Annotated in this window: 62 protein-coding genes (2 of these 62 running past the window's edge); 35 read left to right on the forward strand and 27 right to left on the reverse strand. The window is 63.0% G+C overall.

Annotation, left to right across the window (positions count from 1 at the left end):
• From K1T73_RS06635 to K1T73_RS06665, 7 genes are all read left to right on the forward strand, one after another.
• Positions 1 to 18: the 3' end of a hypothetical protein gene (locus tag K1T73_RS06635; RefSeq protein ID WP_220603153.1), read on the forward strand. It extends 369 nt beyond the left edge of the window; the window shows 18 of its 387 coding nt (coding positions 370-387); the start codon falls outside the window, past its left edge; its stop codon occupies positions 16 to 18.
• Positions 15 to 542 carry a plastocyanin/azurin family copper-binding protein gene (locus tag K1T73_RS06640; RefSeq protein ID WP_234216761.1) on the forward strand — a complete coding sequence of 176 codons (528 nt, stop codon included), beginning with the start codon at positions 15 to 17 and terminating at the stop codon, positions 540 to 542. The genes K1T73_RS06635 and K1T73_RS06640 overlap by 4 nt, the downstream gene beginning before the upstream one ends.
• Before the next feature lie 66 nt (positions 543 to 608).
• Positions 609 to 2003, forward strand: a complete 1395-nt coding sequence (locus tag K1T73_RS06645) for a multicopper oxidase family protein (RefSeq protein WP_409077730.1) — start codon at positions 609 to 611, stop codon at positions 2001 to 2003.
• A gap of 110 nt (positions 2004 to 2113) precedes the next feature.
• Complete coding sequence (locus K1T73_RS06650) at positions 2114 to 2497, forward strand: cytochrome c (protein WP_233253382.1); 384 nt, start codon at positions 2114 to 2116, stop codon at positions 2495 to 2497.
• Position 2498: 1 nt separating this feature from the next.
• On the forward strand, positions 2499 to 3230 hold the full coding sequence (locus tag K1T73_RS06655) for a DsbA family protein (RefSeq protein ID WP_220603155.1): 732 nt from the start codon (positions 2499 to 2501) through the stop codon (positions 3228 to 3230).
• On the forward strand, positions 3227 to 3913 hold the full coding sequence (locus tag K1T73_RS06660; RefSeq protein ID WP_220603156.1) for a L,D-transpeptidase: 687 nt from the start codon (positions 3227 to 3229) through the stop codon (positions 3911 to 3913). The genes K1T73_RS06655 and K1T73_RS06660 overlap by 4 nt, the downstream gene beginning before the upstream one ends.
• 59 nt (positions 3914 to 3972) lie before the next feature.
• Positions 3973 to 4233, forward strand: a complete 261-nt coding sequence (locus K1T73_RS06665) for a hypothetical protein (RefSeq protein ID WP_220603157.1) — start codon at positions 3973 to 3975, stop codon at positions 4231 to 4233.
• Positions 4234 to 4275: 42 nt separating this feature from the next.
• Here K1T73_RS06665 and K1T73_RS06670 read toward each other — a convergent pair whose 3' ends face one another.
• Entirely contained in the window at positions 4276 to 4851 is a 576-nt protein-coding gene (locus tag K1T73_RS06670; RefSeq protein ID WP_220603158.1) for a Crp/Fnr family transcriptional regulator, read from the reverse strand.
• Positions 4852 to 4879: 28 nt separating this feature from the next.
• On the opposite strand from K1T73_RS06670, the gene K1T73_RS06675 reads away from it, so the two are divergent.
• Entirely contained in the window at positions 4880 to 5470 is a 591-nt protein-coding gene (locus tag K1T73_RS06675) for a hypothetical protein (protein WP_220603159.1), read from the forward strand.
• 441 nt (positions 5471 to 5911) lie between these two features.
• Here K1T73_RS06675 and K1T73_RS06680 read toward each other — a convergent pair whose 3' ends face one another.
• The 15 genes from K1T73_RS06680 to K1T73_RS06750 form a co-directional block, all read right to left on the reverse strand.
• Complete coding sequence (locus K1T73_RS06680) at positions 5912 to 9337, reverse strand: type I restriction endonuclease subunit R (protein WP_220603160.1); 3426 nt, start codon at positions 9335 to 9337, stop codon at positions 5912 to 5914.
• Between the two features lie 19 nt (positions 9338 to 9356).
• Positions 9357 to 10151, reverse strand: coding sequence for a hypothetical protein (locus tag K1T73_RS06685; RefSeq protein WP_220603161.1), 795 nt, complete (start codon positions 10149 to 10151; stop codon positions 9357 to 9359).
• Entirely contained in the window at positions 10148 to 11371 is a 1224-nt protein-coding gene (locus K1T73_RS06690; RefSeq protein WP_220603162.1) for a restriction endonuclease subunit S, read from the reverse strand. Before K1T73_RS06690 ends, K1T73_RS06685 begins: the two co-directional genes overlap by 4 nt.
• Positions 11368 to 13470 carry a class I SAM-dependent DNA methyltransferase gene (locus tag K1T73_RS06695; RefSeq protein ID WP_220603163.1) on the reverse strand — a complete coding sequence of 701 codons (2103 nt, stop codon included), beginning with the start codon at positions 13468 to 13470 and terminating at the stop codon, positions 11368 to 11370. The genes K1T73_RS06690 and K1T73_RS06695 overlap by 4 nt, the downstream gene beginning before the upstream one ends.
• Complete coding sequence (locus K1T73_RS06700) at positions 13470 to 13670, reverse strand: type II toxin-antitoxin system Phd/YefM family antitoxin (protein ID WP_220603164.1); 201 nt, start codon at positions 13668 to 13670, stop codon at positions 13470 to 13472. The genes K1T73_RS06695 and K1T73_RS06700 overlap by 1 nt, the downstream gene beginning before the upstream one ends.
• Before the next feature lie 96 nt (positions 13671 to 13766).
• Positions 13767 to 14156: a hypothetical protein gene (locus K1T73_RS06705; protein ID WP_220603165.1), complete on the reverse strand. Its 390-nt coding sequence runs from the start codon at positions 14154 to 14156 to the stop codon at positions 13767 to 13769.
• On the reverse strand, positions 14153 to 15463 hold the full coding sequence (locus tag K1T73_RS06710) for a recombinase family protein (RefSeq protein WP_220603166.1): 1311 nt from the start codon (positions 15461 to 15463) through the stop codon (positions 14153 to 14155). The genes K1T73_RS06705 and K1T73_RS06710 overlap by 4 nt, the downstream gene beginning before the upstream one ends.
• Entirely contained in the window at positions 15460 to 15912 is a 453-nt protein-coding gene (locus K1T73_RS06715) for a DUF2924 domain-containing protein (protein ID WP_220603167.1), read from the reverse strand. The genes K1T73_RS06710 and K1T73_RS06715 overlap by 4 nt, the downstream gene beginning before the upstream one ends.
• Positions 15913 to 16108: 196 nt before the next feature.
• Positions 16109 to 17791 carry a DEAD/DEAH box helicase gene (locus tag K1T73_RS06720; RefSeq protein WP_220603168.1) on the reverse strand — a complete coding sequence of 561 codons (1683 nt, stop codon included), beginning with the start codon at positions 17789 to 17791 and terminating at the stop codon, positions 16109 to 16111.
• 11 nt (positions 17792 to 17802) lie between these two features.
• Positions 17803 to 18429 carry a hypothetical protein gene (locus tag K1T73_RS06725; RefSeq protein ID WP_220603169.1) on the reverse strand — a complete coding sequence of 209 codons (627 nt, stop codon included), beginning with the start codon at positions 18427 to 18429 and terminating at the stop codon, positions 17803 to 17805.
• A complete protein-coding gene (locus K1T73_RS06730) occupies positions 18422 to 19330 on the reverse strand; it encodes an ATP-binding protein (protein ID WP_220603170.1) in 909 nt (302 codons plus the stop codon). The genes K1T73_RS06725 and K1T73_RS06730 overlap by 8 nt, the downstream gene beginning before the upstream one ends.
• Positions 19327 to 19623 (reverse strand): hypothetical protein, encoded by a 297-nt coding sequence (locus K1T73_RS06735; RefSeq protein ID WP_220603171.1) that lies wholly within the window; start codon positions 19621 to 19623, stop codon positions 19327 to 19329. Before K1T73_RS06735 ends, K1T73_RS06730 begins: the two co-directional genes overlap by 4 nt.
• Positions 19624 to 19771: 148 nt before the next feature.
• A complete protein-coding gene (locus K1T73_RS06740; RefSeq protein ID WP_220603172.1) occupies positions 19772 to 20383 on the reverse strand; it encodes a sigma factor in 612 nt (203 codons plus the stop codon).
• 160 nt (positions 20384 to 20543) lie between these two features.
• On the reverse strand, positions 20544 to 21650 hold the full coding sequence (locus K1T73_RS06745; RefSeq protein WP_220603173.1) for a hypothetical protein: 1107 nt from the start codon (positions 21648 to 21650) through the stop codon (positions 20544 to 20546).
• Complete coding sequence (locus K1T73_RS06750) at positions 21619 to 22818, reverse strand: hypothetical protein (RefSeq protein WP_220603174.1); 1200 nt, start codon at positions 22816 to 22818, stop codon at positions 21619 to 21621. The genes K1T73_RS06745 and K1T73_RS06750 overlap by 32 nt, the downstream gene beginning before the upstream one ends.
• 224 nt (positions 22819 to 23042) lie before the next feature.
• Between K1T73_RS06750 and K1T73_RS06755 the strand changes: the two genes are divergently transcribed.
• From K1T73_RS06755 to K1T73_RS06790, 8 genes are all read left to right on the forward strand, one after another.
• Positions 23043 to 23249: a DUF6511 domain-containing protein gene (locus K1T73_RS06755; protein WP_220603175.1), complete on the forward strand. Its 207-nt coding sequence runs from the start codon at positions 23043 to 23045 to the stop codon at positions 23247 to 23249.
• Positions 23246 to 23995 carry a hypothetical protein gene (locus K1T73_RS06760; protein WP_220603176.1) on the forward strand — a complete coding sequence of 250 codons (750 nt, stop codon included), beginning with the start codon at positions 23246 to 23248 and terminating at the stop codon, positions 23993 to 23995. Before K1T73_RS06755 ends, K1T73_RS06760 begins: the two co-directional genes overlap by 4 nt.
• Positions 23956 to 26340, forward strand: coding sequence for a phage/plasmid primase, P4 family (locus K1T73_RS06765; protein ID WP_220603177.1), 2385 nt, complete (start codon positions 23956 to 23958; stop codon positions 26338 to 26340). Before K1T73_RS06760 ends, K1T73_RS06765 begins: the two co-directional genes overlap by 40 nt.
• A 145-nt stretch (positions 26341 to 26485) precedes the next feature.
• Positions 26486 to 26974, forward strand: a complete 489-nt coding sequence (locus K1T73_RS06770) for a crossover junction endodeoxyribonuclease RuvC (RefSeq protein WP_220603647.1) — start codon at positions 26486 to 26488, stop codon at positions 26972 to 26974.
• Positions 26971 to 27168: a hypothetical protein gene (locus tag K1T73_RS06775; protein WP_220603178.1), complete on the forward strand. Its 198-nt coding sequence runs from the start codon at positions 26971 to 26973 to the stop codon at positions 27166 to 27168. The genes K1T73_RS06770 and K1T73_RS06775 overlap by 4 nt, the downstream gene beginning before the upstream one ends.
• Positions 27161 to 27544 carry a DUF6362 family protein gene (locus K1T73_RS06780; RefSeq protein WP_220603179.1) on the forward strand — a complete coding sequence of 128 codons (384 nt, stop codon included), beginning with the start codon at positions 27161 to 27163 and terminating at the stop codon, positions 27542 to 27544. The genes K1T73_RS06775 and K1T73_RS06780 overlap by 8 nt, the downstream gene beginning before the upstream one ends.
• Before the next feature lie 130 nt (positions 27545 to 27674).
• The gene (locus K1T73_RS06785) at positions 27675 to 28013 is read left to right on the forward strand and encodes an HNH endonuclease (RefSeq protein ID WP_220603180.1); all 339 of its coding nucleotides are present in this window, start codon (positions 27675 to 27677) and stop codon (positions 28011 to 28013) included.
• 127 nt (positions 28014 to 28140) lie between these two features.
• The gene (locus tag K1T73_RS06790; RefSeq protein WP_259400471.1) at positions 28141 to 29448 is read left to right on the forward strand and encodes a site-specific DNA-methyltransferase; all 1308 of its coding nucleotides are present in this window, start codon (positions 28141 to 28143) and stop codon (positions 29446 to 29448) included.
• Positions 29449 to 29767: 319 nt separating this feature from the next.
• Here the strand turns inward: K1T73_RS06790 and K1T73_RS06795 are convergent, their stop codons facing one another.
• Positions 29768 to 30985, reverse strand: a complete 1218-nt coding sequence (locus tag K1T73_RS06795) for a hypothetical protein (RefSeq protein WP_220603182.1) — start codon at positions 30983 to 30985, stop codon at positions 29768 to 29770.
• Positions 30986 to 31141: 156 nt separating this feature from the next.
• On the opposite strand from K1T73_RS06795, the gene K1T73_RS06800 reads away from it, so the two are divergent.
• The 12 genes from K1T73_RS06800 (at position 31142) to K1T73_RS06850 (ending at position 39420) form a co-directional block, all read left to right on the forward strand.
• Positions 31142 to 31372 carry a hypothetical protein gene (locus K1T73_RS06800; protein WP_220603183.1) on the forward strand — a complete coding sequence of 77 codons (231 nt, stop codon included), beginning with the start codon at positions 31142 to 31144 and terminating at the stop codon, positions 31370 to 31372.
• Positions 31373 to 31387: 15 nt separating this feature from the next.
• Positions 31388 to 31858 carry a phage terminase small subunit P27 family gene (locus tag K1T73_RS06805; protein ID WP_220603184.1) on the forward strand — a complete coding sequence of 157 codons (471 nt, stop codon included), beginning with the start codon at positions 31388 to 31390 and terminating at the stop codon, positions 31856 to 31858.
• The gene (locus K1T73_RS06810; protein ID WP_220603185.1) at positions 31842 to 33602 is read left to right on the forward strand and encodes a terminase large subunit; all 1761 of its coding nucleotides are present in this window, start codon (positions 31842 to 31844) and stop codon (positions 33600 to 33602) included. The genes K1T73_RS06805 and K1T73_RS06810 overlap by 17 nt, the downstream gene beginning before the upstream one ends.
• Before the next feature lie 3 nt (positions 33603 to 33605).
• Positions 33606 to 34871, forward strand: a complete 1266-nt coding sequence (locus K1T73_RS06815; RefSeq protein WP_259400472.1) for a phage portal protein — start codon at positions 33606 to 33608, stop codon at positions 34869 to 34871.
• A gap of 87 nt (positions 34872 to 34958) precedes the next feature.
• Complete coding sequence (locus K1T73_RS06820; protein ID WP_220603186.1) at positions 34959 to 35804, forward strand: head maturation protease, ClpP-related; 846 nt, start codon at positions 34959 to 34961, stop codon at positions 35802 to 35804.
• Between the two features lie 11 nt (positions 35805 to 35815).
• Positions 35816 to 37048, forward strand: a complete 1233-nt coding sequence (locus tag K1T73_RS06825; protein ID WP_220603187.1) for a phage major capsid protein — start codon at positions 35816 to 35818, stop codon at positions 37046 to 37048.
• A gap of 57 nt (positions 37049 to 37105) precedes the next feature.
• A complete protein-coding gene (locus K1T73_RS17855) occupies positions 37106 to 37234 on the forward strand; it encodes a hypothetical protein (protein ID WP_259400473.1) in 129 nt (42 codons plus the stop codon).
• A gap of 3 nt (positions 37235 to 37237) precedes the next feature.
• A complete protein-coding gene (locus K1T73_RS06830) occupies positions 37238 to 37801 on the forward strand; it encodes a head-tail connector protein (RefSeq protein ID WP_259400474.1) in 564 nt (187 codons plus the stop codon).
• On the forward strand, positions 37798 to 38112 hold the full coding sequence (locus K1T73_RS06835) for a head-tail adaptor protein (protein ID WP_220603189.1): 315 nt from the start codon (positions 37798 to 37800) through the stop codon (positions 38110 to 38112). The genes K1T73_RS06830 and K1T73_RS06835 overlap by 4 nt, the downstream gene beginning before the upstream one ends.
• Before the next feature lie 75 nt (positions 38113 to 38187).
• Complete coding sequence (locus tag K1T73_RS06840) at positions 38188 to 38418, forward strand: DUF6127 family protein (RefSeq protein ID WP_409077731.1); 231 nt, start codon at positions 38188 to 38190, stop codon at positions 38416 to 38418.
• Positions 38419 to 38491: 73 nt separating this feature from the next.
• Entirely contained in the window at positions 38492 to 39166 is a 675-nt protein-coding gene (locus K1T73_RS06845; RefSeq protein ID WP_220603191.1) for a D-Ala-D-Ala carboxypeptidase family metallohydrolase, read from the forward strand.
• A 47-nt stretch (positions 39167 to 39213) separates the two neighbouring features.
• Positions 39214 to 39420, forward strand: coding sequence for a hypothetical protein (locus K1T73_RS06850; RefSeq protein WP_409077732.1), 207 nt, complete (start codon positions 39214 to 39216; stop codon positions 39418 to 39420).
• A gap of 178 nt (positions 39421 to 39598) precedes the next feature.
• On the opposite strand, the gene K1T73_RS06855 is transcribed toward K1T73_RS06850, so the two are convergent.
• Positions 39599 to 39898 carry a hypothetical protein gene (locus tag K1T73_RS06855; RefSeq protein WP_220603193.1) on the reverse strand — a complete coding sequence of 100 codons (300 nt, stop codon included), beginning with the start codon at positions 39896 to 39898 and terminating at the stop codon, positions 39599 to 39601.
• A gap of 144 nt (positions 39899 to 40042) precedes the next feature.
• Between K1T73_RS06855 and K1T73_RS06860 the strand changes: the two genes are divergently transcribed.
• The 3 genes from K1T73_RS06860 (at position 40043) to K1T73_RS06870 (ending at position 42034) form a co-directional block, all read left to right on the forward strand.
• Positions 40043 to 41179 (forward strand): S1C family serine protease, encoded by a 1137-nt coding sequence (locus K1T73_RS06860; RefSeq protein WP_259400476.1) that lies wholly within the window; start codon positions 40043 to 40045, stop codon positions 41177 to 41179.
• Positions 41180 to 41291: 112 nt separating this feature from the next.
• On the forward strand, positions 41292 to 41540 hold the full coding sequence (locus K1T73_RS06865) for a zf-TFIIB domain-containing protein (protein WP_220603194.1): 249 nt from the start codon (positions 41292 to 41294) through the stop codon (positions 41538 to 41540).
• Between the two features lie 5 nt (positions 41541 to 41545).
• Complete coding sequence (locus K1T73_RS06870; protein ID WP_259400477.1) at positions 41546 to 42034, forward strand: pentapeptide repeat-containing protein; 489 nt, start codon at positions 41546 to 41548, stop codon at positions 42032 to 42034.
• A gap of 40 nt (positions 42035 to 42074) precedes the next feature.
• Here K1T73_RS06870 and K1T73_RS06875 read toward each other — a convergent pair whose 3' ends face one another.
• Positions 42075 to 42695, reverse strand: a complete 621-nt coding sequence (locus tag K1T73_RS06875; protein ID WP_220603195.1) for an exopolysaccharide biosynthesis protein — start codon at positions 42693 to 42695, stop codon at positions 42075 to 42077.
• A gap of 206 nt (positions 42696 to 42901) precedes the next feature.
• Between K1T73_RS06875 and K1T73_RS06880 the strand changes: the two genes are divergently transcribed.
• The gene (locus K1T73_RS06880; protein WP_220603651.1) at positions 42902 to 43867 is read left to right on the forward strand and encodes a calcium/sodium antiporter; all 966 of its coding nucleotides are present in this window, start codon (positions 42902 to 42904) and stop codon (positions 43865 to 43867) included.
• Between the two features lie 19 nt (positions 43868 to 43886).
• Positions 43887 to 44213: a hypothetical protein gene (locus K1T73_RS06885; protein WP_220603196.1), complete on the forward strand. Its 327-nt coding sequence runs from the start codon at positions 43887 to 43889 to the stop codon at positions 44211 to 44213.
• A gap of 431 nt (positions 44214 to 44644) precedes the next feature.
• Here K1T73_RS06885 and K1T73_RS06890 read toward each other — a convergent pair whose 3' ends face one another.
• Both K1T73_RS06890 and K1T73_RS06895 read right to left on the reverse strand, forming a co-directional pair.
• Positions 44645 to 47239 (reverse strand): DEAD/DEAH box helicase, encoded by a 2595-nt coding sequence (locus K1T73_RS06890; RefSeq protein WP_220603197.1) that lies wholly within the window; start codon positions 47237 to 47239, stop codon positions 44645 to 44647.
• 3 nt (positions 47240 to 47242) lie between these two features.
• On the reverse strand, positions 47243 to 48538 hold the full coding sequence (locus K1T73_RS06895) for a DNA methyltransferase (RefSeq protein WP_220603198.1): 1296 nt from the start codon (positions 48536 to 48538) through the stop codon (positions 47243 to 47245).
• 130 nt (positions 48539 to 48668) lie between these two features.
• Here K1T73_RS06895 and K1T73_RS06900 point away from each other — a divergent pair, with 130 nt between their 5' ends.
• Positions 48669 to 49661, forward strand: a complete 993-nt coding sequence (locus tag K1T73_RS06900; RefSeq protein WP_220603199.1) for an IS1595 family transposase — start codon at positions 48669 to 48671, stop codon at positions 49659 to 49661.
• A 79-nt stretch (positions 49662 to 49740) separates the two neighbouring features.
• Here the strand turns inward: K1T73_RS06900 and K1T73_RS06905 are convergent, their stop codons facing one another.
• From K1T73_RS06905 to K1T73_RS06930, 6 genes are all read right to left on the reverse strand, one after another.
• Positions 49741 to 51081: a DNA methyltransferase gene (locus K1T73_RS06905; protein WP_220603200.1), complete on the reverse strand. Its 1341-nt coding sequence runs from the start codon at positions 51079 to 51081 to the stop codon at positions 49741 to 49743.
• A gap of 338 nt (positions 51082 to 51419) precedes the next feature.
• Positions 51420 to 52187: a hypothetical protein gene (locus K1T73_RS06910; protein WP_259400478.1), complete on the reverse strand. Its 768-nt coding sequence runs from the start codon at positions 52185 to 52187 to the stop codon at positions 51420 to 51422.
• On the reverse strand, positions 52126 to 52641 hold the full coding sequence (locus tag K1T73_RS06915) for a DUF488 family protein (protein ID WP_220603201.1): 516 nt from the start codon (positions 52639 to 52641) through the stop codon (positions 52126 to 52128). The genes K1T73_RS06910 and K1T73_RS06915 overlap by 62 nt, the downstream gene beginning before the upstream one ends.
• A gap of 56 nt (positions 52642 to 52697) precedes the next feature.
• Positions 52698 to 53108, reverse strand: a complete 411-nt coding sequence (locus K1T73_RS06920) for a hypothetical protein (RefSeq protein ID WP_220603202.1) — start codon at positions 53106 to 53108, stop codon at positions 52698 to 52700.
• Positions 53105 to 54430 (reverse strand): recombinase family protein, encoded by a 1326-nt coding sequence (locus K1T73_RS06925; protein WP_220603203.1) that lies wholly within the window; start codon positions 54428 to 54430, stop codon positions 53105 to 53107. The genes K1T73_RS06920 and K1T73_RS06925 overlap by 4 nt, the downstream gene beginning before the upstream one ends.
• On the reverse strand, positions 54427 to 54882 hold the full coding sequence (locus tag K1T73_RS06930; protein ID WP_220603204.1) for a DUF2924 domain-containing protein: 456 nt from the start codon (positions 54880 to 54882) through the stop codon (positions 54427 to 54429). The genes K1T73_RS06925 and K1T73_RS06930 overlap by 4 nt, the downstream gene beginning before the upstream one ends.
• 198 nt (positions 54883 to 55080) lie before the next feature.
• On the opposite strand from K1T73_RS06930, the gene K1T73_RS06935 reads away from it, so the two are divergent.
• On the forward strand, positions 55081 to 55256 hold the beginning of the coding sequence (locus K1T73_RS06935) for a hypothetical protein (protein WP_220603205.1). The gene runs 1204 nt beyond the window's last position; the window shows 176 of its 1380 coding nt (coding positions 1-176); the start codon lies at positions 55081 to 55083; its stop codon lies beyond the right edge, outside the window.

The raw sequence follows: 55256 nt of genomic DNA on the forward strand, positions 1-55256 counted from the left end.
AAAGACACCCAGACATGAGAGACCAAGACATGATCAAGACACTTCTGACCGGCACGGCGCTCGTGGCCAGCCTCACCGCTTCCGTGGCTCTGGCCGATGCAGGGCACGGCAGCGGTATCGGAGAACCCGGCGACGCCGCACAGGTCGACCGCACCATCACCATCGAAATGGACGAGATGAAATACAGCCCCGAAAGCATCGAGGTCGCACCCGGCGAGACGATCCGCTTCGAAGTCGTGAATGTCGGCCGCGCCGTGCACGAGTTCAACATCGGCACCAGCGAAACGTGGAACGGGCATCGCGGCGAAATGCGCACCATGATGCGGGAAGGCATGATGACGATGCGCAGCATCAATCATGACCGCATGATGGAAGCCGGGATGATGCATGACGATGCCAACAGCGTCCTGCTGGAGCCGGGCGATACGGGCGAAGTCATCTGGACCTTCCCCGAAGGTGGCGAGATCGGATTCGCCTGCAACGTGCCCGGTCACCGCGAGGCCGGCATGGTTGGCGATTTCCGGATGGGCCACGACTCCTGACGCTCAAACGACAAGGGGGTGGGCGAGAATCTCGCCCGCCTCGACACTGTTGAGGAGGTATTGGCCATGCTGACACGACGCGCCTTTATCGGACAGACCGCCGCCACTCTGGGCATGGTGATGAGCCGTCGGCAGGTGCTTGCCGCCTCTCATGCGCCCGCGATCCTGACAGCGCGCGAAGCCACGGTCCAGCTTGCTCCCGACGGTTATCCGGCGACATCCATCTGGGGGTATGAGGGCCGCGCGCCCGGCCCGGCCATCCGGGTGCGCCGGGGCGAACGGGTGCAGCGGCGGCTGGTCAACAACCTGCCGGAGCCGACCTCCATCCATTGGCACGGCATCCGCATCGACAACGCGATGGACGGTGTCTCGGGCCTGACGCAAGAGGCCGTCGCGCCGGGTCAGGCTTTCGACTATGATTTCGTGGCGCCCGATGCCGGAACCTACTGGTACCACGCGCATAACCGGTCCTGGGTGCAGGTCGCCCGCGGCCTGCATGGGCCGCTGATCGTGGAAGAGGCCGAGCCGCCGCAGGTGGATCGCGAGGAGACCCTCGTACTCGACGACTGGCTGCTCGACCCCGAAACGGCGCTGATTGACGAGAGTTTCGACAATCCCATGCGCATGAGCCATGGCGGCCGGATCGGAAACCTGATCACCACGAACGGTCAATTCGATCCTGCAATCCCGGTAGAGCGGCACACGCGTCTGCGTCTGCGGCTCATCAACGTATCGAACGCGCGGATCTTTCCATTGCAGCTCGCAGGGTTGCGGGGCTGGACGGTCGCGCTCGACGGCATGCCGCTTGCCACCCCCGAGCCGCTGGAGGGCGTGCTCGTCCTCGCCCCGGCGCAGCGCGCGGACCTGATCGTCGATGTGACGGCCGAGGCGGGCGAGACAGCCCATCTCGTGCGGCTCGGCAATGACGACCGCCCGGCCTCTCAGGTGGCATTCCCCGTCTCGGCCAGCGCCGCGCGGACCCCGCGAGCGGCACCCGCGGCGTTGCCGCCCAATTCCGTCAGCGGCCTCGGGTCGCTGGCCGATGCCCGTCCTTTGCGGCTGGTGATGTCGGGCGGCGCCATGGGGCGAATGAATAGTGCCGTGCTGGGCGGAGAGCGCCTGGGCTTTCGCGACCTCGCGGCGCGGGGGCGGTTCTGGGCCTTCAACGACATGGCAGAGATGACGCAGGCCCCGCTGGCCGATCTTTCCCTTGGCGAGCGGGTGCGGCTGGAGATCGTCAACGAAACCGTCTTTCCCCACGCCATGCATCTGCACGGGATGCATTTCCGCGAAATCCGCGACGGCAGACCCGCAGGCCCGATGCGCGACACGCTCCTCGTGGCCGCACAAGAGACGCGCGAGATCGGCTTCGTCGCCGACAATCCGGGCGACTGGCTGTTTCACTGCCACATGCTCAGCCATGCGGAAAGCGGCATGATGACATGGGTGCGCGTGACATGAAGGCCTGGGTGATGATCGCCGCGCCCGTGGCGCTTGGCCTTGCGGGGGCCGGGGCGTGGTTGGCGCTGCTTGACGCGCCGCAGGCCGCCATAGACCCTGCCGTGCCGGTGATGCCGGCGACGGTGGATATCGCGCAGGGCGAAGCGCTTTATGCCCAGAACTGCGCCGCCTGTCACGGCGCCAACCTCGAAGGACAGCCGGACTGGCGAACCCCCGATGCGGATGGGCGTCTGCCCGCGCCGCCTCACGATGAAACCGGGCACACATGGCACCATCCCGACCGGATGCTGTTTGAATACACGAAACTCGGCGGACGCGAGGCCCTGGCCCGGCAAGGCGTGGAATTCGACAGCGGCATGCCCGGTTTCGGCGACGTCCTGACGGATCGCGAGATCTGGAACATCCTCGCCTACATCCAATCAACCTGGCCCGAGCGCGAACGCGCCGCGCAGGCCGAACGCACGGCCGCCGATCTGGCAAACGGAGGAAATTGACATGAAGAATTACATTTCAATGATCGTGATGGCGCTTTCCCTTGCGCTGCCCTTGCAGGCAGCGGCGCAGGACATCTCGGAGGACAGGGTGCGCGAGCTGGTGCTCGAGACGATCCGCGAAAACCCCGAGATCGTCATGGAGGCCGTCGCGATCCTCGAAGCCCGGCAGGCCGAGGCACAGGCGGCGTCGCAAGCAGAGGTGCTCTCCCGCGAACGCGACACGCTGGAACGCGACCCCAATGCGCCGGTTCTGGGCAATCCGGAAGGCGATGTCACGGTGGTGGAATTCTTCGACTACAATTGTCCCTATTGCCGTCGTGCCAAGCCCGAGATCGAGGCCCTGCTGGCCGCCGATCCGGATGTTCGCCTTGTCTATCGTGAATGGCCGATCCTCGGCGAAGGGTCGGTGTTTGCCACCCGTGCCGCGCTGGCCGCGCGCGAACAGGGGCTTTACGAAGACTTCCATTGGGCGCTGATGGGCATGAGCGGCCGCGCCGAGGAGTCGTCTGTCCTTCGGATCGCGGAAGACATCGGCCTCGACATCGCGCAATTGCGCCGCGACATGGAGGCGCCGGAGATCGACGCACATATCGAGACCTCGATGCGCCTGGCGCAGGCCCTCGGCATCACGGGCACGCCATCCTTCGTGGTCGGCGATGCCCTTGTGCCCGGTGTCGTGGATGCCGAGCAGTTGCAAACGCTCGTCACCGATGCGCGAGAACCGGAACAATGAACGCGGCCGGAAAGACGGGCCTGACGCGCCGGCATTTCATCATCACCGCAACCGCCCTGTTTTCGCCGCCCATCTCGGGGCCGCTTCTGGCGGATAGCTGGCCGAGCGAGGCGCAGAAAAGCGCATGGGATGCCGAGGTCACGCCGCCCTTCTTCGATCCGGAGGTATCCAATCCCTGGGGGCTCGATCCGCGATTTCTTCCGCAACGGGTCGAGGCGCGGGCAGGCCTTGTTCCGGGGAACATTCACGTCGATGCCATCGCGCGCTACCTCTACCATATCGAGGAGGGAGGGACGGCCATGCGCTATGGCGTTGCCATCGCACGCGGCAACCTTTACGAACCCGGCACCTACACGATCCGGCGCAAGGTTCGGTGGCCGCACTGGACGCCGACGCGCGCGATGATCGAACGCGACCCGGAGCTTTACGCGGAGGTCGCAAACGGAATGGAGCCGGGTCCTGACAATCCGCTCGGGGCGCGGGCCCTGTATCTCTACGTGGGCGATCGCGACACCTATTTGCGCATCCACGGCTCGCCCCAGCCCCGCTCCATCGGGGGCCGCGCGAGTTCGGGCTGTGTACGGATGGTCAATGCCCATATGATCGCGCTCTACCCGCTGGTCGAAACCGGGGTGACGGCGTATCTGCATCCGCCCGAAGACTACGTCAGCGCAAAGAGTTGAGCATCAAATTCGCGACGCCCGAGAGACGCCGGCGAAGCCACTGCGCGAAAGGACCGGATTTGGGACGAAAATTGATCAACAGCTTGGCATTGTCGGCCCTTCTGGGCGGATGCACCGCCGTCGTCGGCACCGAAAACACGGCCCCCGATCCCGTCCCCGAGCAGGTTGTGGCCCTGGCAGCGCCTTACCAGGATGTCTCGACGGCGCGTCTTTTGCCGCGTGACGGGTGTTACTGGTATCTCCACGAGGGGCCCGTCGAAACGACTCTCTTGCCGCTCAGAACCGTCGAAGGGCGACACATCTGCGCTGCGCGAGAGTAGAGGGCCGCGCTGTGGTTGGCCGCGATCATTCCGGGTCGTCGCTCAACTTCGGGACCCGGCAGCGCGGCGCCGCGCAAGTTCGCGATAGAGCGCCTCCCGCGTGACCCCCAGTTCGGCGGCCACCTCCTGCCATCGGCCCCTGTCTGGCACGTGGTTGCCCTCACCAAGCCATGCGTCGAGACGGTCGGCCACCTTTGGCAATGATCGAATCTCCGACCTGAGCCGCGCAGCCTGAACACTGCGCGCCAGCAGCGCGGACCAGCTTTCCGCCAGAGCCGGATCGTCGGCGAGCGCAGACAGGAAGCGCTTCTTCGGCAAGCCTGCGACGACGCATTCTTCGGGAGCGACAGCATCGCAGTGATACCGGGACGAATAGGCCGATGCCTCGGCTACAACCGCGCCTGGCCCTGCATTCTGCAGAACCATGTGCGCTCCGAGCGTGGTGTGTCGCTGCAGTTGCACCCGGCCGGAGCGCACCATATAGATGTTCGCGACATCTTCGCCCGCTGCGAACAGCGTCTCACCGGGGGCAAGCCCGGTGTCGCGTGCATCCTGAAAAATCTTCGAAATCGCCATTCGCATGATCGCGATCATATGCTGAGCGGCGATTGCCTGCAACAAGGGCCCTATGTCGACTGGAGGTCCCATGATCCGATTTGCGTTTCTCGTTGCCCTTCTCGCGTCTCCCGGTCCCGCGCTGGCGCAGGATGCGGCCGGTCAGCATGGCGGGATGAGGCATGTGCCGGGGATGTCCCACGAGGGCCATGGGATGAACGCGGACGCCTTTCCCGCAGGGCTCATAGAGGGGGGACAATCCGCTTTCGCTGCCATTCAGGAGATTGTCGCACAGCTGATGGCGGATCCGACGACGGACTGGAGCCGCGTCGATATCGAGGCGCTTCGTCAGCATCTGATCGACATGGACAACGTGACGCTCCGCGCCCGCGTCAGCGTCGAGGAGATCGAAGGCGGTGCCCGCTTCGAGGCGATCTCGGAAGACGCAGGCGTGACCAGCTCGATCCGCGCCATGGTTACGGCCCACGTGGCGACGATGGATGGTGTCGAGGGCTGGACAATGCGGGCGGAAGATATTCCTGGCGGTGCGGCCCTGACCGTGACCGGCGAGGATCCGAACCGCATTCGGGCCCTGGGCTTTATCGGCATGATGACAGTCGGCATGCACCACCAGACCCATCACCTTGCTCTGGCGACAGGGCAAAATCCCCACGCGCATTGAGATCGACCGGGGCGCCGCCGCCTCCGAGATTGGCCTGGTCGAAGGCGAAGCCGGCGCGCACGTCACCCATGAATGGGCGAGGCGCGCGGGGCACCCCCGGCATCAATAAAAACAATGGTTTGAGTTGGAGAACGTTAGACGCCAGGCCCATCCCCTCCGCCACTTGCCCCCGCGAAAGCGTTCTCCCGATCCGGCTGCGGCCGGATTTTTCCGTTGTTTTCGAGGGTTATGCGGATGCGGCTGAGCACTGGCCCCTGCGCCAGGTGGCTTGGAAGCAGTCTCTCAGGGCCAATATTCTCCGGACCTATTAACCGCGCGCAGTTCGGTTCAGAGCGCCATGCTACTGAAATCATTAGGCTTAGAGTGGGGGCGCACTGGGCGGGGTTCGCAGTTCCGTTCGCCAAGCCGCTGGAACCCGGATCGAACGATCAGCGAACGGCCCTAGGCCGCCTGCGCGAAGCCACCGTTCACGGCCTGCTGCCACACATGGGCGTAGACGCTTGCTGCAAGCGCTTTCTTTTCATCGGGCGTGAACGGCGGTGACGGCAAACTTGCGAAGACTTCGTCCAAGATGAATACCTCGACGTCTGCCTTGGTCTGTTCCTTCTCCCAGAAGCGATCGAGTTCGGCCAAGCGCGTCTTTATAGAGGCCAGGAGGTCGCGGCTCGCCTGCTTCACCCGCTCACGAGACGTCTTGTCCAGATTATCCTTGAGCAGCAGGTCGAAGAGCGCGAGTTCATCCTCGCCAAGACCCTCCTTCGTTGCGCGCTTCTGTTCCTCGTCCAGACTGTTCACGAGCTCGACCAGTCGACGGAAGGTCTCCTCGATGGTGGTTCGGTCTTTCTCCCGATTATAGTCGGCGATGATCGCCTCGTACTTCACCTGATAGTCCATCCTTGCGGGATTGCGCGCAAGCATCTCGGCGAGTTTCTGTTCGACGATGTCTAGGATGTCCTGAAGCGCGGTCGCTTTCCGTCTGACCTTCTTTGCGAACTCATCGCGCAGCTTCTCAAGATCGATCTGACTGAGGTCGAAGGTCAGTCCCTCGGCTTGGTCGTCTCCTGGCGCTTGCGTCCGGATGGCCTCGTTGACGATCCGGTGTAACTCCTTCAACAGCTCGGTCACATCAGCCGTGTCGCGCCGCTCAGTCAGCTTCTTGTAGATTGCTTCGATGTTGTCGTGTCGTTCGGCGTATGCCCAGGCGCTGGGCTCCATCAGCAGCGCCTTGAAGCGGATGAACACCTGCCGTGCGAGAATCTCGAAGCGCCGCTTAGCCTCGTCCGTCGCATAAACGGCTTCCACGGCGTCCTTCAGGCCCTTGATGCGTAAAAAGCCCTTCGAACCGAGCAGCACGCCTGGGTCGAAGCCAAGGCCGCGCAGATGCGCCTCGGTCGCCTCGATGGCTTCGAGCAGGGCCTGCACCCTCTCTTCGATGGGGGCGATGATCTCTTCTCCGCCTGTGCCATCATCGCCCAGCGCGTACTGAGCCAGCGCGGCTCGCAGGCTGGCCAGCATCCCATTGTAGTCGACAATCAGGCCGAAGTCTTTGCCAGGATACACCCTGTTCGCGCGCGCTATGGCCTGCATCAGCGTGTGCGCCTTCATCGGCTTGTCGATATAGAGCGTCGACAGACATTCCACGTCGAAGCCGGTTAGCCACATCGCACAGACGATTGCGACGCGGAACGGGTGCTTGGGGTTCTTGAAGGCCGTTTCGACATCGATGCGCTCGCCATTCCCGGTATCGAAGCCCTGCTTCATCAGGGCACGGTGCGGGATTATGTCGAAACCCCATTTCTTGAAGTCCGCGACCTCGTTCTGCGCTTCGCTGATAATGATCTCGACGATGGTTTCCTCGAGCCACGTTGCCTGCGCATTCAATTCTTGCGCCTCCTCCGCGAGCAAAGCGCGCAAGGATTCATCGGCCGTGGTATCCGCTTGGGCTTGCTTGGCATTGGCCGCCGCCCTGACTTCTGCGGCCTTCGCCCGCCATCGCGGGATGATCATCTGGTGCATCCGGGCGCAGGTGATCTTGTCGATGCACACAAACAGGGATTTTCCGGACTCCCATCTCGTTGCACAGTGATCCACGAAATCGGCTGCGATCTTGTCGAGCCGCTCATCGGCGGTGATGACTTCGTAGTCCTTCCCGAGCAGCTTATCGAGGAGCGCCGCCTGATCGGGGTCGAGTTCCGCCTCCTCGATCTTCTCGGCAATCCGTTCGTTCAGATCCGTCTTGGCGACACCCAGCTTCTCGCCCCGGTTCTCGTAGACCAGCTTGACGGTCGCGCCGTCCTCCTCGGATCGCTTGAAGTCGTAGCGCGAGACATATTCGCCGAATATGCGCTTGGTGATTTCGTCCTGCTTGAACAGCGGCGTGCCGGTGAAGCCGATGAAGGCGGCATTGGGCAGCGCAAGGCGCATGTTGCGGGCCAACCGCCCTGCCTGCGTGCGGTGCGCCTCGTCCGAGATCACGATGATGTCGTCGCGCTCGCTGTATGGCTTCTTTGGGTCCACGTCCTTGTTGAACTTGTGGATCAGGCTGAAGACGTACTGGTTGTTCTCCTTCAGGATCCGTTCCAGATCATCGCCGGAGGCCGCGCGCGGGGTCTCGTTCCCGGCAATGCCGCAGCCCACGAAGGTCTTGTAGATCTGGCTGTCGAGATCGTTCCGGTCGGTCATTAGCAGGAAGGTGAAATTACCCGGCACCTTGCGCCGCACTTTTTCGGCGAAGAAGGCCATGGAATAGGACTTGCCGCTGCCCTGCGTGTGCCAGAACACGCCCAACCGGCCGAGATCGGGGTGCGCCCGCTCGATGATGTCGACCGGGCCTTCGGGGATGAAGGATGGCAGCGCCGTTTCCGCCGTCACAAGCGCCTGGTCGCCCTTCCTGCGCTTCGCCGGCGCCTTGCGTTCCAGCGGCAGCTCGACCACGCGGTGCCGCAGGCGTTCTCCTGGCGGGATCTCGGCCTTGATCGCCTCCTGCCGTGCGACTGAGGCGACGGCGCGGTTCACGCCCAGCACCTGATGGTTTCTCGCCACCACCTTGCGCGCGGCGCCCGCCTTGCTCTCGTCGAACAGGATGAAGTTCTCGACCAGATCGAGCAGTCGGTGGTGCGCCAGCATGCCATTCAGCAGGCGCTCCGCATCGACGCTGCCTTCATCCGCCTCTTCCAGCCGCTTCCATTCATTGAAGTGCTCCCACGCGCTGGTGATCGAGCCATAGCGGGCGCGGTCGCCGTTCGACACGATCAGGAAGGCGTTGTGATGGAACGCATGGGCGATGACGTTTTCGTCCATGTAGTCGCGCAGGTTGCCGTCGAACCCCGCGCGGATGTTCTTGTAGACAGCCTTCAGTTCGATGAAGACCAGCGGCAGGCCGTTGACGAAGCAAACCAGATCGGCGCGACGGTTGTAGTTGGGCGTCCGGATCCCGGTCAGCTTCAACTCGCGTACGGAGAGGAAGCGATTGGAGCCGGGGGCGTTGTCGAAGTCGATCACCCTGGCGCGGGCGGATTTTTGGCGCCCCTGCGCATCGCGGTAGCTGACGGGCACGCCGCCGCGCAGCATGCGGTAGAAGTCTCGATTGTGCTGCACCATGGAGCGGCTGACGTCATAGACGGTCAGCGCGCGGATCGCGTCCTCGATGGCTGGTTCCGGCAAGTCGGGGTTGAGGCGGTGGAGGGCCGCACGCAGGTCGCGGATCAGGACCGCCTCGGTCGTGTCCTTGCGCCCGAGCGTGCCGTCCGGCCCGAGGACCTCCTGATTGAAGGCATATACGTTTTCCCAGCCCAACACCGTTTCCAGATGCTCGGCGAAGGTGGCCTGAACCAGTCGATCTTCGCTATTGATGCCGGTTACCGCCATGAAACCCTTCCCTGAAAAATCACGCGTCGCGCTCCTTCAAATACCGGCCGGTGCCGTCGATGATGCCGTCGATCCGGTCGACGCAGTGAGAGCAGAAATCCAGGGACATGTAATAGAGCCACGGTTTGCCATCCCGATCCGCGCTCGTGAACCAGGCTTCGGGCCACTTCTCTGACGCGATGCGGCTTGAAAACTTGCCGATCGTCTCAGTTGGCCATTCGAAACCGTTGTGCAGCATGTTGTTGCGATAGGCGAAAAGGGCGGACAGCGTTTTCCGATAATCGTTGGGAAGATAGGGCTTCAGCCCGCAGCTTTCCGCCAGCTGGACGATACCCGCAACAAGATCGTCCCTTGGCCCCTGGCTGCGGAATACGATTTGAGGGTTCCAGAACTGGTCGTCGGCGCGCTGCCGCCGCGTGTCACCCGCATCCGAACCTTGCCTTTTCCTCAGCCCCTCGAAGATGGCGACAAACAGGGACTCGATGAAGGGTGCCAACATGCCGACCGCGGACATGCTATGCGCGGAATCCATGAAGACCGCCCGCCAGAACCGCTCCTCATAGAGGTTGTCCAGTTGCTCGTTGTCAGGATCGGCCTCGATCTGCTGCTTGAGTTCGTCAAACTTGATCTGGGTCGCCGCCGCGGCTTGCTGGTTCCTGTGCAGCAGATCCTTGATCGCGGCCAGTTGTTCTCCTGGCAGCGAGTGGCGCAGCAGCCATTGCGCATGGGCGCTCGGCGGCAGCCGTTCCACCCACCGTCGAATTCCTTCGGCGGGGTCTTCGTCAGGTGGAGGATCGAAGCCGTCCTGCGTCAAACCGCGATCTCCCCGTTCATCAGGCGCGGCAGGAGGAGGTCACGGGCCTGTGCGAGCTTCTGATTTTGCGTGTGCAAGGTGCGGACCTGCGCGTGAAGCGTCGAAGCTTGGTGCTCGAACTCGCGAAGCAGCGCTGCGTCAGGAATGACAACCGGCAGTGCTCGAAACTTCCCCTTGCTGATCTCCTTGTAGGTCGCTCCACCGGCGTGGGAGCGGATTTCCTCGACCCGATACATCAAGTTGTGCAGCAGATACATTCGGGCGCGGGGATCGTGCGGGATGATACTGATGAAGCCCTGATTGGTGCAGGACGGCGTTTCGATGATCCCGAAAAAGCCGACTGAGGCGCGGCTGGTCATCAACACCGTTCCGGCCGGGAGCATCTTTGCCGAAGAGCCTCGCAGTCCGGCTTCCGTGATCTTTGTCGCGCTGTCGAGCAAAGCGAGGCATGAGTTCCGCGTGATGTCCGTGGGCGTGTACCAAGGGATATCGCCGTCATTCCAGAACTCGGGCTTTTCCGTCTTTGGGGTTCCTCCACCAATTGTCTCGCAGACGTCATCGAAGGTCTGCCGCGCCCAGCCCTCGGGGAGGCCGTCAGTGAGGGGGACGTGTTCGTGGCCAGGGAAGCGAAAGTGGACGAACCACTCGCGGTAGAGCAGCCGCGCCGCATCCTCCAGCAGCGCAATCCGTCGCCGGTTGGTCTCGATCAGGTCGTCGTAGGCGGAGAGGATGGAGACGATGGCTTCCTGTTCGCTTCGTGGCGGGCAGGGAAACCGTATTTCTTCGATCCTGTAGAGGGCGAGTTTCGGCTGCGAGGTGCCGCCCGTCTGATTGGACATGGCAGCCTTCCCGGTCGCCCCGCGCAAAAAATACATCAAGTAGCGTGCATCTACGGCATGCGAGATGTCCGTGAGCTTCGCGGCGTTCTCCGTCAGATTTGCTCCGGAAAGATCCTCAGGAACCATCCCAACTCGACCGATTGTTCCTGCAATGCTGATGTAGATATCCGAAGAGGTGATCGTGTATCGGCGGACTTGGTGATGAACGTTCTCGTCGATGTATTTGATTGCTGAACGGTTAATCCCGCTTTCCCCAAAATCGACGACGCGCAAATAGGGATGGGGAGTTGGTGCATCTTGAACTGATGCACCCTTCGGCAGTCGCTTTCCGCCTTTGGCCTTTGCAACGTCGCCGATGCGGACTTCAGAGAAAGATCTCACACCCCCAACTCCTCGAAGTTTCGGGCGATCCGCGCCGCCAGCTCCGCGGCCTCCTCGGTCAGCCCCGTCAAGTCGATGTGGATCGACCGCAGCGCCTCCTCGAAATCGAAATCCTCGTCCACCTCCTCGGGTGCCACGCCGACATAGCGGCCGGGCGTCAGGCTGTGGTCATGCGCCGCGATCTCGGCGCGGCTGACCCGTTTCACCAACCCCTCGACATCGCACAGGACCGCGTCGGGGAACCGCTCCTGCAGCCAGTCGGCCTGTTTCACGAAATACCGCGCCGTCCGCAGCGCCTCCACCGCCGCGACCCTCGCGCCCTCCAACGCCTTGCGGGCGCGCGTCACCTCGGCATTGGGCCAGAGGGCATGGTCGCGGGCGTCCAGTTCCTTGATGGCGGTATCCACCACCCGGCCGGCCAGCTTGGCGGCCAGGTCGATCTGCTTGGTCAGGTCACGGCAACGCTCGGCCATGGGGTGTAGCCCGGCGCGCGCCGCGTGCAGCCCGGCATTGTCGCGCACGGCGCCCGCCCAGTCCGCCGCACGCGCCGACACCTCTGCGTCGAACCCCGCGATATCCGCCGCCAGCGTTGCGCACGCGCTGGTCAGTTCGCTCCAGGTCTCCGCCAGCGGATCTGGATCGCGCTTTTCGGTGACGAAGGGCTGCACCAGATCGATGAGCTTGCCGAGCGCCTTGTCAAGGTCGGCCAATGGCTCCGTCGTTGCCTGGCCCTCAGCAACGGCCTGCGCAAGGTAGCTTTCGACGAGTTCCAGGAAGCGGTCCGCCTGTCCGCGATAGAGCCAGACGATGGCGGCGATGTTCTTCTGCTGCTCTGGCGCAAAATCGTAGATGGCGCGCGACACCTTCCGGTAGATGTTGCGCGCATCGAGCATCAGGACGTGATCGGCGCGCTCGGGGTCACGTTCCTTCGCCCGGTCGAAGAACCACAGCTGGCAGGGCACCGTGCGCGTGTAGAAGAAGTTGCCGCGGATATCGATCATCACGTCGACGGCGCCGGTCTCGACCAGCTTCTGGCGCACGATCGCCTCGTCCCGCCCTGCGCTGGATGCCTGGCTGGACATGACGACACCGGCGCGGCCGTTCTCGTTCAGATAGGTGTAGAAGTAGGACATCCACAGGTAGTTGGCGTTCGAGACCTTCTTGGCCTTGTTCACGCCCGGCAGGCCGAAGGGTAGCCGCTTGTCGCCCTTGACCTTCTCGGCGTCGACCTCGTCCACGTTGAACGGCGGATTGGCCATCACGAAGTCGCACTTGCCGACCAGTTCGTGCGGGTCCTTGTAATAGGTGATCGCTTCGTTCCCGGCGCGGATCGTGCCCTGCAGGCCGTGGACCGCCAGGTTGATCTGGGCGAGTTTCGCCGTCGTCTCGTTCTTCTCATGGCCGTAGAAGGTGACGCGCTTCATCGTGTCTTGGCCTGCGTCCTCGATGAAGTGGCTGGACTGCACGAACATGCCGCCAGAGCCGCAGGCCGGGTCAAAGACGATGCCGTGGTCTGGCTCGATCACGTTGACGATGGTCTGGACGATGGATGGCGGCGTGAAGAACTCGCCATTGTCGTGTGCGCCCTGCTTGGAGAACTCAGCGAGGAAGTATTCGTAGATGCGCCCGAAGACGTCGCCGGAAGCATTGCGCAGGGCCTCGGTGTCGAATTTGCGCATCATGCTTTCTAACAGGTCGTCGTCGAAGCGCTCGTAGTCCTTGGGCAACTGGCCCGCGAGCGGCGGGAAATGCTTCTCGACCTCCTCCATGGCGGCGGTGAGCGCGGTACCAAGCTGACCGCCCTTGGGCATGTCGAGGATCACGTCGTAACGGGCGGCCTCGGGCATTAGCATTGCGCGGCGGCGCCGGAAGTCAGCGTCGACCAGCTGACGATCCGGCATCTTTCCGGCGGCCTTGTCTGCCTCGATCGAGGCGAGAGCAGCATAGTAGCGGTTCGTGGCCTGCCTCAGGAAAAGGAGCCCCATGATAGGCATGAAATACTCGTTCGATGCGAGGCCGGAGTTGGCCCGCAGGTCGTCGGCCATCTTCCAGAGGTCCGCGCCAAACTGTTCGATCCCGGTCAGGTGGTCTGCAATCATTAGCTCGTTTTCTTTCCTGCGTTTTGTTCACCCGGACTGATGCCAGGCTTGTCCAGCGCTTTCAGCCGCTCGTATTCCTCGACTGCCAGCACGACGACAACGGGGCGTCCATGCTTCGCCACCGCGACAGGCTCGGCTCTGGCGAGATCAATCAGCCGCCCGAAGCCGTACTTCGCGTCTTTCGCGGTCAGGATCTGCATCTGACTCTCCGCTGTTGCACGGCTTACTTTGGCCAAATTGGCTAAAAAGCACAAGCCATCCATCGAGCCGGCGTGCTCACCAAGTACTTGCGAACTTCAAAGCCACAGCAACGCGCGTTGACTGCTCCAATCCATCGGAAACGGCGCCCGCAGCGATTCCAAGGTCAGGTCGGGCGGCTGTCGCCCCTCAAGGATGGCCTCAACAATCTCCGGTGAAAGCTGGGTAAGGCGCAGAAGCCGTGTCAGATAAGGCGCTGCGATGCGTTCGTGCTCTGCCAGATCGGCGATGGTGGCGAACTCACCGGCGTCCAACATCCGCTGCCAGCGAAAGGCGCGCGCCATGGCTTTGATCATGGTGTTGTCGAACCGTGCATGGGGGCCCGACCCTTCTGGCGGTAAATGCATCTCCTTCCGCCCGCCGCGCTTCACGATGCGGAACGGCACGTGGAGAGTCACCGTCTCCGGGGCTGGAGACCCGCGGGTCATGCAGCTTCTCCGATTCCGCCGGCAAGAATCTCGCGCGCGAGGCTGCCGAGGCCGTCGACACGGAGGCGGACGTTCAGGCCCTCCGTGCCGATGTCCACGCGCTCGACCAGCAACGCCACGATGCGCGCCTGCTCGGCGGGGAACAGTTCGTCCCACAGTGGATCGAGCTGCTGCAGGGCCGCGCGGGTATCGGCCTCGGTGATGTCGTCGGTGTGGGTGCGGGCGGCCTTCCACGTGCCCGCCACGATCTCCGGCTGGCGGAACACGGCGCGAAGCTGGTCGATTACCGCAGCCTCGATCTCTCCCGCTGGCACCCGGCCAACCGGGCACGACCCGGCACCATGCTTCAGCACGCTCTGGCTGACGTAATACCGGTAGAGTTTGCCGCCCTTGCGGGTGTGGGTCGGCGAGAATGCCGCGCCATCGGGCCCGTACAGCAGCCCCTTCAACAGCGCGGGCGTCTCGGCGCGGGTGCGGGCGGCGCGCTTGCGGGGGCTCTCCTGTAGGATTGCGTGGACGCGGTCCCACGTCTCGCGGTCGATGATGGCAACGTGCTCGCCGGGATAGCTCTCACCTTTGTGCACCGCTTCGCCGATGTAGGCGCGGTTCGAGAGCAGCCGGTACAGGTACTTCTTGTCGATGCGGTTGCCCCTTGGCGTCCGAATACCGTGACGCGCCACCTCCCGGGCCAGTTCGGTGCAGGAGCCGATCTCGAGGAAGCGGGAGAAGATCCAGCGAACGTGCTCGGCGCGCTCCTCGTCGACGACCAGCTTCCGGTTTTCGACGCGATAGCCGTAGGGCGGCACCCCGCCCATCCACATCCCCTTCTTCCGGCTGGCGGCGACCTTGTCGCGGATGCGCTCGGCCGTCACCTCGCGTTCGAATTGGGCGAAGCTGAGCAGGATGTTCAGCGTCAGCCGCCCCATTGATGTGGTGGTATTGAACGACTGCGTGACCGAAACAAAGGTCACGTCATTACGGTCGAATACCTCGACCAGCTTGGCAAAGTCGGCCAGCGAGCGGCTGAGCCTGTCGATCTTGTAGACCACGACCACGTCGACGAGCCCGTCCTCAATGTCCGCCATCAGCAGTTGTAATCCGGGTCGTTCCAGCGTGCCGCCGGAGATACCACCGTCGTCATACTGATCGCGGACCAGCACCCAGCCTTCTGACCGCTGGCTGGCGATGTAGGCTTCGCAGGCCTCGCGCTGGGCGTGCAGCGAATTGAACTCCTGCTCCAGCCCTTCCTCGGAGGATTTGCGCGTGTAGATCCCGCAACGCAGTTTCCGGACAATAGGCTTGGTCATGCGCCCCTCCGATGGTTTTTCAGCCCGAAGAACACCCAGCCGTTCCAGCGTGTACCAGTGATGGCGCGGGCAATGGCGGAGAGCGACTTATAGGGTCGCCCTTGCCAGTCGAAACCGTCCGCGGTGACGGTGATGACGTGCTCGACGCCCTGCCATTCGCGGACCAGCCGCGTGCCGGCGATGGGCATGGTGTCGGCACGGATGCGGCTCTTTTTTCGGTCGCCGCCGTCAAGTTCCTCGCCCAGTCGCTCCAGCCGCCGGACGGTCTCAGGCTTCAGCCCGCCATAGGCCAGTTCCTGGGTGCGGTAGGCCAGCCGGCTCTCCAGGTAGCGGCGGTTGAAGGGCGGTGGCTCGCTATCGAACAGCTCGCGCCACTGCGCCTTCAGCTCCGGCGTCGTCGCGGTCTTCAGCGCGGCGAGGCGCGCGGGGATGGGATCGTGATTGGTCATGCGGTTCTCCGGTGAGTTGGAGTTGCATGACGGCATTGGTCGGCCGCGGAGTGTAGGAGAATTTCTCCAGTACCGTCAGAAGGTTCACCCCGTTCCCGCAGCCGTAACCGGACCAGCCCGAGCGCCAGCAGGCCGCACAGCTCGGCGCGGCGTTCGGCGGGGGTCATCTGGTCGGAAGGGAATGGATTGGGGCGTTTCACGCGACGCTCCGCGTGACATCACGCAGGACCGCGGCACGGATGGCCGAGCGTTGCCAGCGGAAGTTCAAGTGGCAGTTGGCTGCATATTTCGACAGGCCGAAATCCATACCGCTCATCTGGTGTCCAGCCCGCTGCAACAACTCGATCTGCCGTAGGGTGGCGGGATCATTCAACCAGCGCTTGCTCTTTGCAGAGGCGCTGGAGGTTTCGGTCGCTCGCAGGAAGTCATCTGCGGCGGCAAGCGCCTGGACGCGCGTACCCACAGCCAGTGTGCGGAGCGCCTTGGCCTTCGGGTTGCCGAGCGCGTGCCACAATGTGCCGTCATGAAAAACGCCAGCCCAGCCCTGGAAACCGCTTGCCATCAATGCTTGCCCATCACCGTGCAGGTCGCACCACGAGAAGGGCGAGCGATCGAGCAGATCGATTTCGGTCATCTCGAACGACGTGAGCAGCCGCTTCTCGTTGACCACACGGGTGAAGACATGACCGCAGAAATCACAGACGGATGCTCCAAGCGGTAGTTCCGCCTCGCAGGACGGGCAGGTTTTCCACGCGTGCTCGCTGGCCGGTTTCTCGTCGTCGTCGAGACCAATATCCTGCTCAAGCGTGCCATGACGCAGAGCGGCGCCCGCGAAATCCAGCACGGTGCAATCGGTCTTGATAATGCCTGGGAAACGCTCCGGATCCACCCTGCGCAGGCCACGGCCGACTGCCTGGATGAAGGTTCCCTTGTGCAGCATGGGGCGCAGGATGCCGATACAACCGACAGGCTGGCTGTCGAACCCCTCGGTGAGCACCATGCAGTTGGTCAGCACCTGAACTTCGCCACTGTCGAACCGTGCGATGAGATCTGCACGCGCTCGAGTGGGCATCTCGCCGGTGATCGGCTCAGCCGTGACACCCTCCGCCCGGAACGCGTCGGCTACCGCTTCAGCATGGTCGACCGTCGAGCAGAATAAAATCGTGCGCCGGTCAGCGGCCTTGTCCTTCCAATGCTCGACCACGGTCTCGTTCAGGACCGAGCGATTGAGCACCTTGCCGGCCTGACGCATGTTGAAATCGCCAGCAGTGCTGTCGATGCCAGACAACTCGTCCTCGATCCCGAGATCGATGGTGAAGGTCCGGGGCGGCACCAGCAGCCCGCGCGCAATCAGGGTGCCGATCTGCAGGTGGTAGCCGACGTTGCTGAAAGTCTTGCGCAGGGATTGGCCGTCGCCGCGGCCCGGAGTGGCGGAAAGCCCGAGCAGCTTGGCCGTCGGATTCAGGCCGCGTACATGCTCGATCACGGACCGATAACTGGTAGCAGCGGCGCGGTGGCATTCATCGATGATCAGATGGGAAATGGCTGGCATGGTCTCGCGCCGATTGACGCGCGCCAGCGTCTGCACGCTGCCAAACACCACGCGGCCGTCCCAGCAGTCCTGCTCCGCCTTGACCACCGAAGTGTCCAGGCCCGAGATATTACCGATGGCGGAACGGTTCTGCTCGATAAGCTCGTCGGTATGTTGAAGGACCAGGACCTTTGCGTCGCGGTCCCGTTCCGCCTGTTCGCAGACGTAGAACCCGGCGATCGCCGTTTTGCCGGAACCGGTTGGAAGCACGAGCATTGTGTTGCCATGCTCGGCAGTGCGGTCGTGGGCGGCATCGACTGCCGACCGTTGATAATCACGAGGAATCATGGTGGTCTCCCTCAGCGTGCCCAGAACGGCGCGGCACCCGAGGCAGGTGCCGACGAGCCGGGCTGTGAGGCGGTGCTCGCGGAGTTGGGAGGCGATGCAGAAGCTGCGGTCTTGGGCGTGGGCGCGGGGCCCATCACGGTCAGATACTGCTCATGACCGGGCCCGATGGCCGCCTTGATCACGTTGCGCCCGGCGTCGTCGGGATTGCTGCGGTCCTTCTCGATACCGATCTTGGCGACGAAATCGATGCCGCTCAGATCCCCGAGGCTGCGGATCATGCGCGCTGCCCGTGCAGGCTCGGACTGATCGCCGGGTTTAACCCCGTGTGCGGACTCGAGGATCCCGCGGATCAGGGCGCGCCCGCGGTTTGCATATGTGTCCTCGCCGCGTTCGTTTACGCTCTTGCCCTTGAAACCGATGCGCGTGTAAATCCGCCGCCGCGCATAAGGGCCTTCGAGAACCACGGCTTCGGTGTTGAGATAGAGCGCCGAACTGCTGCGGCTCTGTGTCAACCAGCCTTCGGGGCCAGCGCCACCGGGGCGAATCGTCAGCGTCACCTTGACCAGCGTGTTTGCCGGAATGAGATCGAATGCGGCGTCCTGGCTGTCAGCGCCGTTAAAATCCATGTTGTCAGCCATGGGTTAGGGCTCCTTTCGTCATGGGGTCGGATTGGGGTTCGGTCTCAGGCAGTTCGAAATCGAGGGGCGATTTGGCGGTTGTTCCCTGACCGGCGCGGATCTTGGCCATCAGTCGGCCCAAATGCGCCTGCTCAATCATCGAGAGCCGACCGCTACGGTCTTTCGCAGGGAAGCCGAAATCGTTGATCGTGGTGCAGACGAACGCCCGGAACGGCTCGCCCTCCTTCGGGCGGATTTCGGCGAGGGTGATGACCTCGTCGACGATGCCGGGCAGTTCGAGGCCGGTTTTGGACCCCTCGATCTGCATCGCGAAATACGGTTTGCCGAAATCATCAATCTTCCGGTCGAGCAGGCCGACCAGCCAGATATTCTTGCGCGGCGTGTGCTGCAGGTGCGTGAGCCAGCCGATCATCTCCTGGCCGAGCAGACCGTAGGCGCCGCGCAGGTCCGGCTTGCCGCTGCGATCCGCCTGTGCCTGCGGCTGGCCCTTGCACCACTGCATGCAGATGCGGGAGGCCACCGAGATGCTGTCGACGAAGACCGTATCGTATTTGTCCAGGACCGCAGGGTCTCCAAACGCGGCGCAGACGCGGTCGTAGTCGCGCTGGCTGTAGGGTTGATCTTCGCGCATTGCGGGATTGGGGCCGCCGATCCAGCAGGCGAGATCGCGGGCGCGCTCCCAGTCCCGGATCCGGACTTCGTCGCCCGACCAGCCCTGCACAGCCAGTTCCCCGGCCTCGAGATTTAGAAACAGGGTGCGTTCGGGCTCCAACGTCCAAAGCTGGCTGGTTTTGCCGATGCCGGAAATGCCGGTCAGGACGCCCTTGATGCCCCGCGTTTCTTTCAAACGCTCGTCGGCGGTGATGATCTTCAGCGGGGTGGGTTCGAAAGGCGCGCTCATTTGCGTGCCTCCAGTTTGCGGGCCGCTGCCGAAACCGCGATTTCGGTGCCCGTGGCACCCTGTGTGCGGGCCATCAAAACGATTTCTTCCAGTTCAACGATGGTTTGCGTGAGAGCTGACCGCTGTCGGTTCAGGTGCAGCAGCGCGAACGCGATCTCGTCGATGGTCGCGCGTTCGATGGAGACCGAGCGCGCCGGTCGGTTACCGATGGCGGGCACCGACACCGTGTCGGGGATCGCGCTCAGCCATGTGGCCTGGCGCAGCCTTTTCAGAGGACTGGTGAACATTTCCATGCTCCTTTTCGTCTTGCCCAGGGGTCGTCGTTTGGATGACAACTGCCGGGCCCGACGCCGCCCTGGAGCTTGCGGTCGGGGTGTTTCCGTGAGGGTTTTGTATTCCCCCGAAGGCCCGGCATGAATTCGATTGAGTGCTCGCCATCATTTACCGGCGTGGGGCTGCAACTGTCGGGACGGTATTGAAATACTCGTCCAGACCGAGATTCAGGGCGGTCGCGCGGATAACGGAAAGACGCTCGTAGATCGTGCTGCGATGCAGTCCCAGCGCCCGCGCTGCCTCGGAAATGCTGAGATGGCTGATAGCGATCGCGACCTGCCGCGTCGCCGGGCAGAGGGCGGCCAGCAGCTTGCCCACGTCACTCCGGAGACCAGGGCCGTGCGCCAGCAAGAAATTGTCGATGGGATCCAGCGACGCGGCTTCGGGGAGTACATCCGTCAGGGTCAATGCGCCCTCGCCATTCTCGTCACCGACTGGCGCGTGGATGGACTGAATGGTCCGTTCGGCGTGCATGGCCTTCGTGGTGCTGGCCAGCGTGGCGATGCGGTTGGCAACGACACGATCCGCGAAGGTGTCGAAGGAGGCTTTCGCCGGATCATAGTTGCTGGTGCGCCTGATCAGGTCGAGGCGCAGTTCTTGTTCGATGTCGTCGGCGTCGAGACCGGGTACGGCACCAGATCGCGCGAGACGTGCTGCTCGAATGCGGATGTTGCGGGAAATACGAGTGTTGGGATCGGTAAGCTGTTGAAGCTGCTCCATGGTTTTCGCCTTCGTCCAGGTGGACGGGCACGCGGCCCGAATACCCGGCTCCGGCGAAATTTCGCTGGGTCAGCGATTGGAGCGGCTTCAGCGCAAAGAAAAACCGCCGAGGACTCAGCGTCTTCGGCGGTTTGGTGTTACGGTTTTTCTTGAAGTTTTTTCAGCGAGTGCCGACGAAATTTCGTTGGGTCTGCCCCTGTTTGCCTTGCTGGAGATCGTCGCCGCTGATCACGAAGCGAGCCGTGTATTCGGCGTTCATGGTCGGAATTGGTTCGTCGGCGATCCCGAACGCTGCCCGCAGCGTCTTCGATAGCGCCTGCTTTTGTTTCTGGTATCTCGAAGTTTCCTTGGCATTGGCATGGTGGACAGGGAGACGTCCTCCGGTGAGCGCAAAGGTACGCAAGTATGTCCAGGCCGCCCTCGGCTTGCCATTCTTGGCGCTTTTCAGGCCGAACGCATCCGGTTCAAACCTGCGGGTCTCGCCGCGAAAGGTGACATTGACGACTTCGCCGGCGATGAAACGAATGCTGATCTCCTCCCACCGTGCATCCGGCGGAAGCGGCCATATCGGGTCGTCAGGTCCGCCGTCGGCTCGGGTTCCGACCTGAGCGCGCAGATCGGCAAACAGGCCCTCCGTCGGCCGGGATGGCCGTAGTCGTCCCTGACCGTCGATGACGAGGATGTCGTGCAGCGCAAGCCGCGCGATGCCGACGCGATCAAGGACGGTCGCCAACGGTGACGGGATGGACGCGGATGTCGGCGCAAGCAGTAGCTTCGGACCCGGCAGCGCGACCAGTTCGTCGAAGGGCGCCGTAGCCTCGCTCGCCGTCGGTCCCGGGATCGTCAGGAAGATCGGGAATCCGAGGCCTGCGAAGACGTCGTGCGACCCGATCCTGAAAACCAGGCTTTGCTCGAAACTTGACGGAACGTTGGAGATGTCGAGGGCTTCGGCCAGCCCACGTGCAAGCCGAACACGATCCAGTGCCAAGATGGTAATGTCATCCCGGTCCAGATCGAGGTTTTGGCAGGCCTTCGGGCTGTCGCCGCAAATCGCGCGGATGTTGCCATCGTCGTGATGCACTATCCGGCGGGGGCATCCCTCTCCGCCCGGGGACGGACAGGCGATGCTCGTTGCCCGCATTCCCGTCGATCGCAGGAACGGGGCTGCATGGACGAACTCGTCACCCAGTCGATGGGTCCATTCACGCCGGTCGGTGGCTGCACCTGTCAGCGTGTCAAGCGCGTTCCAGAACCTCGAAATCCGCATCCCCGTCCGCCTCACCTGAAATGGTCCAGAAGCCGCGCGCCTTCAGCCAGGCTTCGATTACCTCTTCATCCGCGTCTCGCTCATAGCGCGCGATGTTCGCCGGACGGATTGTCACCGCCCGCTCCCGCTTCGATCCCTCGAAGGCGAACTTGAACTTGGCGTGCGTGAGAAACCCACCCCGAAGCCGTTTCTGCCATTGATCGCCATAGACCTCGAACAAGTCGTCTGACTTACGGATCTCCGTTTCCGGCACCTTGCCTGCCCATCGGCGACCGAATTCCACGAAGCGCACATCAGCAATTCCCTCGATATCTTCGTGCGCCATTGCGTCGGGGCCGTGCTCCCGCAGTGGATCGAGCGAATAACGCTCGGAAAGATCGAAGTATGTCTCGCTCCCGAACAACACATCGCCGAATGTCTTGAGATAAAGATCGCGTTCGCCTTTGGTGCCCGCATTCACGCCGATCTCGTCGGTCTTGCTGTCGTAGATCAGGACGTCGTGCAATTGCGGTCGATAAAACGCGATGCCGGTCTCGCCGTCCTCCTGATGCTTGCCTTCCCGGCGGTGAGGCATGCCGTGCCGCACGAGAAGCCAGACCTTGTCGCCTCGGGGAAACTCGAAGATCGCACATTTTCGTCCCCGACGCTTGGTCTCGAACCAGTCATCCATAAGATCCTGCATCATCTTCCGAGCCGTCTCGGTAAGTGTAGGCAGCGATACCTCGGCTTTCTTCGAGGCCGATCCGGAAAAATACATGAAATTCGATCTCTGGAATGCAACGGTTTCGGCATGCTGGCGTTCCAGCAGGGTGGGTTCCGCCATCCAGATCTGGACGCAGACATCCGCAACCGAGACCTTGTCGTCTTTGTCGATCGTAATTCCCACCGCCTCGGCGCGCTCGAGTAATTCATCCATGCCTTCGTGGCTCGCGGTCTCATGGACGTAATAGAGCGCATCCACCATTTCGTCAGGTACGGAAGCGTCGGGATTCATCAGCACATGCGCGATGTCGTCCAGTGGCATGTCGTCGATGGGCGCATTCGACAGATCGACGCCGCGCCCATTGAAGTAGACCTTCCACCTTTCGAGAAAGGTCTTTAACCGTGCCGGCGCGATCTGCTTGAGGCGGTCCGGGTTGCTGAAAATCCTTGGGTTGAATGCTGCCATTGGGGTCGCTCCAAATACTCGTTCGATTATCAGGCTAGGCGGTCAACTCACTCTCCGCAAGATTGTGTTCACGAAGGGTTCTTCCCGGCCCCGACAATCGGCGCGGTGCGCCGGTATGTGAGGGTGGCAGCTGGAGCTTTTCCCATGATCAACATCTTCGATCGCGCTCGGCGCGACACATTCGGCTTTGATTTCACCACCGGCGCCTCTCCGGGAGGTGCGTGGTGATCGATCCCGATGAACGCGAACAGGCGGCATTGACCGTCGCCCTGAAATTCATGAGCGAACTGATGGCCGAGATCGGCTGGTCGGTCCGCTTCAACGATCTTTCGGCAGAACAGGCCGCGAAACTCGCTGAGGCTGCTGTGGACGGTTTCCAGGAAGGCATGTTGGCCACAACGCCCCGCGAAACACAGGAGGTGCCGTTTTGACGAATGCCTTTCTCGACTTCAATCACCGGGAAAAGCAGGCAGGCTTTGCCAATGAAGTAAACACGCTGATCGACCGGGCGCTTGTTGCTGAAAATGCTCAGCGCCCCCAGCGTGATTACCTCGGCGGCAGTCGCCTCGGCGATGCCTGCGCGCGGCGCCTCCAATACGAGTATCTCAAGACACCCAAGGATGAGGGGGCCGGTTTCTCCGGTCGGTCGCTTCGCATCTTTGCGCTCGGGCATGTCCTCGAGGACCTCGTGATCGACTGGCTTCGCAAGGCGGGTTTCGATCTCAGGACGCGCAACCGTCATGGAAACCAGTTCGGGTTTTCGGCCGCGGGCGGGCGGGTCCGGGGACATGCGGATGGTGTGGTCGTGGCCGCGCCAAACGGCATGGCAGTGCCCGCGCTCTGGGAGTGCAAATCGGCCAACGCCAAGAACTGGCGAGCCATGTCCAAGAACGGCGTCGCAAAAGCCAAGCCAATCTATGCAACCCAGATTGCGCTCTATCAGGCCTATCTCGGTCTGACCGAGACGCCGGCACTTTTTACCGCCGTGAACAAGGACACCTGCGAGGTCTGGCACGAGCTCGTGCCGTTCAACGGTGCGCTCGCTCAAGCTGTCAGCGACAAAGCGGTGCAAATCCTGCGCGCTTGCGATGCCGGTGAACAGCTTCCCCGACATACGACGGATCCAGAGCATTTCGAATGCAGGTTCTGCGCCTGGAAGGAGAGGTGCTGGGTATGACGGAGCAACAGATGTCCGCCTTCTCCGCAGATCCCAGTCCGAACGACGAGATGATCGCGATCTATGCCGACGTAGTGTTCGGCTACTGCGATTATCTGGTGCCGGTAAGATCTCTTGCTGAGAAGGGTGCGGGAGATGCGCCGCCACACACGCCATTTCTCCCGGCTGATGCCGAGCTTGCAGCGAAGCTCGCGCATCAGGCGGACTGGGCGGCACAGAGCGGCATGGCGCTCTTTGTCGTGCCGGGAACCGTCGCGGAAGCAGGGGCTGCTCGCGCCGAGCATGTGGTCCAGACGCAGGTGGTTTTAGTTGATCTCGATCACGGCGATATCGCGGCCAAACGCGCCCATCTTGTCCATAATCTTGGCACACCCACCCTCGAGGTGGCCTCTGGCGGGATCACACCACAGGGGCAGGACAAGCTGCATCTCTATTGGCGGCTGACGGAACCTGCCGAGGACGAGGACGTTGCACGGGTCTGCCGCGCCCGACAGCTGATTGCGGCCAAGGTTGGCGGCGATCCGGCGTTCAAATCGGCCCACCAGCCAATTCGCGTGGCCGGGTCGGTACATGCCAAGACGGGCGTCAAGCGGCTGGTCGCGATCCGCGATCACAAACCTGTTGACTATGACCTCGCCGAACTGACGGAAGCCATCTTCGCCATGCCGCCCATGGACGGTGCGGAGCCGAACGGGCTCGACTTCAACACGGCATCGATGGATGGGGGGACGGTTCCGGAGCTTTTCGCCAAACCCATCCGTGAGGGTGGCGTTGATGGGACCACACGCTTTGACGCGCTGTCCCGCGTGATCGGATACTGGATCCGTCGTTGCCGTGAAGGCCATGTTACGCCCGCAGAGGCCTGGGATGAAATCGTCTCCTACAACGATGCCCGTATTGATCCGCCCTGGCCAGAAGCGCGGCTTCAACAGGAGGCTGAGCGCCTCTGGCGTCGCGACCAGGCCCGTAACGGTGAGATCGAGGGTGAAGGTGAGGGTGATACTGGCAGCGGGGATGGCGGTACCAGCCCTGTTCGGTTTTCCGAAGACGCCTTGGCGGCCAACTTCGCGGATCAGCATAGTGAATCCTGGCGCTTTGTCGCCGCATGGGGACAATGGCTGACTTGGACGACACGGGTCTGGAAACGCGAAGATACACTGCAGGCGTTTGATCTAGCGCGTCAGGTTTGCCGTGCGGCAGCCATCCGTTCGCCCTCAGCGCGGGTCAGAACGAAGCTGTCGACGGCCTCGACCGTGGCGGCTGTAGAAAGGCTTGCCCGCAGCGATCGGCGGCATGCCACCACCACAGAGGTCTGGGACCGCGATCCGTGGTTGCTGAATACGCCAGACGGCGTGCTGAACCTCCGCAGCGGGCAGTCGCAGCCTCATGATCCGGCACTTTACATGACAAAAGTCGCGGCTGCTGTGGCCAAGGGTGACTGCCCTGTCTGGCTCGGTTTTCTCGACACGGTGACCGGCGGTGATGCCGAATTGCAGTCTTATCTGAAACGGATGGCCGGGTATTGTCTGACCGGCGTCACCAGCGAGCATGCATTGTTTTTCCTCTACGGCACTGGCGCCAACGGCAAATCCGTTTTCGCCAACACGCTGGTCGAGATCCTCGGAGATTACGCCACCGTGGCGCCGATGGACATGTTCATGGCCAGCCATGGAGATCGTCACCCGACCGATATGGCAGGCCTGAGAGGCGCACGCATCGTCACCTCCATCGAGACCGAGCAAGGCAGCCGTTGGGCTGAAAGCAAACTCAAGGCGCTGACCGGCGGAGACAAGATTACTGCTCGTTTCATGCGCCAGGATTTCTTCGAGTTCATCCCGCAATTCAAACTGCTGATCGTCGGCAATCACAAGCCCTCCATCCGTAATGTGGACGAAGCCATGAAACGCCGCCTGCATATGGTGCCGTTTACCGTAACCATCCCCGCGGAGAAACGCGACAAGCGCTTACCTGACCGGCTGTTGGCCGAGCGGGATGGCATCCTCGCCTGGGCGCTGCAGGGCTGCCTCGAATGGCAAAAGCATGGGCTCCGCCCCCCGCCGGCCGTCATGGCGGCGACGGAGGATTACTTCGAGGCCGAAGACGCCATCGGTCGCTGGATCGATGAACGCTGCTCCATGGGACCAAGTCAGAACGCCAGCACCGCCACGATGTTTGCGGACTGGAAGGCGTGGGCCGAGGCGAATGGCGAGTTCGCCGGCTCGGTCAAGCGGTTCTCGGAATCCCTGATCGTCCGGGGGTTCGAGCGTCACAATACCCGCGCGGCCAAGGGATTTCAGGGCATCGCCCTCGACGACAACAATTCTGACCTTTTTCCGGGAGAGTAGAAAAATGCCAATGAATTCAGACAGTGTGACGGATGTGACGGATCATACCTATATGACCGTTACGCGCGCGCACATGCGCGCCTGTGGAGCGGATAAGGAACTATCCGTCACACCCGTCACACCCGTCACTGACCCTCTGGTGCCGATGCAGGAGGGTGGTGGATTGCGCCAGTGCATCCTCGCGCTCGATCTCGGCACCTCGACCGGCTGGGCGGTGCATGGCCATGACGGTCTGATCACCAGCGGCACCGTGTCCTTCCGTCCCGGCCGTTTCGACGGCGGCGGCATGCGCTTCCTGCGGTTCACCAACTGGATGACCGAATTGGACCGGCTGTCCGGGCCCATCGCCGCCATCTGGTTCGAAGAAGTCCGGCGGCATGCAGGCACCGACGCGGCCCATGTCTATGGAGGCCTCATGGCCACGCTCACCGCATGGGCCGAGATGCGCGGCGTTCCCTACGAGGGCGTGCCCGTCGGCACCATCAAGCGGTTTGCCACCGGAAAAGGCAACGCGCCGAAGCAGGCAATGATCGACGCTGCGCGCGCCCGGGGTTTCAGCCCCGCCGACGACAACGAGGCCGACGCCATCGCCATTCTGCTCTGGGCTCTGGAAACCCGGGGAGGTGTCGCATGAAGTGGCATCCGCACGGCTACGGCGGCCAGCGCCGGGACCCCGAGCACGTCAAGCGGGATGGCTGGCATGAACAGGGTGTGCTGGCGGTCAGCATCGACGATGACCGGTTGACCTGGCCCGAGCGCGAACTGATCGAACAGCTGGGCCGCAAACTTTACGGGCCACGCCCGGAACAGGAGGTGCGCCATGGCTGATCCCAAAACATGGACCGCTGGTCATGTGGCCGACCATTTCGAGGAGGCGTTCCGCACCCTGCGCAAGCTGCCGCCGGTGAAGGTGCAGGGCTACTTCAGCGCCTGGCCCAATATCGTGCGGACCAGCCGCGAAATCGCCGCAATGGAGCCGCAGCCCATGCGGGTCAGGCCATCACCCTCTGCCATCACGCGGCTCGAGCGAACCTTCGATTGGGTGCTCTGGATCGAGGAGGCCGAGCGCAAGCTGATTTGGTCTCGCGCGGCCCGCGTGCCGTGGAAACAGATCAGCGGTGAGCTGGGATGCGATCGCACAACAGCGTGGCGGCGCTGGCAGCTGGCGCTCACCAAGATCGCGGCGCGGCTGAATGCGGCGTGATTCCAAAGTGTTGCAACACTTTTGTGTTCGACACATGCAACAGATCGGTGCTATAAACAGGATATGATCGGGAGACGAGCGTCAAGAACGCCCCGGTCGTTTTCCATCCCTTTCGTTCCCGCGAGGCACCATGGCTGTTCGCACGCCCATCCATCGCCCGGTGGGGCGACGCGACAAACGTGAGACCGACCGGGACTACGCCCGCAAGCGCGATCCGGCTGTGCTTGCGCTTTACGCATCCACCCGCTGGAAGCGTGCCCGGAAACTCTTCCTGGCCCAGCATCCGCTCTGCGCCGAATGCCAGCGCCAGGGGCGCGTGAGTGCGGCCAACACCGTCGATCACATCATCCCGCACCGCGGCGACACCGAGCGGTTCTGGGATCAGGACGGCTGGCAGGCGCTCTGTGCCAGCTGTCACAGCCGCAAGACCGCCGCCGAGGATGGCGGCTTCGGCAACAAGCGGCGCTGACGCGCGCCGCCCCCCCCGGGGGGCAAATCTCTGGGCGGTTTGATTACAAAACCGGGCGCCAAGCTTTCTTTATCCGTGGCCAAAATGGCGATGGGGGGGTGCAGCCATGAAACAAAGGAAATCATCCGTGTCCGATCGCGAACTTGCCATTGAGTACCGTGCGCTCGATAGTCTCGTGCCCTATGCGCGCAATGCTCGCACCCACTCCGAGGCACAGATTGCCGAGATCGCCGGCTCGATCCGCGAATTCGGGTTCACCAACCCGGTGTTGATTTCTGAGGATGACACGTTGATTGCGGGCCACGGCCGGGTGCTGGCCGCGCGACTGCTCGGGATGGAGACCGTGCCGAGCATTGTGCTGACCGGCCTGACGGAGAGCCAGCGCCGGGCGCTGGTGCTGGCTGACAACCGCATCGCGCTGAATGCCGGGTGGGACGAAAGCCTGTTGGCGCTGGAAATCAGCGATCTGAAAGAGGCAGGGTATGATCTTGGGATCATGGGGTTCGAGGACGGTGAGCTCGACCGGCTTTTGTTGGGGGCGGAGGACGAAGAAGGATCAACCGCGCCGAGCGTGATCCCGGAGCCGCCGCGCAATCCAGTGTCACAATTGGGCGACCTTTGGGTGCTTGGGGAGCATCGGCTGCTCTGTGGTGACAGCACAAGCTCCGATGACGTGCGGCGTCTGATGAATGGCGAGCGGGCCATCCTGTTCGCAACCGATCCGCCGTATCTGGTGGATTACGACGGCTCCAACCACCCGACACGCAACAAAGACTGGTCGCAGTCTTACGGCACCACATGGGACGACAGCAGCCAGGGCGCGGAGCTTTACGACGGGTTCATTGCCGCCGCGGTGGCCGAGGCGATCACCGAGGATGCCGCCTGGTATTGCTGGCACGCCTCGCGCCGCCAGGCGATGCTGGAGGAATGCTGGGAGAAAGCCGGTGCCTTCGTGCATCAGCAGATCATCTGGGTGAAAGACCGCGGCGTGCTGACCCGCTCGCATTACCTGTGGAAGCACGAGCCTTGTCTGATGGGCTGGCGTCGCCCGAACCGACCACCAAAGGTCGCAGACGAAACGCTGGCCTCGACCTGGGAGATGCCGAGCTTCACCAAGGAGGAGCGCCCGGACCATCCGACGCCGAAACCGCTCGACGCATTCGGGATCCCAATGCGCCAGCATGTGGCGCGTGGTGGGCTCTGCTATGAGCCCTTCGCAGGCTCCGGCTCGCAGATCATGGCGGGCGAGGCCAATGGCCGACGCGTCTTCGCGATGGAGATCAGCCCCGCCTATGTCGACGTCGCCGTGGAACGCTGGCAGGCGGAGACGGGGCGCGAGGCGATCCTCGACGGGGACGGTCGGAACTTTGCCGACGTGAAGGCCGAGCGGCTGAGCGAGACCCCGGCCGCGGCCGAGAGTGTCGCCGCGGCATGACGATGCCAATAAGCGTGGCCCAATCTGGTCCTAGCTCGCTGCCGGAGCCCGAGATGCGCGGCTGTTTGGGCTCTCGCTCTGCTCTGGCGCCGCCGGCTCCCTTCGTCGCGCGAGGACTGGCGCCGGAACGCGAGGCTATTCTGGCGGCAGATCTTCCTCTCGCCTCAGGCCAATGCCGTGCCACCGCGCGTAGCGGCCGTCGGGCTGGCGCCACCAGCGCTTTCCGCCACGTATGATCGGGGTGCCCATATCCTTGTACCGTCGCCAGGCGCTGATCCAAAGGGCGACGACCGTGAGTGCTTTCAGCCACGCCATCGCGTCACTCGGCCATCAGGAAGCAATCGATCGTCAGCCGGCCGCTCTCGTCCGTCATCCGGATGATATGCTCGTCATTGGCATGTCCCGCGCCCGCGGGAGAAAACTCGTACTTCGCGGGCCAGCCGGCATAGGCGCCACCGTTCCACGTGATGTAGCCGCTCCCCTGCTCCAGGTCGTAGGTGCCGTTCACACCGTTCACAGCGTAGCTGCCCGAGCCCAGATCTATATAGCCGATGGTCGTCATGTACTGGCGGCAGACGTAGCGGCCGAATGGAGGCTGTCCGCTTGCCTGCGCGAGGTTCGACGTTGGCGCGGGGCTCGCCGCGTTCACGGCCAGCACCCGGCAACTCTTCAACTGGAAGGTTCCCCATCCCCAGGAGCTGTCCTCGCCTCGCACGGTCAGTCGAGCGCCGGGCTCAAGGGTAGCCAGCTCTGCGCGCTGCCCTTCGTCGAACGTGCAGGCGGCGTCCCCGTGCGGGCCGTCCGTTAGCCGGATGTAGTCCGAGCCGACGCTTCGCAGCGTCGCGTCCAGTATTACGGTCTTGTTCTCGAACTGCGCGCGAGCCGACGGCGTGTTGTTCCGGTAAGCCTCGCCGATCTCCGCCAGGCCGGCCGTGATCGCGGGGGCGGATGTGTCCCCCGGTTGTGGCGTGGAGGGCACGGCATCGACAGGCGCCGAGTGGCGCGGCGCGCGCATCCGCTCGGGGGCCATGGTAAAGTGCATGTCCCGGCCGCTGTAACTGGTGTTGAGCACGCCGCAATAGGCTTCCCCGAACTCGTCGGGGCCGATCACCACCCCCTTATACCATGCGCTGCCGACAAGAATTTCGACCTCGCCGCCGGGAACGCACAGTGCTCGCCACGTCTTCTGCAATGGAGCGCCGGCAGGGGGCGCCGGGCCGACCGGCGGACTCGCCACCCCGGGCGCCTGGATCGCCCGTATCCGCTCCGGGGCCATGGCGAAGCGCAATTCTCGGCCTGTGTAGCTTGTGTTCAGGACACCGCATTCTTCTTCTCCGGCCTCGTTCGGCCCGACGACGGTTGACCGATACCAGGAGCTTCCGACCAGGATTTCGACTTCATTCCCAGGAACACAAAGGGCGCGCCAACCCTGAGGGCCCTGCTGCGCCAAGAGCGGCGCAGCGATCAGCGAGCCGAACCCTGCCATTAGGGCCACCGCGGCGGTCCGGTGCCGCTTAGCCCGAAGAACCATTTTCATACGGAACGTTCCACTGTGAGTTTGCGCAATCGGCTTACCGTTATGCGGATGTCGAAACAAGAATATTGCGAAGAACCGATGGTAGCTCCGTCAGTTCTCGAGACGTCCCACACATCCAGCGGACCTAGCCCCCTCTCCCACGGACAAGTGAACGGCATGAAGCAGTCCCGCCTCATGTCGCTGGTCGAGTCCGTCGCCAACGTGATCGTCGGCTACGGCGTCGCGGTCTTGACGCAGATCCTGATCTTTCCGCTCTTCGGGCTGCACACGACACTGGCGCAGAACCTGCAGATGGGCGGTGTGTTCACGCTGGTCAGCATCGCGCGCTCCTTCGCTCTGCGACGGGTGTTTGAGGCGGTCCGGGTCCATGGTGGCGGGAAGCGTTAATTATGGAGACCTGACATGGCGGGCCGCAAACCGCTGCCCACGCAGCTGAAACTGGTAAAGGGAACGGCGCGGCCGCACCGGATGAACCCGGATGAGCCAAGGCCGCAGGTAGCCACGCCGCCGCCACCCGATCATCTCGAGGAGGCGGCAGCCGCAAAGTTCACAGAGATGGCGACGCTTCTGGCCCGGCATGGTGTGATGACCGAACTCGATGTGAGCGCACTGGCCCGCTACGTGGTGATCTGGCACCGCTGGCTCGAGGCCGAGGAGGAGGTCAAACGCCGCGGTCCGGTGGTCAAGACCGCTGCAGGCAATATCATCCAGAACCCGTTCCTGGCGGTGGCCAATAAATGCCTCGCGCAGATGGGCCAGATCGAGAGCGAGTTCGGCCTTACGCCCTCGAGCCGCACTCGCATCCGCATGGCCGAGCCCGCCGAAACCCGCGACCCATTCGAGGATTATCTGAACCGTGGCAAGAAAGGCTAAAGCAAAACGCCCTGCATGCCCGGTCAAGGCCTATGCGTGCGGGGTGAGCAGCGGCAAGATCGTCGCGGGACGGTTGGTGCAGCTGTCCTGCACCCGTCATCTTGCGGACCTCAAATCTGGCGCGGCGCGTGGCCTTGTCTGGGATGGCGCAGCTGCGTTGCACGCGATCGAGTTCTTCAGCCATCTGCGCCACTCGACCGGGGAATGGGCGGGGGAACCCTTCGTGCTGCAGCCCTGGCAGGAGTTTGTGGTGGGATCGATGTTCGGCTGGAAGCGCAAGTCTGGCCTACGCCGGTTCCGCACCGCCTATGTCGAGGTGGCGCGCAAGAACGGCAAATCGGCCTTGCTGGCCGGAATCGCGCTCTATGCGCTGGTGGCCGACGGCGAGGCCGGGGCGCATGTCTACGCGGCCGCGACCACCCGCGATCAGGCGCGGATCGTCTTTGGCGAGGCCGAGCGCATGGTTGCGGCCAGTCCGGCGCTCTCGAGCCGGGTCACAAAGACGGTCAACAATCTTGCGGTGCTGCCGACCGCGTCGTGGTTCCGGCCGCTCTCGGCCGATGCCAGCAAGATGGACGGGCTCAACGTGCATCTGGCCGCGGTGGATGAGGTGCATGAGCATCCCGGCCCGGAGATCATCCAGAAGCTCAACACCGCCACCGGCGCGCGCCGCCAGCCGCTGATCGTCGAGATCACCACCGCCGGTTATGACCGCCACTCGGTCTGCCGCCAGCATCACGAGTTCTCGGTCAAGGCGCTGGAGGGCACGGTGCCGCATGAGACGGCTGATAGCTGGTTTGCTTATGTCGCCACCATCGATGAGGGCGATGACTGGACCGATGAGAGGGTCTGGGTGAAGGCCAACCCGAGCCTTGGCGTGACGGTAAAGATGGAGGATCTGAAACGCCAGATCGACGAGGCGCGGGAGATGCCGGCCCAGCAAAACGCCATCCGGCGGCTGCGGCTGAATGAATGGACCGAACAGGTCACCCGCTGGCTCGATATGGATGTCTGGGCCGAGGGTGGTCCGCCCGCTGCGACGGACTGGCAGGTAGTCCGCGATGAGATCGCCGAACTGGAGCAGAAGCTCGTGGGCCGCGAATGCTATGGCGGGCTGGATCTGGCCCGTGTCAATGATCTCTCGGCCTTTGTTCTGCTCTTTCCACCCACCAAGGATCCGGATCTCGGGACGCTGGCGGATAAATGGATCACCCTGTGCCGCTTCTGGGTGCCGGAGGAGGATATCCTGCGCCGGGGTAAGCGCGATCGCGTGCCTTACGCCACATGGCGCGACCAAGGCTTCCTGACCGCCACCCCTGGCAATGCCACGGATTTTGCCTTTGTCGAGGCAGAGATCATCGATCTGGCGGCCCGCTTCGATCTGCGCGAACTCGCCTATGATCGCACCTTCGCGGGCGAGATCGTCCAGCATCTACAGGATGAGGGGCTGAACCTGGTGCAATTTGGGCAGGGCTTTTTGAGCATGGCGGCACCGACGGCGGAACTGGAGCGGCTGTCGGTCTCGCGCATGCTTTGGCATGGCGGCCATCCGGTGCTGCGCTGGAACGCCTCGAATGTCGCCGTGCGGCACGATCCGGCGGGCAATATCAAGCCCGACAAGGAACGCTCCAGCGAGCGCATCGATGGGGTGGTCGCCATCTGCAACGCACTTGGACGGGCGCTGCTGCGTGACGTCAATGCAGACCGCTCGATCTACGACACGCGCGGGCTGCTCACTGTTTAGGGAATGCGCATGGGTATTTTGGACATCTTCCGCCGCAGCGATGCAGCGGACCAGACAGATGTGCGCGCTATGGCCGGCGATGCTGCAATCTTCACCGGCTTTGATGATCCGGCCTTCTATGAGTTCCTGCGCAGCGGTGGCAGCGCGCTGACGGCCTCGGGCGCAACGATCACGGTCAGGGAGGCAATGCGCAACACCACCGTTCTGCGCTGCGTCTCCCTGATTGCCTTCTCGATCGGCATGCTGCCGCTGCATCTGCAACGGAAAGCCGACAAGGCCAAAGCCGATGACCACCCGCTGTTTCGGGTGCTGCACCGCAAGCCGAATGCCTGGCAGACCGCCTTCGAGTTCCGCAGCCTGATGCAGCAGCGGGCACTGACGGATGGCGATGCCTTCGCGCTGATCGTGCGCAGCGGCAACAAGGTGACCCAACTTGTCCCGCTGGGCGGCGACCGGGTGCAGGTCCGCCAGCGCGATGATTGGGCATTGGAATATCCCGTGGACCGGGGAAAGAACGGCACCCGCGTTGTGCCGCAGGGGGACATGTTCCATCTGCGCTACGGGCTCTCGGCGGATGGCATCACCGGGCTGTCGCTGGTGCGCCAGGCGGCGGAAGCCATCGGGCTGGCGCAGCAGGCCGAGCGGGCGGCGGCCCGGATGTTCCGCAACGGGATGATCATCGGCGGCGCGCTCAAGCATCCCGGCAAGCTGTCGCCGGAAGCCTACGCGCGTCTCAAGGCGGGGATGAATGAGGATGCCGGGGCAGAGAATGCCCATAAATGGAAAATCCTCGAGGAAGGCATGGAATTGCAGCCTTTCTCGCAGACAGGGCAGCAGGGTCAGGCGATCGAGCAGCGCAAACACCAGATCGAGGAAGCGGCACGGCCCTTCGGCGTCCCGCGCCCGCTCTTGGGCGTCGATGACACGTCCTGGGGCAGCGGCATCGACGTTCTGGGCCAGTTCTTCGTGCGCTACAGCCTCAACCCGTGGTTCGAGGCCTGGCAGCAGGCGATCGAGCGTTCGCTGCTGACGGATGCGGAAGCCGACTTCTATGAGGCGAAGTTCAACGCGGGTGCGCTGCTGCGTGGCTCGATGAAGGATCAGGCGGAGTTCTTCGCGAAAGGCCTTGGCTCGGGCGGCCACACGCCATGGCTGCACCCGGACGAGCCGCGCGAGTGGATGGACATGCCTGCGCGGGACGATCTGCCGCCCGCGCCGGGACAACAGACAGGAGGGCTGAATGATCCTGACAATTACGTATCCGTTTGATCGGATCATCTTTCGCTGCTTCCGGCGCTATGTCCGGCGCGCTCAGGTGGGCCCGGTTCAAACTCGTTTCACATTTGGGAGGCAAAAATGAGCCTGCGTAAACTTCCCGAAATTCAGGCCGTGCGCCTGCCGAGTGTCTGCGCGTTCGAGCCGGACCCGGATGCGCTGGAGCGTTGGAACGCGGCGATCGTGGCGCAGGACAGCGGCGCGGCGACGATCTCGATCCTCGACATGATCGGAGAGGATGACTGGATTGGCGGCGGCGTGACCGCCAAGCGGGTTTCGGCGGCGCTGCGGAGCATCGGTGCGCGCGACGTGCGCGTGGATATCAACAGCCCCGGCGGCGATTTCTTCGAGGGCGTGGCGATCTACAATGCTCTACGCGCGCATCCGCACAAGGTTTCGGTGCGCATTCTCGGTGTCGCGGCCTCGGCGGCATCGGTGATCGCGATGGCCGGGGATGATGTCCAGATCGGCAAGGCCGGGTTCCTGATGCTCCACAACGCTTGGGCCATGACCATCGGCAACCGGCACGACATGGCAGAGGCCGCGCGCATCCTTGAGCCGTTCGATGCGGCAATGGCGGCGGTCTATGCGGAGCGATCCGGGCAGGATGTGGCGAAGGCCGCAGAGTGGATGGACGCCGAGACATGGTTCGGCGGCGATGCGGCGGTCGAGGCCGGGCTGGCCGATAGCCTGCTGCCGGCCGATGCCGTGACAGAGGACAAGACGAAGGCTGAGGCTTTGCTGGGGGTGAATGCCACCCGCCGCATCGATGCCCGCCTTGCGAAGACAGGAATGCCGAGGTCGGAACGCCGTGCGCTTCTGGCCGATGCAAAAAGGGGCATGTCTGGCGCTGCCCTGACTGCCACGCAGGACGCTGGTGACATCGCGGCCCTGATCCAGGGGCTGCGCAAGACCATCTCAACATAGAGGAAACAATCATGACCAAGTTCATGACACCCGCGAAAGCTCGCGGGATCGTCGCCGTGCGTGCGGAAGCTCCCGCCGATATCAAGGTGCTGCTGGACGGCCTGCAAAAGGACTGGAAGGCATTCAAGGACGCGCAGGCGGAGAAGGACTGCGAGGTCAAAGCCAGGTTCGACGATGTGGTGACGACCGAGAAGTTCGAGCGGATCAATGCCAGTGTTGGCGAGCTTCAGGCGGCGGTCGATCAGGCCAATGCGCAGATCGCGGCAATGTCGATCAGCGGCACCGGTTCGGACGGCGTGAGGGATCAGGAATATTCCGACGCTTTTCGCGCGCACTTCCGCAAGGGCGAAGTGCAGGCCAGCCTGAACAAGGGCACCGATTCCGAGGGCGGCTATCTGGCGCCGGTGGAATGGGACCGCACCATCACCGACAAGCTGGTGGAAGTGTCGCCCATGCGCTCGATTGCGTCGGTGCAGTCGATCTCGACGGCTGGCTTCAAGAAGCTGTTCAACCTGCGTGGCACCGGTTCCGGCTGGGTTGGCGAGACGGCAGCGCGGCCCGAAACGACCACTCCGACCTTCGGGGAAATGTCGTTCGCGCCGGGCGAAATCTATGCCAACCCTGCGGCCACGCAGGCGATGCTGGATGATGCCGAGGTCGATCTGGAGGCGTGGATCGCCGGCGAGGTGCAGACCGAGTTCGCCAAACAGGAAGGCCTGGCATTCGTGTCCGGCAACGGAACGAACAAGCCCGCCGGTTTCCTGACCTTTGCGGCCGGCGCGGGCAATGCGGCAACCAACCCGCTCGGGGCGATCGCGGTGAAGACCGCCGCGTCCGCAACGGCGCTGGATGAGGACGAACTTCTCGACCTGATCTATGGCGTGCCGAGCAGCTACACCGATGGCGCGCGGTTCGTCATGAACCGCACCACCATGGGCGTGGCGCGCAAGCTGCGGGACAATGACGGGCGTCAACTTTGGCAGCCGTCGATGCAGGCAGGGCAACCGTCGCAACTGCTGGGCTATCCGGTGACGGAGATGGCGGACATGCCTGACATTGCAACCGGCACCACGCCGATTGCGTTCGGCAACTTCGCCCGCGCCTATCTGATCGTGGATCGCACCGGCGTGCGCGTCCAGCGCGACCCGTTCACGCAGAAGCCGTATGTCTTGTTTTACACGACAAAGCGTGTCGGCGGCGGCGTGGTCGATCCGCAGGGCCTGCACATCCTCAAGATGCTGTAATGGCAACCGCCCCGGCTGTGATGGCCGGGACGTTCTCTCATCATAGGAGGTATTTTCATGGCTGATGAAAAGCAAACGGAGAAGAAGCCCACGGAAAAGAAGGCAGACGACAAGAAAAAGCCCGGCATGACTCCTGAACGGGCGAAGGAACTAGGCCTCGACCCGTTCCCCTATGGCGGCAACTGACCCATGCGTCCGGTCCGCATAACCGCGCCGTCTGCGCTGCCCGTGACCCTGCAGGAGGCGAAAGAGCATACGATTATCGACTTCGCCGATGATGATGCGCTGGTGGAGCGCCTTATCATGGCCGCGACGGATCACCTGGACGGCTACGGCGGCATCCTCGGGCGGTGCATCATCAGCCAAGAGTGGCGGCAGGACTACACGGGCTGGGCGTCCTGCCTGCGTCTGCCGTTTCCGAATGTATCGGCAGCGGCGGTCGAATACACGGACGAGGGCGGAAATCCGCAGACTGTGCCGCCGTCCGAGTTCGAAGTGATCGAGGACGCACGCGGGGCGCGGCTGCAGTTTGCGGACGGGTTCACGCAGACTGCGCATGACGGTCGCGTAAGCGTCGTTTTCACAGCGGGCTACGGCACGGCGGCGGATGTGCCTGCCGATATCAAGGCGGCGATCTGCATGCTGGTGGCGCATTGGTATGATGAACGTCACGCGGCATCTGACAAGACCATGCGCCCGGTTCCGTTCGCCGTGGACGCGCTGTTGGCCAAACATCGCTGGGTGATCCCGTGAACCTGTTCGATTACCTCGCCTTTGATGAGCCCTTCAGCGAAGCCGACCCCTTCGGCGGAACAACCGAGGGCTGGGCAGAGGTTTTCCAGGCGCGCGCGACCATCATCTACCAGCGCGGCGGCGAAAGCGTCGAGGCTGCGCGGCTGGCGGGACGGTCGATCTACAAGGTGAGGATCCGGCAATCGGCCGATGCGCGCCGTGTTACGACGGAACATCACCGAGGTCGATGCGATCACCGATCGGAAATGGGTGTGGATCGTGATCGAGGCGTAACGGTCTTGATCGCCAGCACCCGTGCCAACCAGACCTGACAAGCGAGGCAGCCAATGCCGCCTAATCAAAACGCGAGAAATCCAAATGAGTTGTCGAGGCAGGACTTCGAGGCGATGCTCGCGCGCGCCGCTGAGGAAGGCGCGAAGCGGGCCCTCGCGGACGTCGGCCTGGACGGCCACGAGGCAGCGCTCGATATCCGTGACCTGCGCTCCCTGGTGGATTGCCTTCGTCTGGTCCGCCGCACCGCCATGCAGACCGCCGTTCGCATGATCACCACCGGCGTTATGCTGGCGCTGCTCGCGGGCATAGCCATCAAGCTCAAGATTTTCGGCGGCGGCCCTTAGCCGGGCCTAATCCCCAATCCATCAGCCTAAACTCACCCGCCCATGTGGCGGGTTTTCGTTTCTGGAGGCCCCCATGAGCACGACGTTTTACGACCATTGGCAAGATGTGCCGGATGGCAGTTGGCGCTGGCCGAACTTTTCGCCCGCCGAGATCGCCTGCCGAGGCACTGGCAAGCTGCTGGTCAACGAGCCTGCGCTCGACAAGCTGCAGGCCCTCCGCGACCGGCTGGGCAAGCCGCTGATCGTGCGTTCCGCCTATCGCAGCCCCGAGCACAACCGCGCGGTCGGTGGCGCGACCCGCTCCAAGCACCTCGACGGCGCTGCATTCGACATCGCCATGGCGAACCACGATCCCGTGGCGTTCGAGGCGGCGGCGCGCGAGGTGGGGTTCCTAGGCTTCGGCTTCTACCCGCGATCGGGGTTCATGCATATCGACCTCGGGCCCGCACGCCAGTGGGGCGAGCGGTTCCCCACACGATCGGTTCCGTTCGCGGCCGAGACCCCGCCGGCGCGCGAGGCTCTGGCGCAGAGCCGCACCATGAAGGGCGGTGGCGCTGCGGGAGTCGCGACGCTCGGGGCGGCCGGCGTCGAGGTGGCGCAACAGGTTCTGACCGAGACGCAGACCGCAATCCTGCCGCTGGTCCCGTACCTCGATACGCTCCGCTGGGTGTTCATCGCCGTGGCGCTCGGTGGGATCGCGATCACGATCTACGCCCGCCTCGACGACTGGAAACGGCGGCGGCGATGATCGGCGGGCTCTTCGCCGCTGTCGCCGGATCGCCATGGGCACGCACGGTGCTCCGCTACGGCCTCACCGCCCTCGCGATCCTTCTGTTCCTGCTGACCCTGCGCCGCTCCGGCGAGCGCGCAGGCCGGCTGGCCGAGCGGCTCGAGACCATGGAGAAGACCCATGACGCACAGAGAAGGATGCTCCAGGCGGCGGCGCGTCGCCCTCACTCTCGCGACGATCTGGCTGAGCGGCTGCGCCACGGGCAGTTCTGACGTCGGCAGACTCGGTGCCTGCCCGCCGGTCCTCGAATACAGCCGGGGATTCCAGGCACGGGCTGCCGAGGAGCTGGCCCTGCTGCCGGAGGGATCGGCGATCACAGAGATGCTGAGCGACTATGCCGTGATGCGGGAGCAGGCGCGCGCATGTCGCTAGTCGACGGATTTCCTTCAGTCAGGTCAGGCTCAACGCCGCCATCAGCAGAACCGTCGCGCCGCGGGCGAGATCTGCGTGGATGGCCGGACCGTCGTAACGGACCGCAGCGCGCCATACCCCAACGGTCGCTACGACATTGTAGGGAAGTGACACTCCATAGCCGATGAGCAGTGCCGCCCATGCCAGATTCTGCATGATGAATATCAGAAAAAGCACGCTCGTCACAACGTTGACAAGGAGGCCTATGGTGACCGCCCAGGTCCAGAAGGCGTCGGCAAGGGCGTAATCGCCCCGCCAGAGGGTGCTAAGCTTCGACATGCTTGAGACATAAGGTCTTCGCCGAAAGACTGCGAGTGCGGGTGGGCGCCAGTCTCCACACCGCGCGTCCCGTGATCGGCGTCGGGAGTTGAGACCGGTTGAAATCTCGTCAAGAACACCTTTGTCCCAATAGGGTCATCGACCTTGCTGGAAAGAACACTCGAGACGATCCGCATGTTCAGTAATGCTGGGAAATGGCGCGCCTTCCTGATCGGGGCCGTTTTGGCGGGCACGGGTGCAATCCTCGTCCTTGAAGAACCATGGCGCTCGTCAGCGCCTCGTGAAATCGCTCCCCGCGGCGACCTCGCGCCGCAGGAAGAGACGACCATCGCGCTCTTCGAAGTCGCTCGGAATTCTGTCGTGTCGATCACGACAGAGGAGCGCGTTCTTGATCCCTGGTCGCGGCGCGCGGTCGATGTGCCGCGTGGTACGGGCTCGGGCTTCGTCTGGGACGACCGGGGCCATATCGTGACCAACAATCATGTGGTCAGTGGCGCATCCGGAGCCCGGGTCCGCCTCGCTGACGGTCGCATATTGGAGGCAGAGCTTGTCGGGACCGCACCGCAGCACGATCTCGCCGTCCTCCGCATCGATGCGGGGACGGACGCACCGCCACCCTTGCCCATAGGCGAGAGCGAAACGCTCCGCGTCGGGCAGTCGGTCCTGGCGATCGGCAATCCCTTCGGCCTCGACTGGACGCTGACCACAGGCATCGTCTCGGCGCTCGACCGCGAGATTCCGACGCGGGGCGGTGCGACCATCGAGGGTCTGATCCAGACCGATGCCGCGATCAACCCCGGCAATTCGGGCGGGCCCATCATCGACAGCGCCGGCCGCCTCATCGGAGTGAACACCGCGATCTTCAGCCCATCGGGGTCCAGCGCCGGAATCGGGTTCGCCGTGCCGGTCGACACGGTGAACAGGGTCGTGCCGCAACTGATCGAAACAGGCACCTATCGTCCGCCTGTTCTGGGCATCCGGCATTCCGACCGCATCAATCGGCTGGCGGCGATGCAGGGGCTCGAGGGCGTCCTGGTCCTCGGCGTCGAACCGGGATCGCCGGCAGCAAGCGCCGGCCTGCGCGCGGCGCGTCAGGATGCGTCGGGACGACTTGTGCCTGGCGACATCGTCGTCGGGATTGGCGACCGGGACATCGCGGGCTCGGCCGACCTGAGCGATGCGCTCGACGCCTATGCGCCCGGCGAGACCATCACGATCCGTGTGCTTCGAGATGGCACCACAGTCGATGTCCCGGCGACCCTCGCAGATCCGCGTTTGTGACCGGTTTGCGCACCCGTTGACGCGCCTTTTGGCCGCTGCCGGTTGCAAGCGGCCGGCAAGTGCTTATCTCTGCACGGAGAAACAACCGGAATGATCAGGAAAGGTTGACCACATGCAGTGTCCCGTGGACGGAGAAACGCTCGTGATCGCCGAGCGCAGCGGTGTCGAGATCGATTATTGCCCGAAGTGCCGGGGTGTCTGGCTCGACCGAGGCGAACTCGACAAGATCATCGAACGGGCGGCGCCGTCGGCACCCGAACCCGTCCCGTCGCGAGAGAGCTACGGTTCGCGCCCGCACACCTCGCACAGTCCACACAAGAAGAAAAAGGAATCCTTCCTCGGCGACCTGTTCGATTTCTGAGCCTGATGATCGTTCGAACAACGCGTAGTCATCGCTTGCCGAGATTCAGCCCTGACGCGGCTTTGGGCTTGCTGCTTGGAGGCCTTCTGGCATTGCCGATGATGGCAAGCGCTCAGAATGCCAGCGACCGAAGTGAGTTGCGCTCGCTTGGCCGCTGTGAGGGGTGCAGTTTCGAAGAACTCGACCTGTCGGGCCGACGCATGACGAGCGTGGACCTCAGCGAGTCGAGCTTCACGAATGTCGATTTCTCGGACGCGGAGTTGAATATCGCGATCTTCGACAATGCGCGGCTCGAAGACGTGTCATTCGACTCCGCCGATCTTGGTGGCGCGAGCTTCACGGGCGCCACTCTGATCAACGTCTCGTTTGAGGGGGCGGATCTGACGGCGGCGGTATTCGAAGGTGCCATCCTCGAAGCCACCGATCTTCAAGCCGGAGAGCTTTGCTTCACCCAGATGCCGAACGAGCTGACCAACAGCAGAGATTGCAGTTGACACCCCCCAGCATAACGCTGGGAAGCACCTCAAAGCGCACTCAATGGATCATTGCCTCTGCTCCCGCAGCTAGGGAGGAAAGGATCGCAGCGGTCAGGAGCACCGACGCGCCGCCGAAGATGAGGCCAAGCGCCGCAACCAGCCCGTCGCGCTCCACGAGCCCGACGCCGAACACGAAGAGCGAGATCGCCGGGAACCAGCCACTCAAGGGAACCGGCAGAAACAGCGCGAAGGCGATCACGAAGAGGGCGAGGCCGAGCACCCGCTCGTTGCGCCGGGCGAAGAGCAGCATGTAGCGCGGCGCAAGAATGCGCTCGAGCCTACGCGTGACTGGCCTCAGGCGCAGCACCGTCCGTCGCAGCTTGACCGGATCCAGCCTCAGGCGTGCAAGTGGCCCCGGCAGTTTCACATGGGGATAGCCGAGCACCATCTGGGCAGTCGTCACGAGGAGCGGTAAAGCGGTGATCAGCGACGATCCGGGCGGAAGCGGGAGCAGCGTGAGCAGCGAGAAGACCACGATGGCCCATCCGAAGGACGTCTCGCCAAGCTCCGTCAGCAGGTTGCCGAGGGTCAGCGTGCCGGCCCTGTGCTGGCTCCGGGACGTTCGCAGAATCGGCAGCGAAAGAGACGGCCGTCGTCGTGTTCCCTCCTCGCGCTGCATCGGATTCCTTTCAGATGGATGTCACGGATATCAGGTCGCGGGCGGGCATTTGCAATCGTTGGGCCGACTCTTGCCAAGAGCAAAGACTAGGAATTTCAACGTAATTCACTGCCAGCCGTTCCTTTTCTTGAACGAACACCCTAATTCGGGGGCGGCCACGCCCACGCCGAGTCGCAGGCCGAGAATGCAAAACGACAGGATCCTTGATGCTTCACGACCTTATCCTCGTGGCCGCCGGCCTTGTTCTTCTGTTTGTTGGCGGCGAAGGGCTCGTGCGCGGCTCGGTTGCGCTCGCTGAGCGCCTGGGCATTTCGAAGCTTCTGATCGGTCTTGTCATTGTTGGATTCGGGACATCGACACCGGAACTGCTCGTTTCGGTGAACGCAGCCATCGACGGCGCGCCGGAAATCGCGCTCGGCAACGTCGTTGGCTCCAACATCGCCAATGTCCTGCTGATTATCGGCGTGGCGGCCATCATCGCGCCGATCGTCAGCTGGAATCGGACAGCGGTGCGCGAGGCGCTGGTGGCAACCCTCGTCTCGCTGGCGACCTTTGCGCTGGTGCAGGGCGAGGTCATCACCCGCATCGAGGGTATTGCCATGCTGGTGGTCCTCGCCGGCTATCTCTTCTCCAGCTATTGGCTGGAAAAGCGGGACCGCGAGGCGAAGACGTTTCAGCATGAGGCGGAGGAGTTCGAAGACATTCCCCTGCCTCGGCCGTGGCTCGCGCCGGTTCTGGCCATCGGCGGCATCGCTGCCCTCGTGTTTGGAGCCGACATGTTGGTGGAGGGAGCGGTGAACATCGCCCGCGATTTCGGCGTGCCGGATGCCGTCATCGGCCTGTCGCTTGTGGCCATTGGCACCTCGCTGCCCGAGCTTGCCACCGCCATCGTCGCCGCGATCCGGCGCCATTCCGACGTCGTGCTGGGCAACGTGATCGGTTCGAACATCTTCAACATCCTCGCGATCCTCGGCGTCACCGTCGTGATCCAGCCCATCGAGGTCAGCGCGCGGTTCCGCGAGATCGACACGCCCGTGATGTTGGGGGCCGCCCTGTTGCTTCTTGCGTTGCTCTTTGCCACGAAGTCGATCGGCCGGCTCTGGGGTGCGCTCATGCTCGCCGCCTACGCCGCCTATATGGTGTTCCTGTTCTCGAACGGCGCAGGGGCGTGACGCCCCCGTGAGCCGTCGGTTGCAATTTATCGACCAAGGCGCGGCGCATGCGGGAGTGCCCTTTCGGATAACATCGCCCATCGGCCCCGTTCTTTTCCTCGACGATGTCGCAGGCAGCCAACTGCTGCTGTCCGCACTGTTCATCACGGCGCGAGACGATGCGCCGCCGCCGATCGTAACCGCAGCGGGCGAGTCGCGCGTCGAACTGCTGGCTGGCTATGCCAATGCCTGCGTCTGGCGCGCGCGGTTCAGGGCCGTAGGGTTCATTGGCGTGATGACGGTTGGCATGCATCACCAAGCCCATCATCTCGCGCTGGCGGTCGGGCAGAATCCACACGCGCATTGAGTCCGACAAGGGCACCAAGGGTTCGGGGCTCGCTTTATCGGACGCGACTTCATCGCGCGCGCGATCACAGACGGACGAAGCGCGACGTGTGATCCTAGGCTAAATGAAAACAAGGACTTAGAGTGGAGAAGGTTGGATATCAGTCCCGTCCCCTCCGCCACTTGCCCTCGCGAAAGCTTTCTCTCCGTCGGGCTGCGGCCGGATTTTTCCGTTGTTTTCGAGGGTTGTGCGGGTGGAGCACTTAACCGCCAGAATCCAAGAGCTTCGGGGCGGGCGTCTCTATGTTCCCGGTTTCTCCCGACCTCTTAACCGCGTTCCAGCGGTTAAGAGCCTCAAGCATCTGTTTTTACGTCGTATTCCCGTAGCCCTGGGATCAACTCGTTCGAATGAACGTTCTCTCTGCGTTCGCGACCGAGAACGAACCCGTGGGCTCACACGGCGTAGTCATCCGCGACGGCACTCTCGTATAGCGCCTTGACGGACGTCGCGCTTTCGACCGCGGCTCGCACCGCCTCTTCCTTAAGATCCAGAACGCGAAAGCCTTCGCCCACCTTCGCGATCGCATCTATTCGGCGGAAGGTCTCGCCGTAAGTCGCAGCATACTTCGCAAGGCCCTTCAGCTTTGGGATCGAGTCACCGAACTGCGTCCCGTGCGGGTCGACGATGTCGGCTGCGATTGACCCATCTGCCAGCTTCGCGAAGAAGATAAAGTCGGGCCGCACAATCTTGACGTCCCCGCCGTCCTCGTAGGTCACGCCGAGAGAGTCCTGGCTGGCGCGAGACGGATTTCGATACCACGCGATCGTTCCCGCGCGCTTCAGCTCTGCGGACAGAACGTCTCCCTCCCACGAATTGAAGTCCTCTGGGAACATGCCATCCTCGGCGCACAACAGGTGCCTTTCGAAGCGTGGCAGCGGGGTCTCCGACCCATCCGCTTCTCGCACGGTCGTGGGCTGCATCCACGAAGCTGGCTTGGCCAGGTCGACATCCAGAGGATGAGCGCTCATCTCTCGGATCTGGCGATAGACCTCCTGGCGCTCGTCCGAGAGGCTCTTGATCTCGATCCGGTGGTTCGTGAGCCACTTGTTCGCGAGGCTCTCTGCCTCTGTCTCGAGGTACTCCTTCACTTCCGGCACCAGCCCGAGCGCAGCGACCGTGACACGCGCCTCGATCAACGCGGCTTCAAGGTCGCCATCGTCGCCCTCAGCTTTCGCTAGAGATTCACTGTAGGACGTTGCAAGATCCGGGCTGATGGTACGCCCTGCACGGCGGTATGCATCATCGATCACCGCGAAATCTGCAGCCTCGAGGAAGTCATCGAACGACATCTCTCGTGTCTCCAGATCGGTCTTGAGGCTCTTGCCTTCGACCGTCATCACCGTCTTGCGAGCCTTCGCGATCTCCGACTTGTAGCGCTCTCGCGCGGCGTTCAGCACCTTGTGCATCTCTGCATGGGCCTTCTTGCCGGCCTCCGGCAGGAGCCCGTCAGCAGCAAGTTCGTGGGCCAGCGACGTCAGGCGCTTCACGGGCTTGGCCTGGCGCTTCGGCAGCGACTGCGACGGAAGAGAGAGCAGCTTGTCCCAGACCGCCTCCGGAATCGCCGGGTTCGGCTTCATCTCGTCAGGGTTGACCAGCACGCGCCGGCCGGGGAGCTCTTCGCCCCCGTCGCCGCCAGACATCAGCGCCTTGGCGACATCCTTCACGGACTGCGCGTCGAAGAATGGCAACAGGCAGTCAACGGCGTTGAGCCGCTCGTTGCCCGGGATCCTCCTGGCAAGCGGCGTACGGACCATGCGGCCGAGAAGCTGCGTGATATGCGTTCTGTCCTTCGCGGGACGGAACGACACCATCACCTCGGCCCTCGGACAGTCCCAGCCAGTGCTGATCGCGTCCTTGGCGATCAGAACGCGGACCCACGTCGACTCCTGCACGCGCTCCGGCGAGATGTAGGGGATCGAGTGGCTGCCGAAGGTCTGGGTCGTGTGGTCACCGAAAACATGGGCCACCGCGTCGTCGCCGAGCTCGGGCCAGCGCTCGTAGATCGTATCAAGAGCACGTCCGATCTCGTCGTGATCTGGTGAGTTCGGCACCTGCAGAACCATCAGCGGCGCCACGGTATCGGCATCGTCCTGCTGCTTGGCGTACTCCTCCCAGGCGGCCGTGATCTCCTTCAGCTTGTCGGTTCCGCGTCGGACCAGCACGGTATCGAACTGGCCGACCTCGTTGGGCACGTCGAGAATGATGGTGTCCTTCAGCAGGCCCGAGGCCTGCACCTTGCCGGAGTCGACGACAACGTTGGGAAGCGTGGCTCGGCCCTGCATGTCGGCCATGGCGGCGTTGAAGCGCTCAACCGTTGCCGAGATGCCGAGGACGATCGGGATACCGGGCACCGAGCCGGACCCGTTGATCAGCCGCTTCACGATGGTTGGCTTCTCGCCGCCGCCATTCCCGCCCGAGGCCTTCATGCCGCGGTGTGCCTCGTCGAGGACGAGGTAGAGGGTCAGGTCCGGGTCCTCGATGGTGTTCTGGATCGTGTCCCAGATCGTGAAGGCGCGCATGTCGGGCATAACAGTCTGGCGGCCGTCCGTTTCGACACCCGGATCGTCAGGGTCGTGGCCGCGCACCAGCAGGCTCGACTTGCTCAGCTTCTGCGTGTTCAGGAAATAGACCTTCCCCGCCTCGAGCTTCTCCCGATTGAAGGTGTTCTGCACGATCACAAGATCCGAAAGCGTCAGACGATCGGAGGCCTCACGCAAACGGAAATGCGACTGAGCGTTCAGCGCAGGGTCATCGCTGAACCAGATCACGACCGCGCCCGGATCCGGCTCGAAGTCGAAATTGTCATCGCCATGGAACAGCGCCTCGAATACGGCCGCGGCCATGACGGTCTTGCCGGCGCCGGTTGTCGCGGTGAGCGAGAAGGCGTGCCGGTCCCCATCCTCGTGCCAGCGCTTCGCGGCCTTGCGGAGGTTGGTGAGCACGTCCTTGACGGCATCTTCCTGGTAATCTTTCAGCGTGAACTTCATGGGTTAGCGGCCCATCGAAAAGCGAAAATTGGAAAGATACGACTCGTAGAGCCGGATCGGCTCGACAGAGTCAGGCAGCCTGCGCGCGACGGATTGAAAGCGTCGGTCGTCGTCGGTGACGATAAATGCGATGCGCAGCCCGTCGCAGGCATCGACCGCGTCGCAGAACTCCGCCGAGCGGTCCAGGTCGACCAGCAGCCCATACGTCTCGGCGACGGCCCAGCCCTGATCCGGCAGCGCATCAATCCGGCTTCCCTCCGCGCCCGCACGCATCCAGAGGAGCGGCGCTATGCGCTGAAAGGCGAGGTTGTGATGTACCGCGACCGGCGTCTCGTAGGTCAGCGTGAAGAACTCGGCGTTCTCTTCGAAGCCCTCGGCCATCGGGAACTCGTCGGTGAACTTGTAGTCGCCGTTGATGTCTTCGCCCTCGGGTGTCTTGCCTGTGATCGCGGCTCTGATCCGGGGCTTCGTGATGTAGTCGCAGATGCCCCACTTCTCCCAATCGGGATCGCCAGGACGAAGGCCCGACTTCCGGAGCGCCGCCTGCTCGTCAGCAGCGACCTCGTTGTTGGTGACCGAGATGCACTGGCGTCTGCCACCATCCTGGCGGTTGAGGCGCATGACGGCATGGGCCGTGGTGCCGGAGCCGCTGAAGAAATCTAGGACAATGGCATCGGGCCTATCGCTGATGAAGAAGCGGAGACTATCTTCGACTGCGAACAACGATTTTGCGAATGGGAATTTTCTTTTTGGTAGAATGCGATTTAGCAGACCTGCGCCACCAGTGCTGGCATCATGCGATTTCTTCGTCCAAACGGTTCGCGGCGTCGGCAGCGATTCCAATGAGCCACCATCGAGATCAAGGATTACTACCCCATTTTCGTCCTTGCCTAACGTTGGAATGAGGCCGTCGACCACTGCTTTGGCCTTTTTTGCCTTCATATACTGAATTCGCCACTGATCCGTCTTACTGTTGAAAGATCCTACCCGCACGGTGCCTTGTTGCCGTGCCTTCTTTAGGCCAGCGGGCGATAGCTGCCAGAAGCCTTCCGTCAGATCATCCTTGATCGGCCATACAGCAACCAGGCCATCTGGTGGGACAACGAGACTTCTATCCTCTTCTAGAGCCAGCGGCTTGCCAATCTCTACGATTGCCTGCCGTTCCGGATCGATAAATATCGGATAGAACTGATTCGGCCTTTGGGAGCGCACCACGCCAATTCCGCGTCGAACCATTCCTTCCCACAAGTCAGATTCAGACAGGCCTTTGCTTGGCTTGACAGTAGAATTCTCAAGCATGCTGTCAGAGTTACGCTTTACTTCTGCATTCCCGATGAAAACAAAAGGGGGTGTCCACAAACCGTGTTGGTGCGCTTCGTGATCTTTTGAAATGGCTTATATCTCTCCGCTTTGCCCGCGGAGGATGCCCTTGCTACACCACGACTTTCGCCGTTTTCTCAACGCCCTCGACCGCCTGAACCCGGCCCAGATCGAAGATGCCCAAACGAAGATCCGGGATCTCCGGAGAAAGACGGAAGCAATCTCAGAGATCGAAGCACGGACAAACCGAGAACACAAGTGCCCATTCTGCGCCGACGAGCGGCGCCAGAAGTGGGGCCGCACACGAACCAAGATCCAGCGCTACCGATGCTCCGGCTGCAAGAAGACCTATTCCGGCCGCACCGGCAGCGCACTTGGCCGCATTCATCGCCCGGACCTGTTCATGGTGGCGCTGCGGGATATGCTGGGCACCTCCGCACCGAAGTCGGTGCGCAAGCTCGCCAAGCAGCTCGACGTCAACAAATACACGGTCTGGCGCTGGCGGATGCTCGTATTCTCGATCATCGGGAACAACAGCGTAGCGGCGAGTTTCTCGGGAATCATCGAGGCGGACGAGACCTACCAGCGGGAGTCGCGCAAGGGTTCGCGTGAATGGGTTCGTCACTTCGCAGATCCGAAGAATGTCGCGGCGCCACCCCGTCCCAGGTGGGAGGATTACACGACGAAAGGGCTGAAGATGATGCGGGGACTCTCAAGATGGCAGCTCCCCATTCTCACGGTCGCTGACCGAGGCGGCGCGCGCCTCTTCCGGCGCCTTCCTAACCGCAAGGGCGTGACGCTCGAGCGCGCAATGAAGCCGCTGGTGCCCGGCGATGCGGTGCTCTGCTCGGATGGTGCCAATGGCTATATGAACCTGGCGGCTGCATTCGGCTTGGAACACTTCGTGGTCGGCAGCAAGCCAGGCACGCGCGTGGCCGCAGGATGCTATCACATCCAGAACGTGAACTCGCTCCATGCTCGCTACAAGAGGTTCATCAAGCCCTTCTGCGGACCGGCTACGAAGAACCTGTCCGGCTACATCCGTTGGCTGGAGGTGCGGTTAGCGGGGATACGACCCGCGGACGTGATCAGGGTGTCGTAGAAGAATCCGACCTGACGCAACCGAAAAGTCGACCATGGCATTTTTGCGTTGGCCTGTCGGTGCCCATTTCCAACCAATGTCAGATGATCGAAATCTGTGGACGAAGCTTCGCTGGCTGTTCGTGCTTACGCTCGGAGCCCTCTGTGTCGTGGTTGTCTCCGGCGGAGTCTTTATCGCCGTGGCGCACGCGCGCTACGCTCTCGTCCAGGCCACATCGCTCGCGATAGAAGCACCCGAGCAGGTCTCCGCCGGCGAGACCTTTACGGTCAGCATCCGAGCGACCGGCTTCCCGTTCGGAGCAGGGATAGACCTGTATGTCGGAAGCGTTCGAGACCGCGAGGGTATTCATCCCATCGGCCGCGGATGGAACGATTTCCGCCTGGTCGCTCCAGCCGAGCCGGGGCACTACGATCTGAGGGCAAGCCTCTATGCAGAGGCAGAGGGAAACCCCGAGGTCTGCGCTATCATAACCGCAACCCAGACCATATGGATGCCTCCTGCAAAAATCTGCCTTTCCGGAGCTCTCGATGTGGCCCGTGGACGGATCGAGGTAGTAAGCGATACCTGAGTTCCGAGTTCCACCCAACACGGTTTGCGGACACCCCCAAACAAAATAGATGTACTCATCAACCCTTGAAAACTCTTTGGTCCTAGATGTTCCGCCAGGCTTGATGACGGTCGTGATCATTTGGATCTTTGCGTCCGGAAATGTCTGCTCCAAGAGAAGGCCCAGTCGTAAAACCTCCTTCTCGTCGATTGTCACAATCAGAATGCTTGATTCTGGATTGAGGAGGATAGAAGCAATCCTCAACCGCCTCTCCATAAATGCAAGCCATTTAGAGTGACGATAAAGATCTTCGTTTTCAACGTAATCGTTGTTGTATTTCCAGTCGCGGGCACCTGTGTTGTAGGGTGGGTCGATGTAGATTGCATCGACCTTTCCGCGGTGCGTATAGGTCAGCGCCTCAAGGACATGGAAGTTCTCGCCATTGATCACGGTGTGGTAGGGCTTGTCGCCGCCGCGCTCCACCTTCCCGGTGCTGACCAGCCCCGGATAGATGTAGTCGCGAAACTCCGCGACCACGACCAGGTCATCGGTTGCGACATCGGCCGTCTCGGGCTCTGCGGCGTCGATCAGCGAGACATGCGCGGTGCGCTTGCCGTCGGTTTCGTCGATGCGGAGCACCTTCCACAACCGCGGGTCGCCCTTGGCCGTGGACCCGCGCGGCGGCAGGATGCGCACCTTGTCCCCCCGGCGGATCGGCCGACCTGGCAGTTCCACGCTCTCGGGCCGGTGCCGTTCGAAGTTGAGACCGAAAGCGCGCCGTGACGCCAGCGCCTTGAATTCACGCTCCAATTCGTCTCCGAGAGCTCGATCCTTCGCCTTCGCCCGTGCGATCAGATCCGTCAGTCGCGACACGCTGAAACCTCTTCTATCTCAATACTTGCTGAACAGGATGCCCAACTCGCGCCCGAACGCCACCCGGTCCGTGGCGCCCCGACGCGCGGCGACACTTGGGCGGGCTGGCCCAAGATCGGACAAGGCTGGAGGGGTCGCGCGCATGGCGGTCATCGTGGTCGCTCTCATTTCACAGCAGGCGGCGGCATTGCCGGACGCCCCGGATTTGAGCTGACATTCCCGCCGTTTACGCCTGTAGACTAAGCTGCGCCGCCCTCCTTCCGCAAGTCGAATGGCCAGACGAAGCCGCTCCGGAACCGATGAGGTCGCGCATTTTGGCTTCCCTTGGGTTTTCACGGCTACAGGGGAAGCGCATCCTGGCGCGTGTCGTCCACCCTCAGGACGCCCAGCAGCTGCCAGGTCTGCGGGCGTTTCGCCATGTTCCCCACGCAAAAGAGCATGCCCTTCTTCGGGTACTCGTCGTTGAACGTTGTGCTCATCCACTCGAGCGCTGCACGCTCTGTCCCCTCGCGACGTTTTCCAAAGAAGAACATGGCATGGGCCTCCCAGTCGCCGTTCGCATAATCGTGCGGACCAGTGCCGTCCTCGAACTTGAAGCGGAACTCGTAGGGGCTTGGCTCCAACGCCTTCAGTTCTTCGTCGAAGAAATCGCCCTGGCTTGCGGCCTGCCGATAAGTCTCGCGCTCTGCCTCAATCTGCTCAGACGATTTTGCCTTGTAGTAGAAGCGCGTGTTTCTCGGCCGGATCAAAGCCAGGGATCTACCAGCTTCAGCGGCTTCCGACACAGACTTCGACACGAGTGGATCAAGGAAGGCGGCTCGATCTTTGCGCGGCATGCAACCGTCCCGCTTGATCGATTCTTCGGCGACATGGCAGCTTTCGCTACGATTGTCGCGTGTCGGTCTGCGATACTTGAAATTCACCCAATTCCAACGCTTGAAGGCAGACTCATCGGAAAGCTGGCGGAATCGCACTGGATAAAGCCGCTTGAACTCGCCGCGGGCAGTCACCCCGGCGCAGCAGACCGTTTCCCCGTGAGAGGTACTACGCTGCGGTAGCGCCTTCACCAGAATGGAAACGCGGCAGTTTTGCAGCGTTACGGACATAGCGATCAGGATCGTCAGCGAACAGATTGAAAATGTCGAATCCGACGCCTTCCGAAATCTCGTGCGCGACAATCGTCCTGTGACACGTTTCCGGATCGCGCTCGAAACAGAGGAGGCAGGTCGGCGCCGCCTGCACCGTGTCGGCGAGGTCGCGCAATGCGTCTTGTGCTGGCTCGGTCTGGATGTGGGCACCATAGATCGACCGGAACAGGTCGAACTCGCCGGCACGCGCTGCATCCCGGCCTGGCTTGGGGTCTCCGAGGGAGACGAAATGGAAATACTCGATGCCCTCTTCGGCGAGGCGCGCCGCGAGCTTCTTTTTCGAGAACCCCGCCTTGCGGGAGACGGGGACCGCACGGACGTCAGCCAACTGCCGCACACCGGCCGCCTTCAGCGTTCTGACGAACCGATTAATGTCGGTGCCCTCGTAGCCAACTGTGAAGAGTACGCTCATGCCTGCCTCGTTTTTCGCACCGTAACACGGGGACTCCGGCGCGTGAATCCCTTGATTCACTTGGGATTGTCGCAGTGACCATCGGATGACAACACCTTCCTCTGCTCTGACCAACCAGTCGGCAATGGCTTGCGCAGCATCTCGAGCGACAAGTTGCCGGGCTGGCGCCCGTCGAGGATCGCTTCCACCAGGTCCGGGGCGAGAGACGCCAGCCGGAGCGTGCGGGTCAGGTACGGCGCAGCGATGCGCTCATGTTCTGCGAGATCGGCTATAGTGGCGAACTCGCCCGTCTCCAGCATCCGCTTCCAGCGGAACGCGCGGGCCAGCGCCTTGACGAGCGTGTTGTCGGTCCGCCGCGATTGCGTGGCGCCTTCTGGCAACTGCATCTCCTTCCGCCCGCCGCGCTTCATGATACGGAACGGGACATGGAGCGTCACAGTCTCCGGGATCGGCGTGCTGCGGTTCATGCGGCCGCCTCGATGCCGTTGGCCAGCATCTCGCGCGCGAGGCCGCCGAGGCCGTCGACGCGCAGGCGCACGTTGAGCCCGTCCACGCCGATGTCGACCCGCTCCACCAACAGCGCCACGATGCGGGCCTGCTCTGCCGGGAAGAGTTCGTCCCACAGCGGGTCAAGCCGCTGCAGGGCCGTGCGCGCATCGGCCTCGGTGATATCGTCGGCATGGGCGCGTGCCGCCTTCCACGTGCCCGCCACGATCTCGGGCTGGCGGAACACGGGCCGGAGCTGGTTGATAACGGCCGCTTCGATCTCGCCCGCGGGCACTCGTCCGACCGGACAGGCTCCCGCGCCATGCTTCAGCACCGTCTGGCTGACATAGTAGCGGTAGAGCCTGTCGCCCTTTCGGGTATGCGTCGGCGAGAAGGCCGCTCCATCCGGCCCGAACAGCAGCCCTTTCAGGAGCGCCGGCGTCTCGGCTCGGGTCCGCATCGCCCGCTTGCGGGGACTTTCTTGCAGGATAGCGTGGACGCGGTCCCACGTTTCGCGATCGATGATCGCGTCATGCTCTCCGGGATAGCTCTCGCCCTTGTGGACCGCTTCGCCGATATAGGCGCGGTTGTTCAGCATCCGGTAGAGGTACTTCTTGTCGATCCGGTTGCCCCGCGGCGTGCGAATGCCGCGTTTTGCGACCTCGCGCGCCAGCTCCGTTCCCGAGCCGATCTCGAGGAAGCGGGCGAAGATCCAGCGGACGTGTTCGGCGGCTTCGTCATCGACCACCAGTTTGCGGTTTTCCACCCGGTATCCGTAGGGCGGCACCCCGCCCATCCAAATTCCCTTCTTGCGGCTGGCGGCGACCTTGTCGCGGATGCGTTCAGCCGTGACCTCGCGTTCGAACTGGGCGAACGAGAGCAGGATGTTCAGTGTCAGCCGCCCCATGGACGTGGTGGTGTTGAACGATTGCGTAACCGAGACGAATGTCACGCCGTTCCGGTCGAAGACCTCGACCAGCTTGGCGAAGTCGGCGAGCGAGCGGCTCAGCCGGTCGATCTTGTAGACCACGACCACGTCGACGAGGCCGTCCTCGATGTCCTCCAGCAGCCGCTGCAGGCCGGGACGCTCCAGCGTGCCGCCGGAGATGCCGCCGTCGTCATACTGATCGCGGACGAGCACCCAGCCCTCCGAGCGCTGGCTGGCGATGTAGGCCTCGCAGGCCTCGCGCTGGGCGTGGAGCGAGTTGAACTCCTGTTCCAGCCCTTCCTCGGAGGATTTCCGGGTGTAGACCGCGCAGCGCAGCTTGCGGACGACCTTCGATTTATCCGGCGGCTTCGTCATGTCCGCCCCCTGTGGTTCTTCAGCCCGAAGAAGGTCCACCCGTTCCAACGCGTGCCGGTGATCGCGCGCGCGATTGCCGACAGCGACTTGTAGGGCCGCCCCTGCCATTCGAAGCCGTCGGTGGTGACGGTGACGACCTGTTCGACGCCCTGCCACTCGCGCAGCAGCCGCGTGCCGGTGATCGGGCGGTCACGGTCGGCGCGCATGCCGCGCTTCTTCCTGTCGCCGCCGTCCAGTTCCTCGCCGAGCCGTTCCAGCCGCCGGATCGTCTCGGGTTTCAGCCCGCCATAGGCGAGTTCCTGGATGCGGTAGGCCAAGCGGCTTTCCAGGTAGCGGCGATTGAACGGCGGCGGCTCGCTGTCGAACAGGTCGCGCCACTGCGCCTTCAATTCCGGCGTGGTCGCGGTCTTCAGCGCGGCCAGGCGCGCGGGGATGGGATCGGGCTTGTTCATGCATTTCTCCGGTGCGTTGGAGTTGCATGACGGCATTGGTCGAGCGGATAGTGTAGGCAACGTTCTCCACTATCGTCAAATACTTTGCCCATTTCCCGCATCCGCAACCGAACCAGCCCGAGCGCCAGCAGGCCGCACAGCTCAGCGCGGCGTTCTGCGGGCGTCATCTGGTCGGGCGGGAGGGGATTGGGGCGTTTCATGCGGGCCTCGGAGCAGTCGTCTCCTCTGGCCTCTACTCGTCGATGTCGGAAAGCGTCCCAGCCGATCCCGCAATGGTTGAAGAATCGGACGAAAGAACGTAGCAAGAACACTGGTTTTGCAGGAAAGGGATTCGTCGTGGCCGGCAATTTGAAGAAGTTCGTGAATCCCCGGTT

The sequence above is a fragment of the Roseovarius sp. SCSIO 43702 genome, assembly GCF_019599045.1.
Classification (GTDB): domain Bacteria; phylum Pseudomonadota; class Alphaproteobacteria; order Rhodobacterales; family Rhodobacteraceae; genus Roseovarius.

Excerpts from the sequence above, each read along its gene's own strand:
- K1T73_RS06745 (WP_220603173.1), bottom strand. The coding sequence starts at position 21,650 with ATGCGGATTTCGAGGTTCTGGAACGCGCTTGACACGCTGACAGGTGCA.
- K1T73_RS06740 (WP_220603172.1), bottom strand. The coding sequence starts at position 20,383 with ATGGAGCAGCTTCAACAGCTTACCGATCCCAACACTCGTATTTCCCGC.
- K1T73_RS06865 (WP_220603194.1), top strand. The coding sequence starts at position 41,292 with ATGCAGTGTCCCGTGGACGGAGAAACGCTCGTGATCGCCGAGCGCAGC.
- K1T73_RS06720 (WP_220603168.1), bottom strand. The coding sequence starts at position 17,791 with ATGATTCCTCGTGATTATCAACGGTCGGCAGTCGATGCCGCCCACGAC.
- K1T73_RS06820 (WP_220603186.1), top strand. The coding sequence starts at position 34,959 with ATGAGCCTGCGTAAACTTCCCGAAATTCAGGCCGTGCGCCTGCCGAGT.
- K1T73_RS06655 (WP_220603155.1), top strand. The coding sequence starts at position 2,499 with ATGAAGAATTACATTTCAATGATCGTGATGGCGCTTTCCCTTGCGCTG.
- K1T73_RS06855 (WP_220603193.1), bottom strand. The coding sequence starts at position 39,898 with ATGTCGAAGCTTAGCACCCTCTGGCGGGGCGATTACGCCCTTGCCGAC.
- K1T73_RS06920 (WP_220603202.1), bottom strand. The coding sequence starts at position 53,108 with ATGAACCGCAGCACGCCGATCCCGGAGACTGTGACGCTCCATGTCCCG.
- K1T73_RS06780 (WP_220603179.1), top strand. The coding sequence starts at position 27,161 with ATGGCTGATCCCAAAACATGGACCGCTGGTCATGTGGCCGACCATTTC.
- K1T73_RS06875 (WP_220603195.1), bottom strand. The coding sequence starts at position 42,695 with ATGCAGCGCGAGGAGGGAACACGACGACGGCCGTCTCTTTCGCTGCCG.
- K1T73_RS06765 (WP_220603177.1), top strand. The coding sequence starts at position 23,956 with ATGCAGGTTCTGCGCCTGGAAGGAGAGGTGCTGGGTATGACGGAGCAA.
- K1T73_RS06710 (WP_220603166.1), bottom strand. The coding sequence starts at position 15,463 with ATGACCAAGCCTATTGTCCGGAAACTGCGTTGCGGGATCTACACGCGC.
- K1T73_RS06700 (WP_220603164.1), bottom strand. The coding sequence starts at position 13,670 with ATGCAGATCCTGACCGCGAAAGACGCGAAGTACGGCTTCGGGCGGCTG.
- K1T73_RS06795 (WP_220603182.1), bottom strand. The coding sequence starts at position 30,985 with ATGAAAATGGTTCTTCGGGCTAAGCGGCACCGGACCGCCGCGGTGGCC.
- K1T73_RS06910 (WP_259400478.1), bottom strand. The coding sequence starts at position 52,187 with ATGTCCGTAACGCTGCAAAACTGCCGCGTTTCCATTCTGGTGAAGGCG.
- K1T73_RS06890 (WP_220603197.1), bottom strand. The coding sequence starts at position 47,239 with ATGAAGTTCACGCTGAAAGATTACCAGGAAGATGCCGTCAAGGACGTG.
- K1T73_RS06785 (WP_220603180.1), top strand. The coding sequence starts at position 27,675 with ATGGCTGTTCGCACGCCCATCCATCGCCCGGTGGGGCGACGCGACAAA.
- K1T73_RS06925 (WP_220603203.1), bottom strand. The coding sequence starts at position 54,430 with ATGACGAAGCCGCCGGATAAATCGAAGGTCGTCCGCAAGCTGCGCTGC.
- K1T73_RS06725 (WP_220603169.1), bottom strand. The coding sequence starts at position 18,429 with ATGGCTGACAACATGGATTTTAACGGCGCTGACAGCCAGGACGCCGCA.
- K1T73_RS06845 (WP_220603191.1), top strand. The coding sequence starts at position 38,492 with ATGAGCACGACGTTTTACGACCATTGGCAAGATGTGCCGGATGGCAGT.
- K1T73_RS06815 (WP_259400472.1), top strand. The coding sequence starts at position 33,606 with ATGCGCATGGGTATTTTGGACATCTTCCGCCGCAGCGATGCAGCGGAC.
- K1T73_RS06675 (WP_220603159.1), top strand. The coding sequence starts at position 4,880 with ATGATCCGATTTGCGTTTCTCGTTGCCCTTCTCGCGTCTCCCGGTCCC.
- K1T73_RS06730 (WP_220603170.1), bottom strand. The coding sequence starts at position 19,330 with ATGAGCGCGCCTTTCGAACCCACCCCGCTGAAGATCATCACCGCCGAC.
- K1T73_RS06680 (WP_220603160.1), bottom strand. The coding sequence starts at position 9,337 with ATGGCGGTAACCGGCATCAATAGCGAAGATCGACTGGTTCAGGCCACC.
- K1T73_RS06650 (WP_233253382.1), top strand. The coding sequence starts at position 2,114 with ATGCCGGCGACGGTGGATATCGCGCAGGGCGAAGCGCTTTATGCCCAG.
- K1T73_RS06775 (WP_220603178.1), top strand. The coding sequence starts at position 26,971 with ATGAAGTGGCATCCGCACGGCTACGGCGGCCAGCGCCGGGACCCCGAG.
- K1T73_RS06645 (WP_409077730.1), top strand. The coding sequence starts at position 609 with ATGCTGACACGACGCGCCTTTATCGGACAGACCGCCGCCACTCTGGGC.
- K1T73_RS06750 (WP_220603174.1), bottom strand. The coding sequence starts at position 22,818 with ATGGCAGCATTCAACCCAAGGATTTTCAGCAACCCGGACCGCCTCAAG.
- K1T73_RS06915 (WP_220603201.1), bottom strand. The coding sequence starts at position 52,641 with ATGAGCGTACTCTTCACAGTTGGCTACGAGGGCACCGACATTAATCGG.
- K1T73_RS06870 (WP_259400477.1), top strand. The coding sequence starts at position 41,546 with ATGATCGTTCGAACAACGCGTAGTCATCGCTTGCCGAGATTCAGCCCT.
- K1T73_RS06805 (WP_220603184.1), top strand. The coding sequence starts at position 31,388 with ATGGCGGGCCGCAAACCGCTGCCCACGCAGCTGAAACTGGTAAAGGGA.
- K1T73_RS06660 (WP_220603156.1), top strand. The coding sequence starts at position 3,227 with ATGAACGCGGCCGGAAAGACGGGCCTGACGCGCCGGCATTTCATCATC.
- K1T73_RS06705 (WP_220603165.1), bottom strand. The coding sequence starts at position 14,156 with ATGACCCGCGGGTCTCCAGCCCCGGAGACGGTGACTCTCCACGTGCCG.
- K1T73_RS06825 (WP_220603187.1), top strand. The coding sequence starts at position 35,816 with ATGACCAAGTTCATGACACCCGCGAAAGCTCGCGGGATCGTCGCCGTG.
- K1T73_RS06695 (WP_220603163.1), bottom strand. The coding sequence starts at position 13,470 with ATGATTGCAGACCACCTGACCGGGATCGAACAGTTTGGCGCGGACCTC.
- K1T73_RS06800 (WP_220603183.1), top strand. The coding sequence starts at position 31,142 with ATGAAGCAGTCCCGCCTCATGTCGCTGGTCGAGTCCGTCGCCAACGTG.
- K1T73_RS06840 (WP_409077731.1), top strand. The coding sequence starts at position 38,188 with ATGCTCGCGCGCGCCGCTGAGGAAGGCGCGAAGCGGGCCCTCGCGGAC.
- K1T73_RS06640 (WP_234216761.1), top strand. The coding sequence starts at position 15 with ATGAGAGACCAAGACATGATCAAGACACTTCTGACCGGCACGGCGCTC.
- K1T73_RS17855 (WP_259400473.1), top strand. The coding sequence starts at position 37,106 with ATGGCTGATGAAAAGCAAACGGAGAAGAAGCCCACGGAAAAGAAGGCA.
- K1T73_RS06880 (WP_220603651.1), top strand. The coding sequence starts at position 42,902 with ATGCTTCACGACCTTATCCTCGTGGCCGCCGGCCTTGTTCTTCTGTTT.
- K1T73_RS06770 (WP_220603647.1), top strand. The coding sequence starts at position 26,486 with ATGCAGGAGGGTGGTGGATTGCGCCAGTGCATCCTCGCGCTCGATCTC.
- K1T73_RS06715 (WP_220603167.1), bottom strand. The coding sequence starts at position 15,912 with ATGACCAATCACGATCCCATCCCCGCGCGCCTCGCCGCGCTGAAGACC.
- K1T73_RS06930 (WP_220603204.1), bottom strand. The coding sequence starts at position 54,882 with ATGAACAAGCCCGATCCCATCCCCGCGCGCCTGGCCGCGCTGAAGACC.
- K1T73_RS06735 (WP_220603171.1), bottom strand. The coding sequence starts at position 19,623 with ATGGAAATGTTCACCAGTCCTCTGAAAAGGCTGCGCCAGGCCACATGG.
- K1T73_RS06830 (WP_259400474.1), top strand. The coding sequence starts at position 37,238 with ATGCGTCCGGTCCGCATAACCGCGCCGTCTGCGCTGCCCGTGACCCTG.
- K1T73_RS06895 (WP_220603198.1), bottom strand. The coding sequence starts at position 48,538 with ATGCTTGAGAATTCTACTGTCAAGCCAAGCAAAGGCCTGTCTGAATCT.